Genomic DNA, 57,671 nt, shown 5'->3' with positions numbered 1-57,671 from the left:
ATCCTGAGCTGCGCTTTGAGATGGGTAAGACAAGGGGATTCTCTCCTGGAGGTATGTGATGTTCTCGGATGAACACGCCAACCCGCTCTTGGGTCGGCGCGAAAGCCGCAATCGATACCCGGCTTGTTAAGTATAAGTAAACGTCTTGGGAGCACAATTGGGCGTCGGCACGGGGACAGATAAGTGATAAGTGATCCTGCGGCGGATTGCTACGATTTGCCCGTCGGGCCGTCGGCCCGTCGGCCCGCATAATTAAAAATTGCCCCAAGGATTTCAGCCCATACAGGACTGGAAGCATCCACCACGTCAAAATGGTTAGCTCCTTCAAGGGTCACGAGGTCAATCTCGTCACCGACCGCCGTGCCAATATCATGGTAGCGTTCGTGGCTCTCGAGCCTCCACGCGTCGTCCATAGAGCCAATGATCAGCGTCTGCGGAACACCAAGCGGTAACATGTTGACGGATGAAGCGGTCCGCGATTTATCCACGATCTCATCCAAATTTTTTGCCCGCAGAATCTGGCGCACGTCCTCACGTCCGCCACGGTAGGCGCACTCAAGGTCCAAGACTCCGGCCAGGTCAACTACCCCGCAAACAGGCAGTGGGTTCTGCACGAAGAGTTCGCTGGCTGTGGGGATGTTGATCCTTCCTGCAGCCCAAGTAGCTAAATGTCCCCCTGAAGAATGGCCCAGCAAAACCACACGATTTAGGTCGACAGGATAGTCCTGGGCAAGTTGTCTGGAGTGGTCGATTGCTTTTCCTACATCGAGGAAGGTTCCCGGATATCCCCCGCCCGGATTGTTGAGCCGCCTGAACTCTACATTCCACGTGGCAAAACCCGCCCCAGTCAGTAACTCCGCCAGTTGGTCCATGTATCCCAGACTGAAGCTCGACTCCCAAGCGCCTCCATGAATCAAGATAACGAGCGGATGCAGGGGATCTGGGCTATCTGAATGCGGCAGCCGAAGATCTCCGAAGGTCAAAGGATCATTGTCATACATGATGCGTACATCGGCTGTCATTGCAGGCAGTTTGGCCACAAGGTCCAAAACACTTTGGTTGAGAAACGAGCCGATCGCTGTTCTCTTCATATTGTTTACTCCAAAATACGGGGATTCCACGAGAAGTAGTCTGCGGCAGTGCTGATCCTAGGGTGCTGCCGCAGACCTCCATCTCCTTAAAACGCGATTTCCGGCAGGACTCGCCAGCTACTTTCAAGCAGCAGCAGCATCGCCGCGGACTATCCCCGCACCCCTGGACGTCGTCAAGTTGAGAAAGTAACCCGGGGGTATCACCAAGTCGTCGGCACTTAGGTCGTTGATGGAGGACTTACCAAGTCCCACAAGTGTGCGTTCGATAGAGATTCTGAAAGATTCCAGAACTTCGTACACGCCTCGTTCGCCATCTGCCGCAAGCCCGTAGAACCATGGCCGGCCGATCATTACAGATTGCGCCCCCAACGCCAGCGCCTTAACTACATCGGCTCCGCGGCGGATGCCACTGTCAAAAGTGACCTCCACCTGATTCCCTACGGCCTGGACCACTCCCGGCAGAAACCTAAGCGGTGAAGGCGTTGTGTCAAGATTGTTGCCGCCGTGGTTGGATACGCCAATAGCAGTGGCGCCGGCGTCAACAGCTCTGCGGGCGTCATCCGGGGTCAAAATGCCTTTGACCATGAAAGGTCCCCCCCATAATTCCCGGAGCCAGGCTACGTCATCCCAAGTGGGGACCGGAGTTGCCATCCACTCATACAGACCGCCGACGAGCGTGGGCACGATGCCGTCGGCCTTGCTCATGTTCGGAGCGTCCAGGCCTGGTATGCAACCGCGGCGCAGGTAGCGCATGAACCACAATGGGTTGCCCAGTGCCATGGGCGAGTACCGGATCATGGCGGCCAGGCCGAGGCCGTCAGGGTAAACCGGCGATCCCCAATCCCGTGGTTGGTTAGCGATACGTCCGCCGGAGACGTCAAGGGTGAAAATCAACCCCTTGGCTCCGGCCTTGCGGAATCGTTCTACCCGGCCCGCAATCGTGTCTCGGTCACCAGAGAGGTAGACGTGGGCAAAGGCGTTGTCGTTCGCCTGTGCTACGTCTTCGAAGGGCATGGATGCGAAGTTACTCAGAGTGATCGCTGTGCCTGCTTGTCGCGCTGCTCGCGCCACACCAAGTTCTGCATCGGGATGCATGGCCTGGGCGGCCGCCGGCGCTATGACGACGGGCAAATCGATTGGTTGGCCCATGAAGTTCGTTTTCATGTCGGGTTTGGATGGAAGCTCAACCCCGACCCGCGGGATGAGGCCGATTTCCTCGAAGGCAGCAAGGTTTCCCTTCATCGTCGCGCCGCTATCGCTTCCTGCCATTAGAGCCGTATACACGTCTTTTGGCAGAATCTTCTTGGCTCGGCGATGGGCTTCCTCGACCGTTTCTATCGCCTTGTGCTTGAAAAGGGCCACGACCCCTCCTGATTCTCTTGTGTGAGCCCTATTAGGGGCCTGTTTACCGGTTTGGTAGGTAGTTAGGCGCGGACCTTGACTTGATCTTCTTCAAGTGCTTTTTCTTGTGTCCGCCCCGTAAGTGCTGCGGTTCCGCGAAGAGCCCGCGGCCGAAACCACTGCAACTCAAGCGATGCCAGGAGCCCTCGCGGGCGAATTGCCAGTACGATAATGAGCCCCACACCCAGAGTCATTGCACTAAACTCAGGCATCCTTGGGAGCTGCAGCCCAAAGACCATCAACCCACCTTCAACCTGGCGGGCGAGTTCCTGCCAAACTGCGACAACGGTCGAGCCGATCAGGGCCCCACTGACGCTGTTTACCCCGCCGATGACCGCCATAATCACCACTATTACTGCCGGGTCGATGCCGAACGTGACGGGCGAAAATGCTGTAAGGTAATGCGCCCAAACGGCGCCAGCGGCGCCGGATAGCAGAGCGCCAAGCCATAGGGCGGGGGTCCTCACACGGCCCATGGAGAGACCGGAGGACTCGGCGGCCACCGAATCATCGCGTCCCCCACGCGCTTCGAGTCCCCAACGGGAGAATTTAAATGTAGACGCTGCCACGGTGGTGACTACCAAAACGATCCCGGCCGTTACCAAGGTGGTGTCGTAAGGAACCCCGGAAAAGACCTGCGCCCCACGGGTTATCGAAGGCGTCTCGCGTAGAAGATCCGAAACGATGAACATGAGTCCCAGGCTGACAACAGCTGCTGCAAGACCTGATACTCGAACCAGCACTGGACTCGCGATCAGTGCGACTACAGATGCCGCCAAAGCCCCAGCGATAATGCTCCCCCCGAACCCCAACTCGATGCTGGACAGCCAGTCGGGAAGGTCCGGCAGCAGGGTTCCGCGGTCGGATAGTGGGACTGTGAGTACGCCGGAAACGTAAGCTCCAACAGCCACAAAGGCGAACTGGCCGAAGAAGATCAGTCCCGTGTTGCCCATTATGGCCTGTAGCGACACCGTCAAGCAGGCGAATACAAGACCCGAGAGCAGCACATCTTCAAAGCGTCCCCGCGTTATGCCATCCACCACGACCGCGACGACTACAACCACTATTGCTATGGATGTGGGACCCGTTGCCGCAGCCCAAAGTCCCCGGCGCGTCTGAATTCGGTCTTGGGCGAGAGTGAAGGGGAGTTTCATTTGGTAAGCACCACCTTGCGTTGGAGAAGCCCGTCAGGCCGAAGAATAAGGATTACTATCAGCAGGGCGTAGGTGAATGCCTGGGTCAGTCCCTGCATTTGGCTGGGCAAGTATGTGGCCATGAAAGCGTTGACCAGACCGAGCAGTAGACCGCCAAGAACGGCGCCTCCAACGCTTCGCAAACCACCCAGCACGAGGGCTACGAAGGCAACCATCGTGATTTCCATCCCCGTCCTCGGAGAAACGTTTCCGGCTTTCGCGTACCAGAGAAATGCCGCTATACCCGCCATAACTCCGGCAATCACCAGTGCTGTCGTCACTACACGTTGGCTGCGGACACCCACGAGTTCTGCTGTCGATCTGTTTTGCGCAGTAGCCCGCATTTTCAGGCCCAAGTCAGTACCGCGGATCAACGCTATAAGTCCTCCCACCGCCACAATTGCTACCGCCAGACTCGTGACGCTGGCGGTACTGATCCTGAGGTCACCGATAGCGTTGACACCCCCATACCACGCTGGCGCGGGGAAAAGCCGCGGGGCGTCACCAAAAAAAAGAATGGCAGCTGCTTGAAGTACCAGCCCAAGAGCCAGTGACTTGAGCATCAGCACCTCACTGCTGGCCGAGTTCCCTGTCAGGAATGTCAAACGGCCAGCTACCACGGTGATGGCAATAATGATTGCGATTGCGATGGCGAGAGCCAGTGCCAGCGGAACGGCCGTGCTAAGTGAGACCGTCAGTGACGCCGTCCACATAACCAACCAACCGTGGGCGAAGTTCGGGAATGACATAACAGAACTGAGCAACGCCACACCCACCGCAAGTACTGCGAATACGCCACCTTGGGAGATTCCATCGAAGAGTGCTTGGAGTAATTGAATCATTTTGCCATCGCCCCCTCTCCCAACAGCGCTGCGGTAAGGATTCGTTCATCGCGAAGAAGCTCGGCCCCACCTGAGGTAGTGACTTCCCCGCCGCGCAAAACCACAACGTGATCAGCCAAATCAACAAGGCGCAGCGGAGATTCCTCGATAACCAACAGCGCCACGCCTGTTTGCTTCAACTCCCCGAGAAGGTCGTACACCGAATTAACCACGGCAGGCGCCAAGCCCATCGAGGGCTCATCAACGATCAGAACCCGGGGACCCGCTGCCAGTGCCCTTCCAAGGGCTACCAATTGCTGCTGACCGCCGGAGAGGCCTCCGGCGCGGCTGCTTCGGAACTGGGCCAGAACGGGGATCATCTCAAAGATGGAGTCCACTGCGGCCTTCCTCGCTGACGAAGGCCTGGTCAACGCACCCAGTCGAATGTTCTCGGCGACGGTAAGACCGGCAAAGACTTCACGCCCCTGAGGACAAAGAACAATCCCCCGCCTTGAACGATCCTGGATCGATAGGCGTGTTACGTCTGTGTCGTCCATGGTGATTTTTCCCGACGAGGGGATCAAGCGGCCCGCCAGTGTGGAGGCAAGAGTACTCTTGCCTGCTCCGTTGACCCCGGTCAACGCGGTTACTTGCCCTGGAGCAAGGGTCAAGCTCACTTCATGGAGTACCTTGTCGCCCGCTCCATAGCCGGCGACAAGGTCAACTGCCTTAAGCACTGACATGTCGTTCTCCCAAGTAGCACTCCAGAACTGCGGCGTCACGAAACGCGTCGGCCGGAGGTCCGTCGAAAATTAGCTGACCCTGGCGAAGGACCAGCACCCGCTGGCACACTTCCGAAATAAGGGCCATATCGTGGTCCACTAAGAGGGTGCCTACGCCGTGCGCCGTTAAGCCGGCAATGATGCCCGGCAACCGCCGGCGTTCGGACAGGTCAAGGCCGGCCCCCGGCTCATCCAGGAGCACATAACGCGGCTCCCCGTTCAAGACCCGCGCGAGTTCTACCCGTCGGCGATGGCCCCATGAAAGATCGCCAACGCGGGCGTCGAGATCGGTTTCCAATCCGAATCGCGCACCGACTTCTGCCACGGACTTTTCAGAAGCCCTTTTCCAGCCGCCTGCAAGTCCTGCCGACATGGCGATGTTTTCGCGTACTGTCAGCTCGTCGAACAACCGAAGGTTTTGAAAGTTCCTGGCCAATCCCGTCTTCGCCCGGGACCGCAACGAGGAACTCGTAATGTCCTTTCCCTCAAAGGCAATGCTGCCAGTGGATGGTGAAAGCAGGCCGGACAAGCAGTTGACCAAGGTACTTTTCCCGGATCCGTTGGGTCCGATCAGGCCGGTACATACCCCCTGTTCCAGGTCGAGGCTGACGCCTGCCAGCGCCTTAAGATGCCCAAAGGACATTTCGACTCCGCGGATCGACACCACGGGTTGAGCTTCCTCTAACACGTGTTCATCCCTCGCCGGTCAGATTGTAGGTCTTCACCTGTTGGAACTGCCCAGAAGGGGTAAATCCGACAATGACTGTACTTCCCAGACTCTGTCCGTTCTCCCACTTCTTGATAGTGCGCATCGGGAGTTGCAGATCTTTTTGGGCGAAGAGCGCTTTCTCAATTGCCGCTCCGTCGACTGAATTGGCGGTCTTGATCGCATCGAACAAGGCCAAGACAGACCAGTAGGTTTCCTGGGCCTGATGGTTCTCCGGGTATGCCCCGGTCTTGGCCTTGTAGTTGGTCACGAATTCAAGTGCAGCCGGGCTGGCGTCATCGCCTTCGGTGTAAGCACCTCCGGAGTAGAAGACTCCCGCAGTATTGCCGTCCAAGGCCTTGAGCATGTTGCGGGTGGACCACGTGGCGTTACCCACCACTGGCGTGTCCACCCCAGCCTTCCGCAGCTGGGTGATCAAGGTAGGAGCATCAGGGTACGCCGTTGCGAGGAAGATCATGGGCTTGGAGCCGGCGCCTACCGAGCGCTTGATGTCACTGATAACCGCAGCAAAATCTGTCTGTCCTAGCTTGACTACCGATCGACCCAGTTCTTTTAGCCCGGCGTCCTTCTTGAAGGAGTCCTCGTTGACAGTGAAGTACTGGAAGGCGTCCAGAGTGGCGTAGTAGACGGAGTCGTAGCCTTGTTCCTTGGCAAAAGCTGCAGCGGTCTTGCCATTTTGTCCTGCCATGCTGCCGCCGGTCGCGAACAGCTTTCCGACACCAGGGGCGTAATCGTCCCCGGATGCGCCAGCCATACTGAAGATACCTTGGCTTTGCGCCGCCTTGGCAGCGGGAGTGCCCAGTCCCGAGTCAGCGGGCGGAAGCAGGACCTGCGCGCCTTCCCGGATCAGTTCGCGCGCAACCTGGCTTCCGACAGCCGGATCAGACTTTGTATCCTTCGTAATCAGCTTTACCGGGCAACCATTGATACCCCCGTTGGAGTTGACCTGATCAACGGCCAACTGCTCACCGTTGTTTCCGGCAGTATCGTAGAACGAGAAGGCGCCACTGAGGGCCTTAGCGGAACCGATAGTGATGGCACCCTCCGAGCAGAGGTCTTTGCCACCGGCACCGGCGGCCTTGGCGCCCCCGGACGACGCGCAACCGCTGAGAAGCATCGCTGCCCCGATAGCGCCAGCCAGGAGAACCCTGGCGCTCCCCCGCGGGACCGTAAACTTTTTCATCGATAATTCCGATCTTCTATGAATAACTTTCAGGGATTGGATCAGTGAGTTGCCCAGGGTTGCTGCAGCTACAACTGAGGCCTTCTCGAAGGCTGAATTGCTCGGGGATCGTGTCCGAGTACCAGCGTCAGAGCAGTTTCGTCTGAGGGAGGACAGCCGCGATTGAATTAAGCGCGGCGCTTGGGTCGAGGTGTCTCAGCTGCAGAGTCCATGGCAATGGCTTGCCGATCCGTCGCTAGGAGGAGGGACTCAGCTACCGGGCCCAGCAGGAGGCACTTATAGCTCGACCTAGAGCCCTCCTGCAGGGTTGTCAAAGTGATGGGGCGGCGTGAGCTAGGTGCACGCGATCTTAGTGTTAGTACAGTGTTACTAAACACTGAGAGTTCAGTCGGTCAGTCGAAACGCGATAAAGACCGCGACGGGACGCTCCTCGGATTTGTGATCCAGGATACATCCAACGTGTTCATCCTAGGTTACAGATATAGCGAGAAACGTCAACAAATATTGAACGCGGGGCCGTGGCGGGATGCGGTTGTGGCCACCTTGCCTCTCGCGGATTTGGCTTCCTTGCCCCTAATCCAAAGGCGTGGAAAAGGAACGCCCGACCGGCTGGGGAGTTGACCTTGAGCAAAGGCACTAGGTCATGGCGTGTCACACACAACCTCCCCGGCAAAACAATTTTCGGGAGCAAGCAAACAAACCCTGCTCTACCCACACAGCAGGTACCCACGGGCCGCGCGTCATTTTCCAAGAGCGCTCAAGTTTCCGTGCACCGGGAACGTTCACGGGGTAATCCTCCGACCGGGGCCTTACTCGTCGGAAAACCATGGCAACTACCCACCAAGACACGTAGGTAAGCGGGACTTGCCCCTCAGCGGCACCCTGGAAAGCCATGCTCCCGCCCCCTCCAAATCCCGTCCATGGTGTAAAGGTGTGCCGCGGAAAGAGTAGAGCGCGTTTCAGACGACCACAACGGCACGCCGGCAGACCGCGAACCGCTACTTTGCCCGTTGCCGCTACGGGATCCATCAAGCCAGGCTCCCACAAAGATGCGGTCATTTGCTGCTGTAGATAAACAGCTTTAGCTACACTGCACTGGGACCAAGTAACTCTCGCACTGAGGAGCTTCCCCCAAGCCGATGCGCACGGCGGCATCTCTACTGGTCCCCCCGAGCGTAATACTCGGTTTTGACGATGGTATTTGTGCTGTATGGGTTAACACGAGTGTTCTTGCCGGATAATGTTGCTGAATGACTACCGCGATTGCCCTGACGAAGTTCGGCCACGCTTGCGTCCGACTGGAAAAGAACGGCAAGCGAATCGTAATCGACCCCGGCGATCTCGCAGATGTGCCCACTGCCCTTGAAGGCGCGGAACACATCCTCGTGACTCATCAGCATCCCGACCATTTGCACGAGGGCCCTGTTCTTGAGTATATGGCAGCCAATCTGACCGTCACGGTGAGAGCCCCCAAAGTACCCGCCGCGCGGTTGACTGCGGCCGCCCTGACTGCTGGGGTAGACGCATCCAGGATTATCGCTACGGGCCCGGGGGAGAACTTTGAATCCGCAGGATTCTTCATTCGGACCGTCGGAGGACAACATGCGGTCATTCACAGTGACATTCCGGTTGTCGATAACACCGGTTACATTGTCGATGGGCTTGTTTACCACCCTGGAGATAGCTTCACTGTGCCCTCCGGCCCGGCCCCCGACACGCTTCTCGTTCCCATCAACGCCCCTTGGAACAAGATGGCTGAGATGGTGGATTTCATCACCGCTGTGCGCCCTCGTCAAGCCATCCCCGTACACGATGGACTGCTCAACGAGCACGGTATGCCGCTTTACCGCAAGCGAGCGAAGATGTTCGCCGAACGTCATGGCGTAACCTTCACCGCCTTGGAGGTTGGGGAGACCGAGGTCATCGAACGCTCCGAGGAAGCGCTGGGACTCTCGGATACCGGAGATGATGTCTTCGCCGACGAGCTGGATGTCTTGCACTTCAACGGCTAAGGAAGCGGCCGGAATTTAGCCGGATGACAGTGTGCTGTGGCAACAGCAAAATAGCCCCTCTCCGTACGCACTCCTTGTGAGCGACATACGGTGAGGGGCTATTTTTAGGCGGCGAGGCCCAGCGTGGGCGATGCCGGCCTGCCGACTGCGGGGGGCCCTGGTCCTGGCGCTGAAAACGGCATCTGAAGCGGCCCGGGCCTTTTGCTATTCAAACCCTACAGGCTGGCCCGGACGAGCGGAGCAGATTTGCCTCGGGAGTCCCAAGGAGCAGCCCGGGTGGCCCGATCCTGCTATTTCCCGCGATGCTTGGCGATGAAGTTCGATGAGAAAGCGCGTTACGGCTAGCTATGGCACGAGGGCGAAGCCCGCCGACCATGAAATCTTTTCGCTGGCCGCCAGAGCGATCTGCTGGAAGCCGATTGACTCTAATTCCCTGGCCCTGGCCAAGGAACCAGCGTCCACGGCGTTGAGGCCGGCCGCAGTTACGACCTGAGCCAAAATCAACTTTGCATCGTCGTTGTCCCCAGCAATGAAGACGGTGGTCGGTAAGCCGCCTACTTGGCCCGAGGCAAGGGTCGCGGCGAAATTGGTATTAAACGCCTTCACCACGTGGGACTCCGGGAGGGCGGCTGCCAATTCCGACGTCGCGGAGCCATCGGGAGGAACGGTCAGCGAGTCGAACGTCTCAAAGTTCACCGGGTTGGTGATATCGGCTACTACCTTGCCAGTCAACTGCGTGGCCCGATCGGCCACAACCTCGGACAGAGCCGAGTAAGGCACGGCGAGAACAACGATATCGCCGGAGACTGCAGTATCGGCGTCAGCGTGACCTATAAGTTGAGCCTCATTGCCGCCTTTGACCACGAGCTCGGCAATGGCCTTGCCCATATTTCCTGTCCCGATAATACTGATCTTCGTCATCTTTCGGTCCTTTTTGTCGTGTAAAAGAAATAAGTTCCGGATCAGTCAACGCTTGGATCTGCGATGCCGACGTACTGCGTATATAGATACTCGTCTATGCCTTCAACTCCGCCCTCACGTCCCAGACCGGACTGCTTGACTCCCCCAAACGGCGCGGCTGCGTTGGATACAACCCCCGCGTTCAGGCCGAGCATCCCGGTTTCGAGACGCTCGCCCATTCGCAGGCCCCGGTTGAGATCTTTTGTGAAGACGTAAGCCACCAGCCCATACTCCGTGCTGTTGGCAAGCCTCACGGCCTGGTCTTCATGCGTGAAGGTGATGATGGGGGCGACAGGCCCGAAAATCTCCTCCGACAAGATCCGGACACCTTCTGTCAGGCCGGTAAGGATAGTCGGTTGGTAGAAGTACCCCGGGCCATCCACCGCGGCACCTCCCAGAACCGCCGTGGCACCCGCGTCTAAAGCATCAGTGACCAGTTCGTGCACCTTGTCTCTGCTCTTCGCGTCAATTAGGGGCCCGACCTTAGAATCCTCTTCCGTGCCACGAGCAATGGTCATCAATGACATTTTGGCCGCAAACTTCTCCGCGAACTCCTCTGCAACGGCTTCATGCACAATGAAGCGGTTGGCCGCGGTGCAGGCCTCACCCATGTTTCGAAGCTTTGCTTGCATTGCCCCGTTGACGGCTGCATCCAGGTCCGCATCCTCGAACACTATAAAGGGCGCATTTCCTCCCAGTTCCATCGAGGTTCTGAGTACGGTTTCGGAGGCGTCGGCCAAGAGCCGCCGGCCGACTTCTGTGGAGCCGGTAAAGGACAATTTCCGCAGCCGGGGATCGCGAATAAGGGGTGCGGTGGTTGCGCCGGCGCTGGTTGATGGAATCAAGTTGAGTACACCTTGAGGCAAGCCGGCCTCCTGCATTACGGCCGCAAACAACATCGATGTCAGGGGAGTGAGCTTGGCCGGCTTCAGCACCATGGTGCAACCGGCGGCAACCGCCGGAGCAACCTTTCGAGTAGCCATCGCCAGCGGGAAATTCCACGGCGTGATCAGCAGGCAAGGACCCACCGGCTTCTTCTGGACCAGCAGCCGCGACTTGCCGTCGGGCGAAACGGAGTAACGGCCGTAGGATCGGACTGCTTCCTCCGAGAACCACCGCAGGAATTCAGCCCCATAGGCCACCTCACCGCGTGCTTCAGATAGGGGCTTGCCCATTTCCAGGGTCATAAGCAAGGCGAAGTCCTCGGCCCGCTCAGTCACAAGCTGAAATGCTTTGCGCAGAATCTCCCCCCGTTCGCGCGCCGGTGTCGCCGCCCATGAAGCTTGTGCTTTGACTGCGGCGTCCAAAGCCTGCGCAGCGTCCGCGGCACTTGCGTCGGCGATGCTGAGCAGTACCGTTCCGGTGGCCGGATCTTCTACATCAAAGGTCTTGCCGGAGGCCGCGGGACGCCACTGACCGTCAATAAGGAGACCGGTTGGGACGGACTTAAGCAAAGTAGTCTCTGTCAGGACAGCAGTCATAGGGTTCCAATCTTGGTAATGGGGGCCTGTGTACTGAAATCACTAGGAACGTAGTCCCCGTGTATAAGTTCAGTATTGAGGGCAGATTTGGGTGGCAAGCCTGGCGGTCCGTCCATCCGATGAAATGCGTGCTCCGGTGGGCAGAAGAGCCTCCGTTCGCCCAAGACAGGTTCTCGAATCCACACAAGCCCGAGCCTGCTTGAGACTTCATCAATGATTCCTCGGAAGCACACTTTGCCGTACCGGGTCACGGTTACCTTGTCGCCGGGGAACAGGTGAACGAGCTCGTCCGGCTCCGTCATGACGTTCCCGGTCATTTTCTGCGCATTCTGGGTGGGCAGGATGTACTCATGAGGCCTTCTTCCCGTTTTCTAGAGGAGGATATTAAGAGGGTTCTCGATGCGGCGCTTGAACGCGGCCAGGAGCTGAGCTGCCACGGCGCCATCGACGACGCGGTGATCAGCAGATAGGGTGCAGGACATCACGGTGGCAACGCCCAACTGCCCTTCACGCACTACCGGGCGCTGCTCGGCGGCACCTACGGCAAGGATGCCGGCCTGGGGCGGATTGAGGATAGCGGAGAAGTCGCGTGTCCCGAACATTCCCAGATTCGTAAGGCTGAACGATCCGCCTTCAAGTTCCTGCTGCCGGATCCGCCCCGCAGCCGAACGTTCCTTGAAATCGCCCATGATCTTTCCGAGAGAGGTCATGGAAAGAGATTCCAGGCCGCGAACGACAGGTGTCAGCAGACCGTCCTCGGTAGCGATGGCGACGGAAATGTCGACAGTGGAGTAGCGGCGGATAGTTGTTCCCTGCCATGACGCATTGGCCTGGGGAACGTCCACGAGCGCCCCGGCTAGTGCCTTGAGTACGAGGTCATTGACCGTGACTTTCAGTCCGTTGGCTGTCCCATCACCATTTATTTGCCGGCGAAGTTCGAGCAGGGCGTCCATTTCGACGTCGATGGATACGTAGAAGTGGGGCACGCTGGTTTTTGATTCGGTAAGTCTGCGGGCAATGGCCTTCCGCATTCCGGAAAGGGGGAAGTCTGTGTAGGGTTCGTGGCCTTGCTGGGACGCCGGTGGGGCCTGGGGTGCCGATTCCACCGAACTAGCTTGGCGCTCCTCTTGGGGGGGGTGCTGTGTGAAGGCAGCCTCGACGTCGCTCCTCAGTATCCTTCCGTTGGGACCTGAGCCGGTCAGCGCGGACAAGTCGACGCCACGATCCTTCGCCATCTTGCGGGCAAGGGGGGACCCGAATATCCGGGTATGACCGTTCAGCTGGACCTGTTTGTTGAGCTCTGAGTCCACGGCGGCGGGCTGGGTACTCCCTTCGGTGGTCGGTGCCTCCGTGTCTTCCGGAACAGGCGCATCCGCCTGACTGTCAGCGTTTCCGGCCGACGCAATCTGTTGGTCAATGGATGCTTCGTCTTCGCCGGCTTCTACGAGTACAGCAATTGGCTCGCCTACGTTGACGGATGTTCCAGGTTCAATGAGGAGCCTGCCGATGGTGCCACCGGCCTCCGCCTGCATCTCAACTGTTGCCTTCTCGGTTTCGATTTCGGCTATTGGTTGTCCGGTGGTGATTATGTCTCCGACTGACACGAGCCAATCCTGAAGTGCAGCCTCAGTGGCGTCGGCGACGACAGCCGGCATGGTGATGATTGTTGCCATGGGTATGTCTTTCTCTGCGTTCAGTCAGGATTGTCCGAGGTTGCGTGCTACTTCGTCGAAGCCTGCAAGGACATCCTGTAGACCTGCGTTGGCAGCGGCTTCGAGGACCTTGGAAATGCTGGGTGCTGCTTCCTTCCCTGTGACCCGCTGGATGGGCTGATCGAGGTAGTCGAAGAATCGACGCTGGATTTCGTCTGACAGCCAGCCCCCGTAAGACGTCCCCCTGGCCCCCTGTTCTACGATTAGGACGTTATTGGTCTTCTTAATCGAGGCGCCGATTGTCTCCCAGTCCAGTGAGGCCCTGTCGAGCCAGCGCAGGTCAATTACTTCTGCGTCTAGATCCGGGCGTTGCTCGGCGGCCTGAAGTGAAACGCCAACCATGTTCAGGTAGCTCAGGACGGTGACGCCCTCGCCTGCCCTTCGAATAGCGGCCTTTCCCAAAGGCAGTTGGTAGTCCAAATCCGCTTTAGGGATGTTTCCCTTTACGCCGTAGAGGTCCACATGTTCAAGGACCAGCACCGGGTCCTCAAGCTCCAACGCGGCGTTCATCAGGCCGATGTAATCGCTGGCAGTGGAAGGAGCCACGATGCGCCATCCTGGATTGTTTGCGAATATGCCGGCGGGATCCATGGAGTGCTGCGACCCATAGCCGGCACCCATGGCTACTTTGGAGCGCAGTACAACGGGCATGCTGGAGTGACCACCGAACATGTGGCGGGCTTTGCCTATTTGGTTGAAGATTTGATCAGCGGCAACCCAGAGGAAGTCCGAGTACATGAATTCCACGATCGGCTTGTAGCGCCCGGTCATGGAAAGTCCGCCAGCAAGGCCAGCGAAGGCATTCTCACTGATTGGAGTCCCGAGCACCCGGTCAGGGTAGGTGTCCTTCAAGCCTCGGGTGGCACCATTTGTGCCGCCCTTTAGGCGGTGGATATCTTCTCCAAGGACAAGCACTCCGGCGTCCGTAGCCATCCGCCGGTCGAGCACGTCCGCGATAGCGTCAACAAAGCGGCGTTCGATCCCGCTGTCGATGTCGTCGTCTAACACCTTGCCCGTGAGGGGACGGTCACTTCGGATGCCCGAGTCCACGGATTCGTGGTCAGGCCAGAGGACAGGGCGGATCCTGCGGGCTCCCTTTGTGCTTTCTGGATCCTTCTCCGTAATTTCTTCCACGGTTCCCGCCACGAGCTCGGTGATGTGAGCTGTCAAGTCGGACTGCTGGGTTTCAGTCAGAATACCGCGGCGGATCATTTCCCCCGCGACCTTTGCAAGTGGATCCCGTTCACGCCACTGCTTTTCTTCCTCTTTGCTCCGGTAGCCAAAGGCACTCCCGGGAAACGGACCGTTTTGGTGGAAGTACCGGTAGGTCTCCGCTTCGATCAGCGTGGCCCCATTGCCGGCACGCATGTGTTCCACGGCGGCGCGTTGGGCCAAGTAGACAGCAAGTGGATCCATTCCATCCACCCGCCATGACTTGATGCCGAAGCCAGGCCCGCGGGCTGCGAGGCGCGGCTCACCGGTGACATCGGCGACATGTGTGGAAACCGCGTAGAGGTTGTTTTCGATGTAGAAGCAAAGTGGAAGGCGCCAAGCGGCCGCGAGGTTCATTGTCTCAAGTGTGGATCCGATGTTGGACGCGCCATCGCCAAAGTAGGTGACCGTAACTCCCATCCCGTCTTCGGGTGTCTCCTGGGAAACTTCGGCATCATGTCGCTGAGCCCATGCGTTACCTGCTGCAAGAGGGACTCCCCCACCCACGATTGCATTAGTTCCGAGCGCCCCCGCTTCGAGCCATTGAAGGTGCATGGAGCCGCCACGGCCCCCGCTGAAGCCCTCTTTCAGGCCTAGAATTTCGGACATCGTTTTGTGGATGAATTGTTTGACTTCATCAGTCTTAATACCGTCGACCACCGACATTCCCTCTGGGCAGAGATAGGCCAGTCCCTTCGCTAGGAACTGGTGATGGCCACGGTGGGTGCCGTTCACGCCGTCGCGGCTTGCGAGGGCGAGAACTGACCCGACAGCGGCGCCCTCCTGGCCGATGCTTGAGTGCGCCGGTCCATGGACGAGACCTTCACCTGCGAGCTGAAGCACAGCTTCTTCGAAAACCCGGATCGCTGTCATCTGGACCAGCATGGACTCAAGGAGTTTGGCAGGAGCAGCATCCCAATCATCTTGGGTAGTGCGCAGTTCGGTGCAGTCGGTTGAAAATTCCAGGGGTGTGCTGGTGGACATCTATGGCTCCGTCGCAAGTCGTGCTGTTTCTGTGCTGCGTTTCACAGTAAAGCACGATTGGATCCAATGCAAGGTTAAGAAGGTCCCCTTGCCCCGTTTTTTACCTTCACTGGATCCAATTGGGCCGACTTCGTATGCTAGAGGCATGACCACCAGCACGAACGAGACGATCAAAAAACCAGGAGCGGCTAGTCTCCGGATTGCGGATGAGCTCGGCCGCAAGATCTTGGATGGGAGCCTTCTGCCAGGAACTCGAATTCGGCAGGAACGCATAGCAGAAGAATTCGGCGTGAGTAGACTGCCGATACGCGAAGCGCTGCGGATTCTTGAATCGCGCGGGCTTGTGTCCCTTGTGGCGTCAACGGGGGCGTGGGTCAGCTCGATGAACCTTGAGGAATGTCAAGAGTCGTACCTGATGCGTGAGCGGCTGGAGCCGCTTGCTCTGGGCCAGGCCGTTGCCTCAATCAACTCGGACAGTATCGACCGACTCGATTGGCTTGCCAGGGAGATGGAGAGCTGTGCGGATGTTGAAGAATTTGTGGAGTTGGATCGCGAATTCCATCTTCTGTCGTTTCGTGATGCCGGAATGCCCACCCTGCTGGAGCTGGTCGAGCGGCTTTGGAATACCACGCAACACTACCGGCGCGCCTATGTTCAGCTGACGGGGCCCGACCGCTTGGAAGAGACTCATCTTGAGCACCGCATGCTTGTAGCAGCCATCCGGCGGCGCGACGCTCTTTCGGCGGAGGAACTTCTTGCCATGCACATACGCAAGACACGCATAGCCCTGCTGGACCACCCCGAAATCTTCACGCGACGATGAACCAGGAGTATCACATGAACGCGATTGACTCAGCCGAAAAAAAGTCAAAATCCCGAGGAATCCCCGGGATCAGGGGAACCGACCATGTCGGCTTCACGGTTCCGGACATGGAGGAAGCCCACCGATTTTTTGTGGACATCATCGGCTGTGACCAAGTCTATTCACTCGGACCTTTCCCCAAGGACCCTGAACTGATGACAAATAAGCTCAACGTCCACCCCGGCGCGGAAATGGTGGAAATACGCTTCTACCGCTGTTTCAACGGTGCCAACTTTGAGGTCTTCAACTACAAGTCACCGGACCAACGCAAAGAACAGCCCCGAAACAGCGATATTGGCGGACACCACCTGGCATTTTATGTCGACGACCTGGACTCGGCTGTCCAGTACCTGAGGACCAAGGGTATCCGGGTCTTGGGAGAACCCACCGCAAGTTCTGGTGCAAGCAAGGGGCAACGGTGGGTTTACTTCCTGTCCCCGTGGGGGATGCAGTTTGAGCTGGTTTCGTTTCCCAGCGGTAAAGCGTATGAAGAAGAAAGTGCGGTGCTGCTGTGGCATCCGTGACGTTCCTAGGGGCCTTGTCACGAGGGGCACACTACAGCACTCGGATGCCTCAGTATCGGGTTCATCCTGCCTCGGCTAGGAACCCGGCTTGGTCAGGACAAAGACTTTGCCAACGCAAGTGCACGGTTACCGCACTACCGTAACCGTGCACTTGCTGCTGTTTGAACTCTCGGTGCGTCTATCCCAGCAGCCTGGCAGCACCCGCGGGAAGTCGCGACTTGTCATTTTCACGGAGGTTTATCTCAGTGATGGAATTTCCGCTGTCCGTCACCCATGAAGTGTGTCGAAGTGCAATCTCGAGGTCGTGCCCCGGGATGATGCGGCTGGTTTCTCGCTTCAGCTCTTTCTTCAGAGTGCTGTAGAGGTTGATGAGGTTAAAGGAGTTGCCTTGACCGTAACCGGGCGTCCACATCCTCTCGACGTTTGAGTACCAGTAGACAGTATCGCCGGCAGCGACATACGGACCGTTTTGCGTTTCGATCTTGAACCACTGTGACCCAAACGTGTGTGAATCCTTTGCCAGACGCGCCGTGACGCCAGGAAGAAGCTCCACGTCTCCTTCCACAAAACGAATCCGTCCGTCGGCAATGCCCTGTGCTGCCTTGGCAAGATCTTGAGGATCGAAGGAGGAGAAGACCCAAGCCTTTTCCTCGTCGGACATCATCTGATTGGCATTATTCACGGCCATGGACCATCCAACGTATTCGTCAAACTGCACGTAAAGCTGCGCATTCGGGAAAGCCTCAAAATTTCCCATGTGATCAAAGTGCATGTGGGACACGAGAATCACGTCGACGTCTTCGGGCGTGAATCCTACACGCGCCAATACGTCCTTGGGACTTTCCCAATTGGAGAAGGGGTAGCGGTCAAGCCAGTAATCATTACGGAATCCACAGTCCACCAATGCTACGTGCTGCTTTCCGCCGACCTCGCCGCCCACAAGGAGCGTGTAGAGCATAGGGATCCGGATGGTCCCTTGGTTGCTGAATAGCCCCGCCCCACCAAAGAAGTCATGGGGCATTGTGCCCTGGCAAAACTCCAGTGACCATATTGAATAGTCTGTCTTGAGGCCGGCGGGGATTTCGGGGTTATTTATACCCAATTGGGTCATGACGAAGACTCCTTTGGAGATCGGGCTTACGTTTTGTGTGATTATGCAAAACAACGGACGGTGGACCATCCGTTCCTACTGGACCCTTAGGCCTGACTAAGGATGAGGTCTACCGCGGCTCTCGCGAGCCTTGACTGTGGATTCGCGAGGTCAAGGAGAGCTTCGAAGTGATTGGCGTCCCGTACGGGTACAAATTCGAATGTCTTACGCCGCAGAGATGCGGCAAAGGCACTTGCTTGTCTCTGAAACTCCGGAGTTTCCTTGGTACCGTACGCAACCAGGACCGGGCAGCCGATGGAGTCGATGTGGATCGCTGGCGACAGAACGTCTCGTTCACTATCGCTAAGCAGCACATACTCACGCCGGTAGCTGAGCAAAACTGGATAAAGGTCGTACATCCCGCCGACGCAAATTGCCCCTTTGATGACGCCGCGCGGAGCCGTGCGCCCCCGCCACTCGCGTGTGGCCATCACGGCCGCCAGGTGGGCCCCGGAGCTGTGCCCAGCGACGAAGATTCTGTGGGGGTCACCTCCCAACTTTCGCCCATTCTGATAGACCCATTCGATGGCAGATGCAACCTGATCAGCCATTCCGGGCAAACGAAGCGTGGGAATGGAGGCAAAGTCCAAGCTCACGAAATTGATGCCGGACTGTAGGAAGAGTGGAGCGAGGAATGAGTACATCTCCTTCTTGCCACTTCGCCATTCACCGCCGTGGATGAAAATAAGAGTAGGGGCGTCAGCGGACGCTGCCGGAAAGAAGTCGAGCGTTTCTTCCGCTGTGCCTCCGTAGGCATGCGTCGAGAAGCTGGTCCCCTCACGGACTTCTGCACTTCGTTCAGAGTAGCGCGCCACCACACCTAAACCTTCAGGGGCGTAATACAGCTGGTTATAGGCGGCATCAAGGGCGTCCTGGGTGTAGTCAAGAAAGACCTGTTCCGACTGCGTCGCCCCTTCGTTCTGTAGCGGCGCGGCACTGGCGGAGCTGGCAGCGGACCCGACGACTGCGGCGATGCCTCCCGCACCGATCGCCCCAAGAACGGGCCTTCGCCCTATGAGACGACGGTCTTCTTCCCTATAAGTCAACTGCAAACACCTTCGGTCCGGTTAAGTATCAATAATTTGCTGATTCCCGTGGCACATCCTCATGTGGCGCACATGTGCCAGTGACAGGATCTTGTTCAACTTTGCTCGCGGTTCTCTTCACCCTTTGCCCTAGTCCTTGCCTGCCTAGCGCGAAATTGATCGGGATAACAAACCGCGTGTGACGTAGGCTACAGCCAAGACTCCCGGGTATGTCAAGTGTGACTTGACACCGAGGATATTCCAATGCCCGACACTGAACCGGTCACGCCCTAATATCGGCGTGGGAGCGCGGAAAGTCGACATCTTGGAATCTCTTCGCCCACTTCTAACTGAGTGATCTTGAACATAGATGTTTAGGTGTGCTGTACTGCTCGAAGCGCGCAAGACGCTCACCGCACTTGTAAGGAAGCCCTTATGCCCACCGCTCGTATCTCGCACACGCCCGCTCCGGTCATTCCCGGGATCTCGGACTCCGTTACTGCCCGATCAGGGGCTTTGTTGTTCGTATCTGGTCAGGTTGGCGTCGAGGAAGACGGATCCGTTCCCAAGGACTTTGTAAGGGCCATTGAGCTGACATACGCCGAGCTTGAAAGAGCACTTAAGGCCGGCGGCGCTTCATATGAGGATCTCGTTAGGGTGAATGTGTACATAACGGGACTTGACCAAGAACGGTTGATGATCTGGCGCATGACCCGCGACAACCTCGTGAAGGTTCAGGAACCGTGCGCCAGCACGGTGATTGGCGTTCAATCCCTCTTCAACAGCGCGACAATCGAAATTGATGCTGTAGCAGCCGTTTAGGGTTTTCCTGTCGCCCTGCCCGGGCGAGGGAACGGCTGGTCACTGCGGCAAAGGGGACGGGACAGGGATCGTACGTAACGAGCTCTCGTCTCCAGTGCGGCTTTTCGTCCTCACGCGGGGGCGCTGCGACTTGATGATTGCGTACGTGAGTCGTTCCGCCAGCAACTACGGGGCGGTGCCCTGGCATTTATTAATCGCCCTGGTCCATGGCATCGCTTCGTTTCAGAACGTGCGCGGGTGAACTCGGGGCTCCCGCGGCTTGCGCCGGCAGGTTACCACTGCTGTGCCGTCCAACTACAAACCAAAGACCACGAGCGACAGCACTTCCGCGATTGGCAAACAAATGCGAACGCATCGAATCAAACTGCAGTGAATCCCCGGGCTGTAGCTCGTGCACATCATCTTCGAGTTGGAGCGTGATTGTACCTTCAAGAATATATGCGTATTCGATCCCGGGGTGGCGCATCAGTCTTCCGTCCGGGGAACTTGAGGCGCCAGGCTCATAAGTTACAAGCAAGGACTCCGCTGGCCCTCCCACACCGCCGGCCAGACGCTCCCAGCGCACACCATTCTCCATCTCAATGGATGGGTTTTCAGCAGCCCGCTGAACCTCCGGAACCTTATCGGAGACGGGGTCTTGGGTGTGAGAGGGTGATGCTCCTTCCAACCCGAGCACATCGTCTAGCGATATTCCAAGCAGGTTGGCGAAGGCGTACAGCGTTGCCACTGACGGCTTACTCTTTCCCGTTTCCACCTGCGAAATCAGGCTCGCCGAGACGCCTAGGTCGTGCGCGACACTGCGGAGACTGACGCCGCGGTGTAGTCGTGCCCGCCTCAGCCGGGCGCCGATGCTTTCTTCAGTGGACATTTCTTCTCCGAAAAGTCGGTGGTTTTCCTACAGAATATACACGTCCGTATGTTAAGCTTCACTGAACGCTGTTAGTTCACACTCACTTGGAGGAAGGTTTCGATGAGGAATACCGGCACAACGGGAACGAACGCCATCGACTGGGAAGAGCGGGTCAATTTCGACCGCCTTAGGAGCGAACGGCTGGCCCGACTCAAGGCGGAACTGAATAGGTCAGAGTTGGGCGCAGTCCTGGCGTTTGATTTTTCCAACATTCGATACATGAGCGCCACTCACATCGGGACCTGGGCTATGGACAAGCTCATTCGTTTCTCCCTGCTGACACGGAACACCGATCCCATCGTCTGGGACTTTGGCTCAGCGGCAAAGCATCACGCTCTATACAACCCTTGGCTTGATGTGACCACTTCCGAAATGGACGCAAACCCCCATGCACCCCACCACGGTGCGGTCAAACCCCGGCTCGAAAACGGTTCGAGAGCGGGGCTTTCCACCCTGCGTGGCGCATTCCCGCCCGATGCCAGGATGGCCGAGGACGTTGCCAAAAAGATCAAGCGTGAGCTGGAAAAATTTGGGCTGGCCAATGAGCCGCTCGGCGTAGATGTCATTGAAATGCCCGTTCTCGTGGCTCTGCAGCGGGAAGGGATCAAGGTCGTTGATGGGCAGCAAGTCTTCATGGAAGCGCGCAGAATCAAGACTAATGATGAAATCCGGCTTCTTACACAGGCCGCCTCCATGGTGGATGCAGCCTACGAGGAACTGTACCGATTCCTACGGCCGGGGGTGAGGGAGAACGAAGCCGTGGGTTTGGTGGCGAAGACGCTCTACGATCTGGGTTCTGAATATGTCGAGGGTGTGAACGCCATATCCGGCGAGCGGTGCGCGCCTCACCCTCATGTATTCTCGGATCGACTCATCCGTCCGGGTGACCCGGCGTTCTTCGATATCCTGCACAGTTACAACGGCTATCGCACATGCTACTACCGGACGTTCGCAGTAGGTTCCGCGAGCAGCGCTCAGCGCGACGCGTACAAGCGCGCACGTGAGTACATGGACAGGGCGATTGCTTTGGTTCGCCCCGGAGCAACTACGGCCGACATCGTTAAGGTGTGGCCAAAGGCAGAGGAATTTGGATTCCCTGACGAGATGGCAGCTTTCGCCCTGCAGTACGGGCACGGGGTCGGGCTCTCCATCTGGGAGAAGCCGATCTTTTCGCGTCTCACCTCATTGGAACACCCCGAACTGATCGAAGAGGGCATGGTGTTTGCCCTGGAAACCTATTGGCCCTCAGCTGACGGCTGGGGCGCAGCACGCATTGAGGAGGAAGTGGTGGTCACCGCTGATGGTTGTGAAGTCATCACCAAATTTCCTGCGGAAGACCTGATCGTTGCCGGGAAGAAGTACTACACCATTGATGGACCGCTGAATCTTGAGCGAGACCCCCAGTCGCATAAGAACACTGTATGGGGACGCGGAGAACAATGACGACACTAGGGTTTATCGGCCTAGGCACTATGGGCGGAGACATGGCTAAGCGCCTCATTGAGGCAGGTCATGATGTCCTCGTTTGGAACCGGTCGGCCGAAAAAGTGGAAGCACTGGCTGCGCTGGGCGCCCGGCCGGTTGCCAGTCCGGCGGAAGCTCTTTCCGCAGAGGTTTCATTTTCCATGTTGGCCAATGATGCTGCTGTTGAAGCAGTCTTGTCGGACGAAGCCATAAAAGCGTGCCGAACCAACACCCACGTAGTGATGGCATCGATCAGTGCCGGATTGGCCGATCGCTTGGCAGCCGCATTTGGAGCAGCGGGTGCAGAGTACGTCGCCGCTCCGGTGCTCGGTCGTCCCGAAGTCGCAGCTGCGGGTCAACTGCAAATTCTGGCGGCTGGGGACCCTCAGGCAGTCAGCGCTGCCACGCCCTATCTCGAGATCATGGGTAAGCATGTCTGGCACCTCGGCACGAAGCCATCCACCGCGAATGCAGTCAAGATTGCCGTGAACTACACCACGATCCATGCTCTGCAAGCAATGGGTGAATCCGTGGCCATGGCCGAACGGGCCGGCGTCGATCCTTCTCTTTTTGTTGACCTTTTGTCTTCAACTCTTTTTGGAGGGGTGGTTTACTCGGGGTATGGCACGCTCATCGCCAAGCGGCAGTACTACCCCCCAGGCTTCACGGTGGCCTTGGGTCGTAAGGACCTCGGGTTAGCTGAAGATCTGGCCGGGTTGACAAACTTGCGTCTGGCGACGCTGCCCGCGCTTACCGCTGTCTTTGATGCAGCCCTGGCGGATCCTGATCTGCGGGATGGCGACTGGAGTGCGATAGTTGAGGTGACTCGACAACAATAGAAGCTATCCGGGGTGTGCCAGAGAAACTGGCACACCCCGTTCCTGTTTTCCAACAACTTCATTCTTGTAGGGCGCAGGGGCGGGAGGCGGGGCTGGGCCCGCAGCTACTCTCCGGTCCGGAGCACTCGCAGCGGGTCTTTGCGCGACGCCTCTGGAATGTGGCTACCCGTCCGGGACGCTTGGCCGGGTTCGTGGCCGCCGGCGACGAACCACACGCCTCTGGCGTGTTGGGAGCCTTCGTTGACAAACAAGTGCGGGCCGGTGGCGTCAAAGCTGAAGGAATCTCCGGAGCGGAGAGTCGTCTGATCGAAGCCGAGATACAAGGTGAGCTCGCCCTCCAATATGAATCCGGACTCCAAGCCATTGTGCCGCGTCAACTTCCTGTCGCCGGCACTTCCGGCCCCTGGGTCGTAAGTCACCAGGGTCGATTTCACATTCCAAGCGGGCTGGGCGGCCAAGCTCTCCCATGTAACTCCGTTTGCCCGTTTAGTGCGCACTGCATCCCCAGCTCGCATCACCGCCGAGTGGAGCGAGGAGCCATTCCCGCCTGCGCCGGGGGCTGGGTCACTACCAAGACCCATTAGTGCATCAACTGAGACATCCAGAAAGGATGCGATCTGATAGAGGGTTGCAACGGAGGGGTGCAACTTCCCAGTCTCCACCTGTGACAACATGCTCGCAGATATGCCGACCGAGGAAGCGACAGCCCTAAGGCTGAGTCCCTTGCGCTCTCGTTGCAAGCGGATGCCTTCGCCTAGTTCTTTTGCCACGCCATCCTCGCTGCTGTTATTTGCACGGCCACTGCGGTCGGCATGAGCTCTGCTAACTCATGCTTCACCGCTGTTAAGTCACAGTACTCAGCCTACCTCAGGAGCTGTACAGGGAAACCCCGCCCAAGCGCGGAAGATTGCACAAAATCCTACTTGTACCCCTTCGTTTTCGGTGAGGTGAACCCGATTGATATACAAATATGTTAAGTATTTATTGACAGCGGTGACCGTCGCTGTTAGGTTGTGATGAACACCACGGTGTATCTCGTTAAGACCCTTAGCAGGAGTGTTGTCCATGTCCCATTCAGGTATGCGGCCTGAGGTTCAGTCGGTCGTTGATCGCATTGACGAGTTGCGTCCGACGCTCATCGCCAAGGGCCGTGAGGGCGACCAAGCTCGCAGGGTTCCCGAAGAGGTTTTCAACACTCTTGCCGCCACGGGGGCGTTCAGCATCTCGGTGCCAAAAAAGTTCGGGGGCCTCGCTGCGAACACCAGTGAAGCTCATGCGGTGGCACGCGCTATAGGCCGTGGTGACGGCGGAGCCGCGTGGGTTGCTGGGATCCTGGACTCTGGTGCATGGGTTCTTGGCCTGATGGACATACAGGCGCAGGAAGACGTCTGGGGAGGACAAGGTGGACTGAACAACTTTATCTCCATCGTCCTTGCCACCTCCTCCGAAGCGAAACCAGTAGAAGGTGGATACCGGGTCACGGGACGTTGGGGATACGGCACCGGCAGCCTGCACGCTCAATGGTCTCTGCTAGGCATCCCTCTTCAGAACGACCAGGGTGAAGTAACCGACGCCGGGCTCGCCCTTATCCCGTCCTCGGACCTGACTGCCGAAGACAACTGGTACGTAGCGGGCATGAAGTCAAGCGGCAGCGTGAGCCAGGTCGCCGAGGACGTTTTTGTGCCCGAACACCGCATTTTTCCACTGACCGCAGCCGTTGAAGGCGGATACCTCGGGCATAACCCCGAACAGACCTACCAGACAGTCTTTGTCCCGTCATTGTTTATGAAGCTCATTGGCCCGCATCTGGGCATGGGGCGGGCGGCGCTGGACTTCGTGATCGCCAAGGCCGAGTCCAAAGCCATCGCCTACACCGGTTATGACAAGCAGGCAGACGCCGTGTCCTTCCAGCTCGCCATCGCCAAGGCCTCCATGCAGCTCAACGCAGCTGAGCTCGTCGCCACGCAGGTCGCTGACGAAATCTACGAAGGCGCCGGCAGGGGTTACTACGCCCCGTACAGTGAACGCATCGCAATGCGAGCCAAGGCCGGCTGGATCGTGGAAACCATCACAACCATGATCGACCAGCTGCTCACAGCCCACGGATCAGCCGGCTTCGCAGAAACCTCGTTCCTCCAGCGCATTTGGCGCGACCAAGCCGCCGCCAGCCGCCACGGGCACACCCTCGCCGCCAGCGGATACGAAGCTTTCGGCAAAACCACCCTCAACCGTCAGGACGAAGCCCGCCACGTCCTCCCCATCGTCTAACCACCACAGCCGTTTTTCCAAGACGACTTATTTAATGGCAAAAGTAACAAAGAAAGGACTGACATGTCCGCTATAGCTGTAGATCAGAAGATTTCTGCCGAGGACTTTAAGTTCGCATTTCGGCACCACCCAGCGGGCGTAGGCATTATTACAGCCGACGTCGGCGACGGGCCTGTCGCCATGACAGTAAGCTCGCTGGCGTCGGTCGGCATAAACCCGCCCTCCCTCGTCTTCTCAGCGTCTCCACTGTCGTCGAGTACACAAACCATCTGTGCTGCAGAGACCGTCGTAGTGCACCTCTTGGCCTCAGACCAGGTTGAACTCGCGAAGCTTGGTGCAACGAGCGGGGTGAACCGGTTCGGAGAAGGCGTGAATTGGTCGCGCTTGTCCACCGGCGAGCCGTACTATCCGGAGGCTAACTCTTGGCTTCGCGGCCGCGTGGTCAACCGGGTCGACGTTAGTGGCTCTACGCTTATCGTGGTGGAAGCCATCGAGGCTAAGCCTCGAGAAGAAAACGAAGACGGGGAGCCGGCCCCTCTCGTTTATCACAACCGCAAGTGGTTCGCGCTCGGCGAGCACTCGGCACTGGACTGAAGCCGCGTGGGTGCAAAAAAGACAGCCAGGTCATGAGGTGGTCGGGGACGACGGAGCAACGTTGTCCCCGACCTTTCTGGGTGCACGCGAATCGAGGATAGGTGCCTTCTCCTCCGGTCCATAACTATCGGCTGGCCCAGGGTATGTGGTGAGTTTTCTGATCCCGCTCAATGGAAAGTGACGCCAAACTACCGACGGTCGGGTCGGATCCCTGCACATACATGCCCTGAAAAGCGCAAAAATCTCACCTTTGACCAGAGACGTCCGAGGAATCACACGCCACAACCCTCCTGGCCCTGAACGTGTTGGAAATGCAGGGGTCCCTTGCGGCTTCCTCTCCTTACCTAGGTTCGGCGCCGGAAGGCATTCCTCCATGAATTGAACGTTCCAGCCGATCTGCAGGAGTACTGCCATATCGTGAAGAGAGCTGCTCTTCACGACTGCCGCACATCTTTCTTTGGCGATGCTGCCCGGAAGAAGGGATTCCGAGCCGTGTTCACCTGAGTCCACGAAGTGCCTCTTGGTCGAAGCTCAACCCCATCCCCGGGCGCGGCCGTAGGTGTGGGGGAAAGGTCAGCTACTCAGTACGTGAACCTGAAGTGTCCGCCTGTCCGACACCCGCAGGGCACATATGATCCTTCAGCATCGGAACAGGCACAAGGCAATGGTGAAACTTGCATCATGGCTGCCAGCCACACGTAGTCAGGACCCCATTTATGGCCACAATCGTTGCAGAGCGGCCCTTTGCCGGCCACAGATTCTCTAGAAGTCGAGGACGTGAGCCACGCTTTCAAAATCATGCCAAGCGTCCCTTGAGGCTGGTCTTTCCGTGAGACTTCCACGCGAAGTCCTTTCTGCTTCCGTCTTCCGCACGACGATGTAGGGAGCGGACAGGCAACAACTGGTGTAACCACTATCGCCGGGCCTTTTTCATGGATACTATACGAAACAAGCCATTTCGTTAAGTGTCAGCGTACAAACTCGTTTCCGCCCTTTGGATTACCACGACTTCTTTCGTCCAGTGCCGTAGAAAGTATCTGCCCGGTCCCATTCATGCGACGGCACGGGCTATTGGCCTTGGCGACAACGGAGCCGCTTGGGTTACAGGGATCTTGGCCTCGGGCGGACGAGTTCTTAGCCCGGCGACTCACCCGCCGCAGGAAGACGTCTGGGAAAAGACGGGCTGAACTTATGGCAGACCGCGACTAGTGCAGGAAGACAGAATAGATGAGACCAATAACGACTGATATGGCTCTGGATATCCGAGGACCGGAAGCCGACGATTCAACGACCACATCCGCTGGCCATGTAATTGTCGCTACCTTGGCAGCACATGGGATTAAGAGAGCCCACGTGGTCCCGGGGGAGAGCTTTCTTGATGTGCTCGATGGCCTTTACCTTTCCCCGATTAAGACAGTCGTTTGTCGTCATGAGGGCGGTGCGACCTACATGGCTGAGGCCGATGGGAAAATGAATCAGCTCCCCGGTATTGCAATGGTCACTCGCGGGCCAGGGGCGGCGAATGCACACGTAGGGCTACATACTGCATGGCAGGACTCCACACCACTAGTCCTGTTCGTCGGGTTGATCCCCTTTGCACATCGGGACCGTGAAGCGTTCCAGGAATTCGACATTAAGGCCTGGTTCGACAGCGGCGCCAAGCGTGTCATGGTTCTTGATCACGCCGAACGGGCTTCCGAAATCGTAGCCGAGGCTTTATTCGCCGCTATGAGCGGACGACCGGGCCCGGTGGTCGTTGGCCTACCCGAAGATGTGATTCGCCAACAGATCTCCTCGAAGCTACATCCTCCTATCCCAGTGGCGACAGGTGGCATGACCTCGACAGATGCTGACGCCTTGGCTGCCGCATTGGGCAAGGCAAACAAGCCTCTATTCGTCACCGGAGGAAACGATTGGACTCAGGCAGGTGCCGACCTGCTAACCCAGTGGCTAGAGAGACATCACATCCCGGCTGCGGCTGAATGGCGTACCGAAGGCACTATCCCCTTCGACTCGCCCTGCTACGTCGGTCCAATAGGTTACGGTCGGCCGCGTCCCACCTATGACCTCTTGGAAGAAACGGATCTTCTCATCTTCGTTGGGACGGTCCCGGGGGACGTTATTACAGACGGGTTCTTATGCCGCCAAGATTGGAGGAAGGAAAACTTTCTCGTCACCGTCGATCCATCGCTTAGAGGCCGTTCGGGCCCCGTGTCCTACCAAATTATGGCCAAGCCGGACGCCTTTGTAAGGGATTTAGTGAATATCCTGCTTCCAGTCAAAGACGAGTGGAAGAGCTGGAGAGAGCGCATGCGCGCGGAGCAGGAGTCCTTCGCGATGCTTCCCTCCGCGCTGCCGTCGTCTGGCCAGGCGAAAATGGACACCCTGATGGCCAACCTAGTACCTGCCCTACCCGATGATGCGATCGTGACTTTTGGAGCAGGTGAACACACCAACTGGGCGCACCGATACTTCCCCACTCGCCGTTACGCCTCTATGATCAGCGCCCGCAACGGCTCTATGGGCTACTCTGTCCCTTCGGGTATCGCCGCCTCCCTGCAATACCCGGGCAGGCGCGTCGTCACTATTGCCGGTGACGGAGAGTTCCTGATGAACGGGCAGGAGCTCGCAACAGCGGCGCAGTACGGTGCTACGCCTCTGATTATTGTGATGGATAATCAGGAATACGGAACCATCCGAAGCCATCAGGAAAAACACTATCCAGAACGGATATCGGGTACACAGCTCAGGAACCCTGATTTCGCTCTCATGGCTAAAGCGTTTGGCGGCTTCGGAGTACGCGTCGAGCACGACCGAGACGTGCCTTCCGCCATTGAAGCAGCCCTGTCAGCCATCGATAGGGACAAGGTCTTTGCGCTGATACACCTAGTAGTTGAACAACGGATAAAAGCGTACTAGAACTCCAGACCTCAGGGACCGTTTCCGGCGCACCTGCAGCCTCACGGTCGAGTCTGCTTCGCCAGCTGCTTTTTACCGCGCGTGTGACTTAGAGCCGGGGCTGCTCCCGGCTTACACCACAGTGCGCACCCGAGGGATGTGGCCATGACCCGCGGCCAACTTATGTTGCGTTCCGATGACGTGTTCCCCTATGAACACCCCGGCGCTCGTACCGAGCGCCAATGTTCCATGCAACGCCGGTGAAGTGGCAGCGACAGCCATCGCTAAGGCAAGAAGGTTCCGTCCCTCTTGGGACGGAACCTTCTTGAGTGGTCTCACTGGTCCCAGAATTAGGAACGCGTCGCATTTGCATGCCGAAACTTTTGGGACCATCTGGCGGGTGGGTGTTTCTTCTTTTGCTGTTCGCAACGAAAACTCATGAGCGGACGTTTCTGTCCACCGACGGCCTGCCCCAGGAAACGCTCCAAGGGCTCACTTTATGCCCGCGTTCTGCTATTCGACAGGTGGGCTGGTGAACCTTCGCAGAGCGGGGACCTTGGTTGTTCTGTTTCCCCCTCGAAGACCCATTAGGCCGCCTTGTTCCGCGCCGACTTGTTCACCGTCCACCCGGTGGCGATGCCGGTCACGGGTTAGGGTGCAGCAGAACTCGCCGAAGCTGTTGCCGCCCTAGTGGCCAACCAAGTCGTTCTCCACGAATCCCGGGACCGCATCGTCCAACTCGACCCAAGTCGGGACCGGGATCTGGGATTTGAGCAACATTCCCGGTTTGTGTCGGACCGTTCCCGCGGGAGCAGTTTTGCCCGCTCACCGTGCCCCTGGCCGCTCGGATTCCACAGGAAATGCCATCGGGTGCCTCGTCGCGTTCATCCCAACTACTCGCTAGTATGCTTTCATGTCCCCACAACTTGCCCGCGCCTAGCCGTGCCGCGCGCTTCGACCGGCGAGTCGGTTCTTTCCCGAGGCATCCGGATCATTGAGTCCTTTGATGGTGCCCACGAATCCCTGAGTGTTTCTGAAATCGCAACGCGGGCGGGCTTGCATGTTGCCACGGCATCGCGGCTTGTTGAGGAATTGGTGCAGCACGGCTGGCTGGCGCGGGATCCGGGTAGGCGTGTGCACCTGGGTATCCATCTTTGGGAGGTGGTCACTCGCGCGGCTCCAACACGCAGTCTCCGTGAGGCGGCGTTGCCGGTCATGGAGGATCTGCGAAAGGTCATGGGGCACCATGTGCAGCTCGCCGTTCTTGAGGCTGCTGAGGTTCTGTTTCTAGAGCGCGTTGAGGCGCCGGGGGCAGTCGTCAACTTCAGTCGGATCGCAGAACGCCTGCCGGCTCATGCATCCTCGGCCGGGCTCGTACTTTTGGCTTACGCTTCGCCGGAGCGCCAGGAGCGGGCTCTTGTTTCTGGGCTTGAGAAGTTTACGGATGCCACGCTCACAGATCCGGTGAGTCTGCGACGAACTCTGGCCGAGGTAAGGCGTCAAGGCTATGCCCTTCTTCGTGGGCACATTCACGAAGATGCGGCTGGAATTTCTGTTCCGCTCCGCAGCCTGGACGGATCTGTGGTGGCGGCCCTGTCGCTAATTGTGCCCAACGATCGTGCCGCTCTTGCTCGCGTGCCGATACTCCAGGCTGCCGCCCTCACTATCGCCCGATCGATGGCCGTTGTAGCGCCGCCAAGTCACTAATTCTCGACCGGCATTCTCAATCATTGAGAATGCCGTAGTCCGTGATGTGTTCTGGATCTCATGCTCAGTTCAGACGATTTCGAGCGAAGGAGCCGAGATGACACTCACGGTCCAGAAAGAACTGCGTACCTCGGAATGGGCGGCGCAACAGGCTGTTCTGACATCCATTGAGACCGTGGCGGAAGGCGTAGTGACGCTCACCCTCGCCCATCCGGAGGGGCGGCGCCTGCCGGACTGGGCTCCGGGTGCCCACATCGATGTAGTACTTCCGGATGGGACGACCCGCCAGTATTCTCTGTGCGGGGACCGGTGGGACGCTTACTCCTACCGGATCGGCGTGCTGCGTGACCCCGCGAGCAGGGGCGGGTCAAGCGCCATTCATGCCACTCTTCGCGCCGGCGACTTGGTGGGCATTGGTGGCCCGCGAAACAATTTTCGGCTGGCGCCCTCCGGCCGCTACGTTTTCGTGGCTGGCGGAATCGGCATCACGCCCCTGCTGCCGATGATCCAGCAGGCCGAGCTGGTGGGCGCCGAGTGGCATTTGTTCTACCTCGGCCGCTCTCGGACCACTATGGCATTCCTGGATGAACTGGCCCCCTACGGGGACAGGGTGAGCATCCTCGCCAAGGATGAGACCGGCCCCTCGGATCTGAACGAGCTGATCGGCCAGGCCGAGGCTGACACAAAGGTCTATGCCTGCGGTCCGGAGCGCCTGCTGGACGGGGTCCTCGCTGTAACTGAGTCGCACGAGTGGCCCGAGAGTCTGGTCAGGGTCGAACATTTCACCGCCGCTGAGCAGACCAAACCAGCGAGAGCGGAAGCGTTCGATGTTCTCCTGGCACGCTCTGGCACGACCGTTACCGTGGAGCCGGACACCACCGTGCTGAGGGCCCTCCACGCAGCCGGGGTACCCGTATTGAGCTCATGCCAAGAAGGCACCTGCGGAACATGCGAGGTGACGGTGCTCAGTGGCGTACCCGATCACCGCGACCAGATCCTCGACCCGGCCGAGCGCAGGGCCAACACCTGTATGTTCGCCTGCGTTTCCCGTTCCTGCAGCGACCGGCTTGTCCTCGACCTCTGACTTCCGTTCTGACCCGACTGCCCTGTCTACTCGCTACCGCTTCCCCATTCCTTGAAAGGCATCTTGACGTGACCTCTACCCTCACCCGGTCCGGCCTTCCGGTCCTCGACGCCGATCCGTTCTCACCCGAGGTCCTAGCCGACCCCCTGTCGTTCCAGGAACAATTGCGCGAGGCCGGACCTGTCGTCGTGCTCGCGAAGTATGGTGTCTACGCCCTGGGCCGATACGCCGAAGTCAAGTCCGCGCTCACCGACTGGCAGTCCTTCGAGTCCGGAGCGGGAGTGGGTCTGACTAACTTCCGCACGGAAAAGCCGTGGCGGCCGCCGAGCCTCCTGCTGGAGGCCGACCCTCCCCACCACGATGCCCCGCGGTCGGTTCTTGCCAAGATCCTCGGACCGCGGCAGATCGCCCAGCTCCGAGAAGCCTGGGAAGCAGATGCGGCTGACCTCGTCGATACCTTGCTCGCACGCGCACGCGGAGGGGTTCTTGAATTCGACGGGGTGGCCGAGCTCTCCGGGGCATACCCGCTGAGGGTTTTCCCCGACGCCGTGGGCATCGCATCCGAAGGTCGGGAGAACCTGCTGCCATACGGCGATATGGCCTTCAACGCGTTCGGCCCCCACAACGCACTCGTGGAGCGCGACGCTGACAGGGTGGAGTCCCTGTCTTTATGGGTGAACGCTCACTGTGCCCGCGACGCGCTGACCGGGACCGGTTTCGGGGCCCAGATCTGGGAAGCAGCCGACCGGGGAGACATCACACACGAACAGGCTCCCTTGATCGTTCGCTCGCTGCTCACGGCTGGTGTCGACACGACGGTGAACGGCATCGGCGCGTTCCTCCACGCTGTGGCAACCCATCCCGACGCGTGGGCTCGCCTGCGCCGGGAGCCCGAACTTATTCGCGGAGCGTTCGACGAGACCGTCCGCGTCGAATCCCCCGTCCAGTCGTTCTTCCGCACCGCCACCCGCGACGTCGAAATCGGCGGAACCATCATCCCGGAGGGCGCAAAACTGGTACTCTTCCTCGGCTCCGCGAACCACGACCCACGCCGTTGGGAGGACCCCCACATATTTAGCCTGGACCGGGACCCCTCCGGACATGTTGGTTACGGTTTCGGCATCCACCAGTGCGTGGGCCAGCACGTTGCCCGCGCCGAAGCTGCCGCTGTCCTGGGCGCCCTCGCCCGCCGCGTCAAGTCCATCGAACTCGCTGGATCGCCCGTGCGTCACCTCAACAACACCCTGCGGTCCTGGAAGAGCCTGCCGCTGCGCATGGCTCTGGCCTGACCCCGAACTCTTAGACCAACTGCCCCGGCCTCCGTTTTCCACCAACCACCAGAGTGCGCAAGGACGCATCCATGGACTTATTGAAAGACGTGGCACTAACAAAAGCGGAGAGCTGAAGGGGCTGCGCCGGCGTCCGCTGAGCGGACCACCTTGGCACGCGTTACCCGCAATAAGAAGCCGTGCCTCAAGTCGTTTACGGAGTACCTCACGCTGTGTGCCACGACGACCACGCCAGCGCCGCTACCTGACCTTTGAGGGTTTCTGCAGGGTTGTTTCTGCTGGTGCCCGACAGCCTTGTCTAAGCAGAAAGGGAGGCGGGAGGCTTGCAGCTAACGTCTACGTCTCCATCGCACCTGACGGGCTTTTTCACCACTGGGCCGGAGCATTGCAGGCGATGATGCCCGCCGCTAGACATGGCCTCACATTGCTAGAAGCACACCCTAGTCTGACGTCAGGTAGCGCTGCTTTTCTTGTCAGCATAGGGTCCTGAAGTGGCTTACCACACAGGGCGAATCCAAGGTCCTAGACCCCACCTGGACAGAAAGCGGTACAAACTAGGCTGGCAGAGGCCGTCATTACAATCGATAAGCTCGAAGTGGTACTTGCGCGATGGCAGGAAGGGAGTTCCGTGCGCCCATACAGGCTCGCATCTATCAGCGGCCTACTCACCGTTTGACGGTTGGGCAGGACAATCCTGCGGGTTCCGCTACTTGAAAATGGTCTCAGATGAGAGCGTCAGTGACCCCGTTTTAGCGTCGACGTCGAACCTACGCAGCGTGCCGCTGCCCAGGTCAGTTGCAGCGCGCTCGGCCAAAGCTAGCGCATTTGCTGCACAACACGATTGCCATGAGTGCTCTGAGTAGAACTTCTTAATTTCAGTATCGGGAACGAACCTACCACCCAGCTCCAGATCGCTTTGCCGACCATCCCACCAACGACTTCTGGCTCGCTGAATAGCAACGTCCACTGGAGCTTCTACATCTACAACTTCCAGTCCCTCGTAACCGGCATTGAAGAAGTCGTCTATGTAGACATCTATGATCGGTGCCCATGAGAGCGTGCCTTCGATGACGACGTTTTCCCCAGCCGCCAAGGCCGATTGGCGAACTACGTCAGCCGTGCGTGTCGAGATGGAATGAATATGGGAGGCTAGTTCTCGGACACCAACCGGACGGCCGTCGGGCAATACGTGCAACTTACGGTAGGCAAGAAGCCCTTGCGCCTCTGCTTCCTTTAAAAGCATGTCTTTCGCTTTGTCCGAATCAATGACCCTGTACCCCTTGAGTACCATTGTCTCTCGAGCTTCTGACTTTCCTGCGCCGGGAGGGCCAGCAGTCACCACGACGGCATGGCCCCCCACAGTCACATCTCCTTGCAGATCCATGTACGCCTTAGCCGTACGGATTACGACAGAATCGTCAAAGTACTTGATCAGTTCAGCGGGGGGATGATCGAGCGCTCCCCCCGGTGCATACAACGCTGTGAGCGCCGCGTGGACTTCTTCCTGCTTAGCGGCCAATACCGGCCCTTACCATGTTGAATTCTGCTTCGGTGAGAAAGCCCTGCGCTACCGCCGCAACTACTTGATCCCAAGTTCCTGGAACCCGCCCTTCGTGCGGATATGGCGCATCCTCCCCGAAAGAGTACGTAAACGCTTTCAAATCAGCCACGAGCTTCTCACGCGACGTGTCGTAGGCGAATGCCCGCAGAATGACCTCCTCCGGGTCAAGGTCGAGATTGCCGTTTCTTCGTTCAATGGCTTTCAGCATTCGGTGGACCTTGGGTTGACTGGTCACCAGAATCTCAGCTATGTCTCGCTGGTTGAAGCCACGCCTTGCCACATTTTGAACTGCTCGAAGTTCGTCAAGCAGATCTACGCGCTGTCGGGCCTGCCGCTGTAAGGCTTGGTGGTGCATGGCAGCCAGACTGCTATCCATCGTGATCATCGGTACTCCTTTCCCGTGAGCGTCAGTCTAGCCTCTTGATTCACAATGAATCAAGAGGCTAGACGACTACTGCCTTGCATCAGAGCGGCGATTCTTAGGACCTAGTTTCCACCAGAGGGACGCGAGACGCCGCAATCTCGTAGAGATAAGTCGGAAGACCGGAACCCGAAAGAAACTTTTCGTCGTCGATTCCCGCCGAGGTCATGACTGCACGCGCGCCCGGCAACATCGATGGCATCTCAAGGGACACCATTCGGCCGGGTTCGGCCCGACGCCAGCCGTTCTGCGACATCCGGACCATGGCATTCCGATATGAGACGTCACCCATGATGCCCAGCGCACGAGATCGGTAAAGCAGTGCGGATAAACTCACGCCCCAATGTTCTTTTAGCTCGGCGAGTTGTGCCCAGGCCCGGCCAGCTGTAGAGGTCGGTAAGAACCGGCCGATCTCGTCAGCCGGCATTAGGAACTCGGATGCAAAGCGGTTGGCCTGCTCCTCGGCCACTTTGCCTCCGGGCTCAGCATCGTGATGCATGATCAGATGCCCAAGCTCATGAGCGACGTCGAACCGCTGGCGGTAATAGTCGTCCTTAACGGGGTTCAGAATAATTATTGGTCGGCCTGCAGAGTGGAGCGAGTAGGCGTCAATAGCTGCAACACCCGGCTCGCTAAAGACAACAACCACTCCTGCCCGCTCGGCTAGGCGGATGCCATGCTGTATCGGTCCTGGGCCAACTCCAAAGAATGCCCGGGCTTCCTTGGCCGCCTCCTCCGGTGTCATTTCTCGCTCCTCTGGATCAACGGGGAGATCCGGCAGCGAAACTTCGGGAAAATGAACTGCGTTCTCCAGCATTCCGGTTACTTCGGCGATGAACTGTCCATAGGCTTCCGCTTCGTCCTGAGCGATCTGAGGCGTAGAGCGAAGCGACCTGAAATGGGGTTTGTTTACGCGGGGAGGGGCGCCACCCCCGAAAAACTGTGGCTCAACCTTGAGAGCGAGTGCCAGCTTTGCCACTGTGGCGCGGTTAGGTTGTTTTGCACCGCTTTCCCAAGCGGACACCGAGGCCGGAGACATCTCGATTAGTGCAGCGAGATGCGCCTTTTTAAGTCCTGACAGTTGGCGGGCCATCGCTAAACGCTCACCATTGAAGAATGAAGTTGCCGAGGCAAGTGTCTGAGATGCGCGGTGGGAGTTATCCATTAGACGTACCAGCCTCCTGGCTGACGCGAGGCTTCTTCATGCGCACAACGACATCGTCGACGTCGATAGACGCGGCGTCGCCAAGTGGGGCCGGTGAAACGGGCAACCCCAAGCCACCCGCTGGGGTGCCGCCGGAAAGCAGTAGATGGCGCCAATGCCAGCAAGTGTCCATAGGGAACACGGGATTCTTGCTCTGCCCGATGTAGAGCTCAAATTGCTTCGTTACCGGATTGAAAGCGTGCGCCGCTACGAGCGTCAGGCCGGCGAAGCCGTCTCCATCAGGAATGCCGGGAATGTGCTGCAATCCGAAGTCAGCATTGTCGAACAGTGCCTCTTGGCCAATGAAGGCCTGCGAGGCAACGCGGCGTTTGGCGTCACTGCGTTTCCCCCACTTGATGTCATCAACGCGGCCGAATACATAGGACTGCAACAGCACGCGATAGCCGTCGGCCGCCCAGCCCGGGGACTGCCGGTAGTTGTTGCGAGCGATCGCCTTAGAAGTAAGAGACGGCATGGAGCGGAATGCCTCGGGAGCGATTCCGCGGGCCAAAACGTCAGACCCGGTTCCTTCGACATCCTCTCCCAATTCGAACCGACCGTTCCCAGTCGCCCGGTCCATGAGATCCGTCAGATGCTTGTAATTGAGATAACCGATTACACCCTGGTCGTGCCCGGCGTCCTCGTCGTAGATCTGATCGGTGGCGGCAAAAGCCGCCGGCGCAGCCCAATTCAGAAGGTTGAGCAGTCCGGAGTCGCGGAGGCTCGTGAGGGCATCATCTTCAACAGTCACGGGATAAATACTACACCCTGCGCAGTATTTTACGTTCTTATTTTCACTTCACGCACGTCGCCGTCTGGGTTGAGGCCCCTGCCCCCTCTCCAGATGGAAGCCTTCTTGCGGATTGCAGATCTCCCGTACAAGGAGGCTGTGACCACTTTGACTGGCCCATTAAAGGCTTCGTCAGCTGCCAGTTCTGAGTGGACAGACGATTCAGACTGAATGATTGCTGATCGGTTGGCATCGCGAATGCGGCACTATGTCACGGTTTCCGCAAAGATTGTGCGGGTACCAGAGACCTTTGGACAGTTGGTTGTTGTTGCCCACGAGCCAGGGACAATCCCTGATGGGTTATTCACCGCTACTGCTGCGAAGGGAGCTTTCCTGATGGCTCCCGGTTTCCAGCCGTGGATAACCCGGGTTGCCCTCCAACTATGGACAGCCGCGTGGTCACGGTAGCGGGGTGATGACATCCGGTTTAGAACAGCCCTGGGGGTGGTTCTTCGCAGGGTAGTGGGGTGAGTTTGGTGCGGTGTCCGTCGTCGGGGGTGCAGCCTTTGAAGGGGCCGTCGGCTGAGAGTAGGACGGACATGTGGTGGTCTGCGTGGTCGCGCCACCAGACGCTCATCCCTGTGGTTCCGTCGAGGCGCAGGAATTCCCAGGCGCGCCAGAGTGCTTCGAGGCGGCTGATTGCTTCGGCGTGCTTCCACCATTGCGGGCACCAGGTCACCCCGCCTTGGACGTTGAGTTGCCGGCGGTAGCTGATGGCCAGCTTGTTGCTGACGAATTCGGCGACGTTCGGGTAGAACAGCTCAGGCGCGTCCTCGTCGTTTTCGCCCTGGCCTGAAGTTTCAGTCGAGGTGTCTTCCAGTTCGTCGTCCCACTCCCCCAGCCCCTCACTCATGACGGGAACCAGCGCAAATCCAACGGTTCCTGGCCGCCGGTTCGGCCGCGGGCTTGTTGGCAGGATCGTGTGCGGTGATGGAGGAACGTACCGCTTCGGCGTGGTGTCCGTTCATCCAGGGCACTGTTTCCAGGAGGGCTGCTGGGGCGCCGGAGGCGAACATGATGGCGCGGCCGCGGGGTAATGCTGCGAGGTCGGAGACGTCGAGGGTGCGTTCTTTGCGGTCGTCGTCGTGGCTGTAGGAGGTGCCTTGTCTGGAGCGGCTTCGGGTGGTGTTGGAGTAGCGGTATTCGCCCACGAACTGGGCGAGGTCGTTGAGGAATTCGGCTTCGGCGACGCCGCCGCCGTAGACCTTGATGTTGGACGCGCTCCAGAGTTTCCGCATCCCGTCCCGGCCCCATACTTCGACGCCTTGGGACCATGACTGGAGGATGGTCATGAGGACGATGCCGCGGGAGCCGTAGTGGCTGTAGAGGTTTGGCAGTTCTCGCCAGCGGCAGACGTTGGCTGCTTCGTCCAGAACACCGAGCATGGGGGTGGCGAGCCGGCCGCCGGGTGAGTGGACGGCGAGTTCTTCGGCGGCCTCGACCGTCGCCACGGTCAGCGCCGTCACGAGCGGGCCGGCGGTGCCCTTGCCTTCCTTGGAGAGGCTGTACAGGGTGCCTTTGGAGCGGACGAATGCCGCCGGATCGAACTGCGGCCGGGTGTCATTGTCGCCCTGTGGTGTGACCCATTGGGCGACTTGGCGGTTGGTGAGGCAGGAGGCCATCTGCAGGGCCGTCCCGTACACACCGCCGCGCTGTTTCTCGGGGGCGTTGATGACGCCGCCGACGGCGTTGGCGGTCTGGGTGAAGCCGTGGGCTTTGAGGATGTCCACCGCTTCGTCGTCGGCTGGGCGCGTCAGCCAGGTATGTACCTGGGTGATGGGCCGTTCGTCGAGGGCGGCGGCGAGCAGGAGCCCGGCGAGGAGATCCTGGCCGGCGGGGTCGAAGTAGGCGTCGGTTTTGGCGTCGGGGCCGCGGGAGCCGGCGGCGAAGTGGTCTGCCAGGCGGGCTGCTTTCACTTCGTCGGTGACGTAGGACAGGGGGTTCCACCACCAGGATGGTTCTTCGAGGGCGACGGATTGCGGGTCGAAGACCCACACGGGGCCTTCGGCGGCGCGGACGTCGCGGGTTCCGTCGACGATGTCCCGCTTGTTCGAGGTCACCAGGGCTGCTCCGGGTGCGGCGAGGATCGCCGGGATCGCGCGGGAGGTGGTCTTGCCGGTGCGTGGTCCCCAGATGTCGATGTGCATGTCTTCCCAGGAGCCGTAGACCATCTGCCCGCCCAGGACGGTCTTGCCGACCGGGACTCCGGGTGAGCCTTTCACGCCGAGGCGTTCGGCGGTCGTGGTGGCACCGCGCAGGCTCAGGGCGCGCAGGTCGCGGCCTTTGGCCATGTGCTGCGCCGAGGCGTCCACCCGTGTTCGCTTGGCCCCTCGGCGCAGCACCGCACGGAGTACCAGGATGGCCAGGATGAGGGCGAGGGTGCCGAGGCCGGCCAGGATCCAGGTGGCGGCCGCGGGCCAGGTGACCTTGTGCGAGATGAGGCCGAAGACCAGTTCGAACGGGTTGATCGGTAGCGTCTGTCCGTCACCGGAGAGCTTGGACCCGAGGTGCACGGCGCCGGCCACTGAGCCGACACCAATGCTCACGATGGCGATGACGGTCCAGAGCAGGATCGTCTGGGGGTCGAGTTGGGATCGTTTGCCGCTGTTGGGGGCGCCCATCAGTTCTGCCCTTCGCCGTTGTTGCCGATGGTCCAGCGTTTGTTGGTGTCGTGCAGCCGCTTTTCGACGCTGGTGAGCTTGAGGGCGACGGGGATTCCGGGGCGGCCGCCGACTTTGAAGAGGAATTTGCCCAGGCCCGGGCGGACGCGTTTGCGGGATCCGCCGGTGTCGGTCCATGATCCGGGGTCGGCCCAGGAGATGAGGCGGGCTTGCTCGGCGCGGGAGAGGGTGACGGCTTTGTTGAGTTTTTCCATTTCGGCTCCGGGCAGGGCGCCGCAGACGACCATTCCGGAGCGTTCGACGAAGCCGCGGGCTTTCATCCGTTCGGATTCGGTGGGTAGGGCTTCGAGGTCGCTCATGGTGTGCGTGATCATGGCCTGTCCGACACCTTCGGTGCGGTTCAGGCGGGTGAGGGAGTCGACCCGGTCGACCATGCCTTCGCCGGAGCGCAGCGCACGCCAGAGTTCGTCCATGACGACGAAGTAGTTCCGGCGCGGTTCCAGGCCGGCGTCGGCCAGGGTGTGGGCGACTTGGACGGTGGCGAACCCGGTGGACCAGCAGGCCAGCAGGCAGGCGGCCTGGATGTCGCGTTGCGTGTCGGAGATGCCGGAGAGGTCGAAGACCACGGGTTTGGTCAGGTTCATCGGCTGATCGGTGGGCTGGGAGAACATGTCCGAGAACCGGCCCGAGCCGTTGAGGGAGTACAGCGACTGGCGCAGCTGGTCGGTCGCGTCGAGGTAGCGGCTCATGTCGCCCCGGTCCAGGGCGATCGACCGGAGCTCGTCGGGGGCGTCTTTGATGACCTCGATCAGGTCACCGATCAACGGGACCCGGTCCAGGCGCTCGTCCAGGATGTGCAGGGCCCGGTCGATCAGGGATTCCTCGTGGGCGCTGGGCTTGGCGTTCCGCACGATGGTGATCAGCGCCGTGATCATGTTCAAGCGCCGGTTGTGCGAGTCGGCCATCAGCTGTTCGGCCAGCTTCTCCGCCTTCACCGCCGCCGCGTGAAGCTCCGCGGCCGCAGCCTGATCGGTGGCCCTGTCAGCGGCGGCACGGTGCTCTTTGGCTGCGGTGAGCAGCCTGGCGGCTGCGCCGGTAGCTTCACCCGGGTCCAGAACGTTCAAATGGCCACGGCCGGGGCCGAGGCTGATGACCTGGCCGCCGAGGGCTTCGATGAGGTCAACGTAGTCAGGTTTCAGGTCGCCGAGGATTAGCGGGTTGATGCCCCGGCCGGCCAGGCCGAGGACGATGTGCCGGACCAGGGTGGATTTGCCGTAGTGCGGCAGGCCGAGGACGAACATGGAGGGGTTGTTGATCATGCCGTGCATGAACCAGCTGATCGGGTCGGCGCCGAAGGGCGCTCCGGTGTCGGTGTGAACGCCGATCGGGACGCCCAGGATCGGGGTGCCGGAGCCTCCTACGAACGGCCAGAGACCGCAGACCTGAACCGAGGTTCCCCGCCATTCGTCAGCTGCCGTGACGTAGACGGCTTCGCCCTGTCCGCGGCCGCGCCAGCCCCGCAGACCCGGCCGGCGTGACACTGCGGGTTTGGCGGCTGGGGTGGGTGTGCGCTGGTGCCTGGTCTTGCTGCCGAACATCACATGGCCTCGCGGATCTCTTCGGGAACCCTCAGGTGCTTGGGCAGGACCAGCCCCAGCGGCAGGGACGCGGCGAATGCCGAATCTTGGGAGCCGTACGCACGGCGCAGCAGCAGCCGGGCCGAGGGACCGAGGTTGCCCTCCACTACCGCGACGGCGTCATCCACGTCGCGGGCGGACAGCACCGTGGCGGTAACCACCATGCCGAAGTTGACCAACCCAGCGCCCTTGGCTTCCTCGGCCGCGGTGGCCTGCGCCGCCCGGGCGTCGACCAGGGCGCGGGCAGTGGGCCGCGTAGTTGAGGAAGCCCGGGTCAGAGCGTTCGTCTGGTCGGACTCCACGATGGCGGCCGCACGCCCGGCATCGATCGGCCGGTACAGCAGCGTGACGCGCTTGCGGGCAATCTCCCCGTGCGGTGCGACCAGCCGGGCCAGCGCGGATGCGAGGATATGGCCGCGGGGCGCGCCCGTCATGGTCCAGGACACCGAGTGCCCGGAGTCGTGGCGGTAGCCGTCCCAGTCGGCCTGATGGGCGGACGGGCCGACCTCGCTCCAGTCCAGGTCAACCGGGGTGCCTTGGTAGTGGGCTTCGTCGATGAGCCGTGCCGCTGCAGGGTCGTACGCGACCCGAACGACCTCACACAGTTCCTGGGCGTTCAACGGCGCGCACGCCCCGGCGCCGGTGGATTCCAGCCGCTCGGTCAGGTTGGGAAGACGGGAGGCGAGATCCTTGGCGATCTCGTCGGCGGTGCGCCGCTTGCCGCCTGCCCGGGCGGCGGCGCTGAACGTCAGCGCGACCCACGCGCGGATCGTGGCCGACCCTTGCGGGTAGGTCGCCAGAGCCTCCCGAAGCATGGCCTTGGCGATGTCCGGGGCGTCTTCGTGGATGTTCGATTCAACTTCCCGGCGCAGCCGCGCCCCGGAATCGGGCGCGGTTTCAACCGTGACGGAAGCGGCCACGACGGCAGGTTCATTCGACAATGAGGCCAGCCAGCCGCCCCAGTTCGCCACCCAGGCATCAATCTGCTCCGGGTCCACCAGTGAAGCCCCATCGGGCTGGGTGCCGAAGACTACGGTGTAGTGGGAGGTGGAGGGGAGGTGGATCAACGCGAATGGACGGTCATAGGAGTCGGTGAACTCGTACAGCTTGGAACCGGCAGCAATCCCCGGAAGCTGGAACTCACCCCACGGTGTCAGCCCCAACGGTCCGGAGCGGTAGATGTTGGCCTGCCTGCGCCGCGCCGAGCGGAACGCCAGGCGTGCGAAAACCCGCTCCCCTACTGACTTGTTGTGTTTGTCGGTCACCGAGACGGCGGACAGCATCACTCCGAGAATGAGCAGCGAGACCAAGCCGGGGAACCAGCCGCCGACGAAGAGACAAATCACCGTGATGATCAGCCCGACAAAGAGTCCTGCCGTGGCCAGTCCGCCAAGGGTGCCGATACCGGCCTTACGCGGCCGCCGCCAGTTGCCGTAGGTCGGTTCCCTGTAGGTGTTCTCAATAGCTGCCATGTTAGGCACCCCCCGTGGATTCGTCGCTCATGTCCTTGATTGCCCCGGAGGCCGCTTGGCCTGCTTCGACGCCTTTCTGCGCGGCCAGGACCGCGACACCGCCTGCACCCGCCGCAGCTGCACCACCGGCTGCCGCTCCACTACCCGCAGCGGCACTGCCGGCGCCGGTTGATGCTGCAGAGCCGATCCCTGGTTGCGCGCCCGTGGCCCCCGAACCCCGGCTGCTGTTCTTTCCGGCCGTGCCAGAGCTTCCCGCTGTTCCCTGGTCTCTAGTTCCCGAGGGGCCCTGCGATCCATGGTTATGGGTTGATGCGCTGTGGGTGCTCGTCGAGCCGGTGGATGGGCCGCCGCCTCGTCCGGCACTGCCCATGCTGATGGCGCCGGAAGCCAGTGCGCCGACCGTTCCAGCAGCCACCGCTCCACCGCCGCCGGTGACAGCACCGACCATGGGGGTGACGAACCGCATGAGGGCCGGCATTGCGAACAAGGCGATGACCATCAGGGCCAGGCCCGTGACCGTTGACAGGAGCGCGGAGCCAAAGTCCTTGCCGTCACCGCCGTTGCCGAAGATCTTGGTGCCGCTGAGTTGGAAGGCCGTGGCGTAGATGATGGCGGCCGCGGGCTTGTAGAGAATGAAGGCGATCAGCCAGGCCGTGCACTTTTGGAACCAGCCCCTGCCGGCTTCGGTGTTGGTAAAAGCTGCAGCCGTGGGAAAGATCCCGGTCAGGATGACGAGCAACCCGCCACGGATGATCATGAGCACGATCTGCATGACGGAGGCCAGAATTGCGATCAGTCCCAGCAGGATGATCATGATGGCGCCTATCGGGCTGGTGGCGGATAGCGCCAGCATGGCGGTGATGTTGTCGTTGAAGGATGTCCCGTTCGTGGAGTTCTTGATAATCCAGGCAGAGAACTGATCGGCCGCGACCGTCAGAAGACCCACTGCCGTTACACCTGCGCCAGATACAACGATCAGGGTCGCAAGTGAACGCCCCAGATCCCGCAAGGGTGCACCCCTGCGCTCAATCACCATCTTGGCCGCCCCGACGAGGACGGACAGCACGGCAAGGGACGCCGTCCAAAAGTAGAGACTGTTCTGCAGGAACAACACCGGAGCACTCGCCGTGGACCCACCCGGTGCCGAGGTGACTGCGGGAGTGCCCACGTTCACCCAAAACGTGCCCAGCGTCTGCACGGTCTGTCCGACGGCATCGGCAATCGCTTTAGCCATGTTCTTGACCGAGTCGTTTGCGACGTCCTCGATTGCCGCACCTGCTTGGCAAAAGGGATTAATGACATTCAGGCCTGTGCAGTCAGCCATCTAGACGCCGGACCATTCGATGTAGCCGCCCAGGTCTGTAATCTGCCTTGCACCGGTGTCCCCTGTAGCTGGGACGACGAACTTCCAGTCGCCGGCGTACCACTGGAGCGGGACGGGAATGGAGATGAAGGTTCCGTTGGCTCCTTTAAAGGCGAGATCAATCACTGCTCGGTCAGCGTCATAGGAGCGAAAGGTGAATCCGGCCAATTGAGCTGTGACGGAACTCGGGGCAGCTGTGGGCGCTGATTTCAGCACGGCATCACGCTCCGGGCTGGGGAGGGCCAACTGCTCATAAACGAGGTCTGCTTTTCCAGCTGCCGACAATGCCGTCATGTTTGCCGCTGCGTAGAGAGCTCCGGTGGGTGAGTGGGCGAAGCAGGAGCGGAGGCCGTTGGCTTCGCTCTTTCCAGGGCCAAACTGTGCAGGTGCTGTGGGGGCGGCGATCTTGCCCACGAGTTCCCATTTGGTGTCAGTGGGCGTGGTGGCCGGTTTGTTCTGGTCGCCGGAGGGCAGGCCGCAGACGCTCGCGGCCGCGGCCTCGCTGGGCTGGGTGCTGGCAATGGTGGATCCGGAGTTGCTTTGCTCGGCTGCCGGGTTTCCTCCCCCGCGAGGGAGCAGGGCCAGGATGATCCCAAGCGCGACTATGAGCGCCACGACAACGGCCGAGATGATGAACTTAGGTTTGGTTAGCGGGTTCTGGTCTTCGTTCATTGTCGGTTCAGTCATGGCTAACGCTCCTTAGGCGAGGAGGCCTACGACGCCACTTGCGGAGCCTGCCAGGGCGCAGCCGGCCAGGACCCACCCGAGGGCGGCGGCATGCTCACCACCCTGACCGCGTTTGTTGTTGATCATCATTGTTCCGGCTGTGATCAGGATGCCCGCAACAGCCAGGCCGAAGACGACCCATGCGATCCATTTGAGGATCGTCAGCAGGCCTTCAGCGCCAGGAGGGGCCTCACCCATGCCGGGGTTCGGGATTTCGGTGATGGCAAAGCTCGACCATTCGAGGGCTTTGGATAACATTTGAGGTTTCTTCTTTCTACTTGGCAGGGAATCCGGCGGCGGCAGTTACGGCGAGGCGCACCTGCTCAAGGACGGTGCGGGCTTCTTTGGGAAGGTCTTCAGGGGCAACGTCGTGGCCGTAGCGCCATGCCTCGACCCAGGGAAAATGCCAAACGTGGGGTACTCCCCCGCCCACGACGCGGGCGAAGTCGCGGATTTCTTTGGGGAGCCGTCCGGGAGCGTCGGCCATGACCACCAGCCCGGCGACCTGGACCCGGGGAAGGGACCTTGATGCCCATTCAGTTGCCGCCAGGCGTGCCGCACGCAGGCCAGGGATACTGGACCGGGCAACCAGAACAACGACGGAACCGGCTGCTGTCAAAGGCCAGGAATGCCCGGCTGCCTTGGTGTTCTTGTCGAGTCGCGCAAGCGAGGTCTCACCGGCGCCGCCGTGGACGCCAAGCCACCAAAAGTCCGGTTCCCTTCCGGAGACGTCCCGTCGGGGAAGCCTGTCCGCATGATCTGGCTGGGGAACACTGAGCTGCGGCCTCGTCGCCCCCGTAGGGACGAACGGCGGCTCTTCCCGGAGGACCAAAGTGGGTTCGTCGATAGTGTCAGCGCCGAGAGTCACCCAGCGATTCTTTGAGACCGGCATTTCACATCCCCTAGTAATGTCCGCAAAGATCGTATCGGTACCATCCGACACGAAAGGCCAAAGGTGACCCTGAACAACAGCTTTAATACCTTTCAGTCACTCCCAGTACATCACAGTACCAATTTATGGTCTACGATGGCTTCATGCGGTGGGACGGACTGAGCGTGGACCCGAAGTACCTGGAAGCTCTCTTCGCAAAGTACCCGGAGCGTCTGACGCCCCAGGACCTCGAGGAGATCTTCGGGCTCTCCCGAAACACGGTCTACCGCTGGCTCCAAACCGGAGTGATTCCTGCTTACCAAGTCGAGAAGACATGGTTGATCGCCAGAGATCAAGTCAAAGACTGGGTCTGGGAAAACCGGAACACTCTGCGGAAGGGCCAAACACCCGGGGAGACCGAGGACCAGCAGCAGTAGCGCGAAGCAGCCGAGCGAATGTGAGGGGGACACATGCAGTCGAGATCGAACGCGCCCGTGCTGGCTGCCGGTGCCGTCCTTGCACCCATTGGGCTCGTGCTGTCAATCATCCTGTTCGGCGGCGGCTCCCAGGCCGCGGCCGACGTGTGCTCACCGACCGGGCCCGGCGTCAGCGTTGACGCGAATCAGCTGCCCAAAGTCGCCATCGCCGGCTATGAGGGCGAGCAGCTAAAGAACGCGGCCCTGGTCATCAACGCCGGCAAATCCCTTGGCCTGTCCGTCCGGGGGCAAACCATCGGTGTCATGACGGCCATGGGAGAGTCCGGACTGCGCGTCCTGGACCACGGAGACGGTCCCGGCCCCGACTCCCGGGGACTGTTCCAGCAGCGCGACAACGGATTCTGGGGCACCTACCGGGACCGCATGAACCCCTCCGACTCCGCCACCAACTTCTTCAAGGCCCTGCAGAACATCAAAGGCTGGGAACAGCTCGACCCCGCCACTGCCGCGCACAGGGTGCAGCGCAACGCCGACCCGTTCCACTACCAGACCTACTGGCCAGCCGCTGTCGAAGTCGTCGCCGCCCTGGGCGACGTCAAGGTTACGGACGCCGGCGGCACCAGCTCCTGCGGCATCCCCGGCGAATCCGGCAAAGGCGATGACCTGCCCTGGCGCACCGCCCAGATCTACGCCGCATCCCCATTGGGCATGTTCAACCGCGAATGCGTTGACTTCGCCCTCTGGCGCATCAACCAGCAGCTCGGCAGCACCACCGCCCCCTACAAGGCGCTCAACGGCACCTTCCGGCCCGACGGCGCCCTCCTCGGCTCCGCCCTGACCTGGAAGGACGGCTGGGACGCCAAAGGCTGGCCCACCGGCACAACGCCACGCGTCGGCGCCGTCGTCTGGTACTCCCCCGGTGCCGGAGGTGCCGACGGCACCTACGGCCACGTCGGAATCGTCAAAGCCGTCAACGGCGACGGCAGCTTCCTCGAAGAGGGCTACAACGGCAACCCCGCCCCGAACGACCACACCTACTACACCCGCACCGTCCAGAACGGCACGCCGAGTGCCTTTCTCTACCTGCCCGGCAGCTACATTCCGGAGGAACCATGAAACGCCCCCTGACAGCCCTCACGGCCCTGCTCCTGTGCACCGCGTGCGCACCGATAGCCAGTACCACGCCCGCCGAACCAGCACCCAGCACCGCCACGGCCGCAGCGGCCACGCTCAGCGCAGGCGGCCGACCCCAGGCCCCCGGCGGCACAGCCCCGGCCACCCTCGGCATTGCCTGGGACGAGGCAAGCAAAACAGCAGTGCTGGACACCGCGACCAAGGCCATGACGCTCTACGCGCGCCCCACGGCCACGGACAAGGAATGGATCCAGGACCTCGGCCAGGTCCTGACCGCCCAGGCCACCGCCGACTACCAATACGTGGACCCCGCCAACATCCCGGCCACCAAGGTCACCGGACCCGGCCAACTGAAGATCGATGAGAACAACGGCTTCGGCTGCCACGTCCTGGTTCCCACCGACGCCGGCGACTACGACGTGCAGCTGCTCCGCAGCGCCGCCGACAAACCCTGGCAGGTCAACCGCTTCACACCCCCGAACGGCACAAAGTAAGGACAGATGATGGAAACCCAAGCACTCGACTTCCCCAAGATCAACGCCGTTCTCCGCACCAACGGCACCGGTGAAGTCACCATCAACGGGACCTCCCACGCGATCGAGGCCGCCGACGAAACCGCCGTCCTGAACGATGCCCTGCGCCTCATCACCGAAACCGCCGCCCAGCTCGGCCGCCCCGTCCGCGTCAGCACCACCGACCCCGACGGCCAAGGCCTCATCATCGTCTCCCCCGACGGCGTCGTCAGCGAAGCAACCCCGACAAAGCCCACCACCCGTCAAAAGCAGGACACCCTGCCTGTCACGGCCGCCCCTTCACCCGGGCCAGCCAAGGCCGCCACCACTCCCGTTCCGACCTCCGACGCCCCCGCGACCGAGGAAACCGCAGCACAACAATCCGACGCTGCCCCGGTGACGTTTGGTGCAGCCGTCACGGCCTCGCCCGCCCCCGAGCCCGCCACAGCCTCCACACCAGCCGCTGAGCCTGTTCCCCCGCGCAGCCTCAAAGACACCTCGTTCCTCGTCAGCGCCCCCGTGCTGCAGCCAGCCACGCGAGGCTGGCGCGGCGCCCTCAGTCGGCTCGGCTTCCGCATGGACCCCTCCCCCGAAGAGCTGGCCGAACGCGACGACATCCGCACCGTCAGCCAACACTGGCCCGGCCCCCGCACCGTGGCCGTCGTCAACCGCAAGGGCGGCGCGAACAAGACACCCACCGTCGTCATGCTCAGCGCAATCCTCGCCCGCTACAGCGGAGCTGCGACCGTGGCCTGGGACAACAACGAATCCCAGGGAACTCTGGGGTGGCGCACCGAGAAGGGAGGCCACGACAACAGCGTCCTGGACCTCATCGACTCCTCCCAGGGGCTGCTCTCCCCCAGCGCCCAGGCAGCCGAGATCGCCCGCTTCGTCCACCACCAGACGGCAGACAAGTTCGACGTCCTGCGCTCGGACGAAAACGACGAAGGCGACCACGAAGTGACCGCCGAAGAAGTGGACATCGCCCACCAGGTACTCACCCGCTACTACCGGCTCATTGTTATGGACTCCGGAAACACCGCCCGCGCCGCGAACTGGCGCCGCATGATCCATCACACCAACCAGCTCGTCGTCCCAGTGACAGCCATCGAAGACCGCGCCGAAGCCGCCCGCTTGACCCTCCAAACCCTCGAATCCCGGGGCGGCCACGATGCCGAATTGGCCCGCAACGCCGTCGTCATCGTCTCCGAATCCACCGACGCCAAACGAAGCATGAGCGGCGACGCGCTCAAACGCGCCAAAGACGAAGCCCAAAGAATCGCCGAGGCTTTTACCCCGCACGTACGGGCTGTGGTCCGCATCCCCTACGACCCCGCACTGGTCAACGGACCCATCCGCTACGACGCCCTCCAACCCCCCACCCAACGCGCGTGGCTCGCCGCCGCGGCAGCTGTGGCTAAAGGCCTCTAGGGGACTCAATGCATATGCTTCCCGCGCCAACAAATGCCAAAGCAGCACGTCACAAAGGCGACACGCTCCCGTTTTCTGACCGCACCCTCGAGCGCAAGCGGACCAGCACCGTGTTATCCAGTGTTAGTTGCTGCATCTCGCCCAGTGAACCAGAACACGCCCTAGCGGCACCGGAAATCAGTCCCGCGCACGCATCTGTTTCTGTTTCAACACGCCGGAAACTGTTTCTGTTTCAATGCCGAGCCGGGGAAGTCTCCAGTGGTAGTTTCAGTTTCAGAGGAGCAGGAAGGTCCAGCATTTCACTCCTTCAGGGCCGTCAGGTTTCGCGGCCCGACCACTCTAATGAAGTAAAAGCAGCCGCGGCTGCTGTAGTTCAAAGGACAGGGATGATGGCTCCAACTACTCGTACAGGCAGGCGCTCAAAAGGCGACCGTAAATTCGTCGGATTCCGCATCGCTACCCCGAAAGCTGACGCGATGGAAGAGATTGCCAAGGCCGAGGGGTACCAGTACGTCAGCGACTGGCTGTCCGACGTGGTCGAGGAGCGCCTGGCCAACACTAGGCTTCACGCAATCGTTCAGCAGGAGGAGTTGCCACTTGGGCGCCTAGCTTCTTAAAAGTTGACGGCCCCCACAAGGAGGGCCGTCGAAGCTTCTGATTCACGTACTGGGATGCTTGCCGGCGAACAGTCCGCGAATCGTTTGGAAGTCCTTCGCAGGGCTTCATTTGTGTAGCAAAACCGATCTGCCAGGATCGGTCTCTTTCATTGCCTGTCACAGCAACTCTCCCCGAAAGGATTGTTCTCATCGTACATGGACTCCCATGTGCGTCGCCAGCCATACCTGTTTCTGGCGTGTCGCGCAACCTCTCCGCACCCTGCTCGCCCGAAGAAGCCTGGGCAGCCCTTGCACCTGTTCTCGCAGGCCAGCCACGGGTTCGCCTTTCCAAGGACGCCGGCAAGTCGTATCCGCAAAAACATGAACGAAACCTAACGGAGGCTCTTCCTTCTGTTCCGGCCGCGGTCCGGATTTTTGGCAAGGATGGGACCTGCGCTGCGATCTTCCTTGACTTCGACTCCTCAGTAGCAGGCCAGGACTGGGTCCAGGCCGACGTTCGAGCCGTCGAGACCTGGCTGCACTCGGTGGGTGCCCGCTGGATCGAGGACTACTCTCCCAACGGCGGCCGCCACGTCTACGTCCCGCTGGCGCAGCGGGTCACTTTCTCTGAAGCGCGTGATCTTGTCGAGGCGCTGGGCACCCGCTACCGGACCCTGGACAAAACCCCGCACCAGAACCTGCTGCACGGCTGCATGCGAACTCCCGGCTCACCGCACAAGCGCGGCGGTTACCAGGAGCTGGCGATGAGCCTGTCCATGGCCTACGACATCGTCCGCCGTCCCAACAGTCCAACGGTCTGGGCGTCAATGACCAAGGATCTGGCTCCCGAGATCAAGGCAGTCCGGGCCCTCCGCCAGGAGGAGACCTTCACATCCGTTACATCCCATGCGCCCATCATCACGCGCTCTGCTGGCCGCATGTCCCGGACCATGCAGGTACTCGCACAGACCGGGCTGTACGACATCAACCGCTACGCCACGGACTCCGATGCACGACAGGCGGTCATCGTCGGCGCCGCAGCAGCCGGCCTGCAGCTGGTGGATGTGGAACGTCGGATGCTGCAGGGAATATGGCCCGGACTCGCCTCCTTCTACGCCCGGTACGCCGCCCGACACCGGCTCCCAGCACTGCGCCGAGACTGGAGGAACGCCCTCACCTACCTCAGCAAAAACCCGGCCAACCGGGATAGGAATCACAATGTCCGCAGATCCCCCACAAGCCAGCCAAATACACAGGCGGTAGGGGTAAGGGGATCAAATCTAATTTCAAATCCCGATGCAGAGCATCGGTTTATCCGGACCTGGCGAAATGCACTCAGGATCAGGGAAGTGAACTACCAGGAGTCCAGGACAGGTATGGCAAGAAGGATGGTCTTGCGAGCTTTGGGGGAAGCAGCCCATATGACAGCATCTCGCTTCATCGAATTCGGTGTCCGCTCTGTTGCCGTGGCTACCGGTCTCGATCACACCACCGTTGGCCTTCACCTGCGGGAGCTGCGTGCAGAGAAGGACCCCTTGGTCACCCTGGTTGAAGAAGCCCGCGGAACCAAGGGCGATCTGTATATGCTCACAGTCCCCGAGGAGCTAAAGGCCGCGGCCGAGGACGCCACGTGGCATAAGGGGAAGATCCATGCCCTCCGCCCGGTTTTTCGGGAACTGGGACTGCCTGCGGCGTTCATCTACGAAGCACTGGAGAACTCCCCCGGATTGTCCACCACCGAAGTCGTGGCGGCCACCAGACTGTCGCGGTCCGCGGTTCACGAAGCCCTCGATGTCCTCGCCGCCTGGAACCTGGTCAACCGTGACGCCGGCCGCGCTTGGTCAGTGGTCGCGGGAACGTCCCTGAAACAGCTGGCCGAGCACTTCGGCGTCCTGGAGGCCGTCGCTGCCCAAATTCAGCGATACCGTGACGACCGGATCATCTGGCGCGAATGGCTGGCCAAAAAGGTCACCACCGTTGCCGAACTCCTCTCCCCCGACGATGACTATCCCTGGGAAACCTTCGAGGGGCCACCCGATGATTGGTCGCTCTCCGATATGGCGTTCGGCAGGGCCGGGTAGGGTTCAGCGCCGAAGGTCTGCCCAATCCCAGGCAGCACTCCCCCGTCGGGCATTGCCGCGACCGCTGCCGTATACGTAGCTGCATGGCGACGAAAATATACCTGGCAGTTGGGGCAGGCTACGACGACCGCTTTCCGCCGTGTCGCCCCGGTTGTCCACCCTGGCAGCATGGAGGGTAGGGGTGAGTCGTCTCGACGCGACGAGCTGTTCCGTTGTTGCAAGGCTGAAGTGGCCAACATGCATGTGAACGTGCGGTCTCTGATGATTGCCAGGGTGCACATTCATCGTGATTGCTACACACTCAAGACGCCGGTCTGCTTCGAATTCATCACCACCGTCCAGTGGACGTCGCGGAGGTGCGGAGAATTGAGCGCTGGATGTTGCGCTATATTCACAAGAGGCACCGAAGAAGGATGGAGCGAGTCGGCAATCAGCTAGGAGACGACCTCTGGAACCTCCTTTGCAAGGACCACGCCCTTTAGGCCTTGTATGCCTATGGACGATCGAGCCCGTGAAAGTGGAGGCTATGATGGCGAAGCACCCGTTTTAGACCCTTTGGACGGCTTCAATCGCTGAACTGACCGGAGCGTCCCTCGTTCAGGGGCCATGGTCGAGCTCGCCTTGTCGGGTCTGCTCCAGGCACCCCTCCCCTCCCGCTGATGCCTGACGTACCGATGCTCCGCTCCCCTACTGCTTCATATGCGGGTTAGGAAAACTGGTGGTGAAAAGCAGGATCAAATGGTACCAATCGCGGGAATAGAACCATTAGCCGTCACTCCCCTCGCGGCATGGAACGGGAATGGCGCAGCTCACTCCTAACGCAAATGCCACCATTAAGCTGCGCAATTACCACCAATAGTGGATTTCCAGGCGGCCCAGCGACCGCACTGATCAGCGCCGGGCAAGGCATGGGCCAACGCCGGAAAATGCACCACCCCTACCCTGGCGGGTTTCGACGATGTAGAGGTGGTGGGTGCAATCTCCAGGCGCCTCGCCTGGCGATTGAGGCTGTGCTATGGCACTCCTAATCGCCGACTCCCCCGGCTGGGTCAGCTATCGCGCTCACCCACCATCGCGAAAGGTATTGATCGCTTCCGCCGGCCCGGCCCGAGGATGATCCATAGTCACACTCATATAGCGCCTAATCCCGTGATGGTCCCGCGTGGGGGCTGGTCGGAGGTACGCAGCGCCAGCACTCCGTCCTCCGGCACTGTCGCCGCAATGGCCTCCCACCCCCTGGGAGGCCTGAGGCTGGTCCTTCGCTGCGATGCTTCGCAAATGGTTCTATAAGCGCGTAGCCCACCTTTTGCGGTTTGGCCTGCTCATCCGCAAATGGTACTTTTTGCGGTCATGTCGCCGTTGTCTCTCATGGACTCATTACCGCAAATCCCACTTTTTGCGCATATCGGACTGAAAACGCTATAAACGCCGTTCCCGCAAATACTGGGATAAGCGCTAATGCCGCAAGCAGTACATGGCGTGCGACTGCTAGCAAATACCACCAATCCTGCTTCACTGTTGCCACCGGCGCCCGCGGCGCAAATACCTCCATTCCGGGCACCCCGGAGGGGCGGTGGCCAAGATAAGGAGGAGGGGCGCCTCCACAGCGAACAGAAGACCCGCGGGGGTGCGTAATGGCACCATTGGCAAAACGCCAGTCCCACCTGGCATTGACCCGCTGACACGTTGTAGCGCGGGTGTGTCAGAATCCACCAGGTCGGAAGTGAAACGCATTCTCTGCGTCCTGGCCGCATTGACCTAAGCAACGCACGCTCCCGTCGTGAATGGCTCTAATGGTTCTATTTGCGACGTCGGTGACTGCAGCAAGTTGATGGCGGCCATTGGGAGCAAAGCACGACAACGTCACCCATTTCGCAAATACCGCCAAAATCGCTAATGCCGCACTTACCTCAGATTGAGTCAATGCCGGGGAATGCGCAAAGCCTTCTGATGTCGCTAATGGCTCCATTTGCGCTAACGGTGGTGTTCCCGTCCATGGAACTATTTGAGCCAAGTCCCCGCGTGGCGCCCCGGGAGCAGCAGGACCCACGACTAATCTGGGTTGATCGGTTGCCGGTCCGATGAGTCGACCCTATGCGGGGGACCTTCTGCCGCGCCGTGTCGAAGTACAGCGCAACGGGAAGGTACCCAAAGACATGTCGGCAATAATCATCGCCGTTTGCAACCAGAAGGGCGGCGTCGGTAAGACGACGCTGGTGACCGGCTTGGCTGAGGTCTTCTCGCGGACCCTAGGCAAGAAGGTCCTGGTAATTGACGCTGACCCCCAGTACAACGTGACGTCCGCCTTGGGGGTGACGGACCCGGAGTTCACCCTCAACGATGTTCTCTACGGTGACGAGTCGAACAACCAGAAGATCATGCCCGGTGTTGCCGCTGACGCCATCATGCAGGCGGGGGAGGCCTGGCAGCCCCGCGCGGACAAGAAGGAAAACTTCCCGCCGCTGGACCTGATTGCTGCGGAGCGCAACCTCGCTTCACGGGAGCGCGACTCGATGATGGCCCGGGAGCACCGGCTTCGGATCGCCCTGAAGGGAGTTACCGAGGACTACGACATCGTCCTCATCGACTGCGCCCCGTCCCTCGGCATCCTCACGGTGAACGCCCTGACCGCTGCTACCCACGCGCTTCTGGTCACCGAACCCCGGGTTGCGTCAGTGGAGGGGCTCTCGGAGATCGTCACGACCATCTCCGAGGTACAGGAAAACCTGAATGAGAACATCGAGCTTCTCGGTGTCGTGATCAACAAGCAGAAGAAGCGCGCGGACCAGATGCACTGGATCGAGAAGGTGCACGCCAACTTCGGTGACCTGGTCCTTGAGCCGATGTTGCAGGACCGCGAAGTTTTCGCCAAGGCACAGGCCGCGTCCCAGCCGCTGCGGGTCTGGGGGAGCGAGGCGGCACCGCACCGGGCCGATCTGGTCCAGCTGGCCACCAACATCTGGAAGGGTGCACAGTCATGAGCGCACGTCCCGGACCGGCTCCCGAGCGTGGCGGTACACCCACGGCTCTTGATTCCCTCCGCAGGAAGTCGGGGCTGAAGAAGGCACGTAGCACCAGTGTGATCGCTGACATGACCCGGGCCGAGGAGGCTCCGGCACCCGCGCTTCAGGTGGTCGCGGAGCCAGAACCTCAGGCTGCGGAACCTCGTTTACCGGCCCCGACGGACGTACCGGCCCAGGTTGTCCAAGAGGCTCCGTCGCAGCAGGCTCCTGCACAGCAGCCGGTGGAAATCCCCGCGCCCGCACCGCAGCAGTTCGTCCAGCAGCCGGCGCCCGCGCAGCAGTTCATCCAGCAGGCCCCGCCGGTCGCTGCCCAGCCCGCCGTGTATGCACAACCGGGCCAGCAGTACCCGATAAACCCGGCGTACCCCACGCAGCAGCCGTATCCGTCGCAGCAGGTTCAACTCCGGCAGCCGCCGCCTGAGCCTGAGCAGCCAGAGAAGAAGATGTACCGCAAGACGAGCTTCTTCCAGTCCAAGGAGTCAGGTTCGAGGATGCGGTCGGCGTACATGGCCACCAGGCACCTCACCGGAGCCAGGACGCTCTCGGAATTCATCCTTGCGGCCGTGGAGCGTGAGGTAGAAGCCCTGGAAGGGCGTTACAACGGCGGGGAGCAGTTCACAGCCGATCCGAACAGCGTGCCCCGCGGACGCCCCCTGGAACCCTAAGGCGGGCGCGGTCTAATCACCACTGGCCTTCATCTAAGGTCTCGCCGCGTCGACGTTCGTCTCGCCCTCGGTCGGCAGGCGTTTGTAGGCGCGGCCCTCGGGGGCCAAATCGGAGGGACATTTTGATTCGTCGTTCTGGGGCTGTTCGAAAGGTGTAATAGGGCTTGTTCGATAACGATCGTGCTGGCGGTGGAGCGAAGCTTAGAGGGGGAAGGATGACATCGGGAGCCTAGGTGTCTTCGACAGGATCCAATATTGAGTTTTGCCGCCGCGGTCTACGCCCACCAGAGGGTTGTGGCTCATCCAGTTTTGCCGCGGAGTGACCCTTCCCAGGTCCGTCGCCGGTCGTGCTGCGACCTGTCTTGTCCGTTCGAAAGGAAGGAGGATGGCGCATTGCCTTACTTGGATCGAACTTCACCCGCGCAGACTTCTTAGCGTTTCGAAACCCTAGGGTTCCGGGACCACGAAGTTACGAGACACTGGGACTCCGCGAATCGTCCCGAAAGTCACACTTGCGCGAGCAAGTCGGAGTGGTTTGTCCGCTGCAGGAAGTCAATGACGGCATCACGACTCTTCTCCAGGCAAACAATCCTGTTCTCCACGACGCGCAGTTCCCTGGCAAGCTCTTCCGCCAAGGAACGGTTGCACTCGTCTGGTTGACCCTGCGCCGCTGGAGCCTCAATGTTGAGGACAATCTTGATCATCCGCGTTGACAGGCCGGCTTCTACAAGAGCGCGAACATGCCGGGCATGCTCAACCTGCTCGTCGGAGTAGTCGCGGTAACCGTTGGTCGAACGGGACGCCTGAATGAGCCCCTGCTGCTCGTAGTAGCGGAGCATCCTCGTCGGTGCGCCCACCTTCTTGGCAACCTCCCCGATTTTCATCAACCACTTCCCTTCTCTTCCGTCTCCGATTTGACCTTAACACTGATGTCAAAGTTTACGCTGACAAGCGTGCCCATCGACGCGGCGGTTCCTCAACAGCCTCGGCTCGTGAACTACCGGACCGAGTGCTCTCGCAATCTTTGAGATTCCCAGCCATGTCCTCGTGGCTGATTTTCGATGGCTATGGAAATTACGCACCACGTAAAGAGATGAATTTAACTGAAATGAGCAACATGAAAGACTTGACTGCGCGAGAATTCGGCTACGGTCATCCCACGCCACTCTTCATGATCGGAACCTACGATGAAGTCGGCAGAGTGAATTTCATGAATTCCCACTGGGGCGCACTTAATCACGGTGGCTACATCAACCTCAATATCAACACGAACAAGAAGACCCATCGAAACATTGAGGCCATGAGAGCCTTCACAGTGACACTGGCAACGGAGGAATTGATGCCGTATGCCGACTTCTTTGGCACCTATTCTGGGTATCAGGTACCTGACAAGTTTGAAAAGACAGGCTTGACCGTCCACAAAGCCAAGCATGTCAACGCGCCGATCATTGATGGCAGCACGTTGGTGATCGAGTGTGAGTTGGTGGACGTCCTGTACGAACAGCACATCCACACGGTCATTGGGCGAATTGTCAACGTCTCCGTCGATGAATCGGTGCTCGATGCGAGCGGTCGAGTCGATGCAGGCAAGTTGGGCATGATCTTCTTTGACTCCTTCAGTCGAGGATATTTCACACTAGGTAACAGGGTGGGCGACGCTTGGAGTGAAGGCCGGGTCCTCTCCGCTCATGGAGGACGTTTGAAATGACAATTCGACCTGTTGAATTGAGCAAGGCCTACCGGCTGCTCCAGCTCGGCGCAACGACCATGCTTTCCGCCAAGCACCAAGATGATGCAGACGTGATGGCGGCGGCATGGGTCGGCCTGGGGGGACCGAACAAGGTGATTGCCTATCTCGGCACGCAATCCTACACACGAAAACTGGTGGAGAAGAGCGGCTACTTCGTGGTGCACATTCCGACGGTTCAGCAGATGGAAACCGTTCTGTATGTAGGTGGGCACAGCAAATTCACATCGCCCAAAAAGCTGGAGAATATGCCGCTTTTCTACCAGGACGGCTGCGACATCCCCCTGGTGACCGGTAGCGCTGGCTACCTGCTGTGCAAAGTTGTCCCCAATGCACAACAAGAACAACAATTTGATTCTTTTATGGGCGAAATCGTGTCGGCCT

At 60.1% G+C, this 57,671-nt stretch carries 50 protein-coding genes (1 of these 50 running past the window's edge); 22 read left to right on the top strand and 28 right to left on the bottom strand.

Annotated features, from left to right (window positions below; all coding sequences use genetic code 11):
- Positions 1-209: 209 nt before the first annotated feature.
- The 7 genes from MRBLMD1_RS20955 to MRBLMD1_RS20925 form a co-directional block, all read right to left on the bottom strand.
- Positions 210-1,121: an alpha/beta hydrolase gene (locus MRBLMD1_RS20955; protein WP_364403359.1), complete on the bottom strand. Its 912-nt coding sequence runs from the start codon at positions 1,119-1,121 to the stop codon at positions 210-212.
- Positions 1,122-1,214: 93 nt separating this feature from the next.
- Positions 1,215-2,453 (bottom strand): pre-mycofactocin synthase MftD, encoded by a 1,239-nt coding sequence (mftD, locus tag MRBLMD1_RS20950; RefSeq protein ID WP_364403356.1) that lies wholly within the window; start codon positions 2,451-2,453, stop codon positions 1,215-1,217.
- A 62-nt stretch (positions 2,454-2,515) separates the two neighbouring features.
- Positions 2,516-3,556, bottom strand: a complete 1,041-nt coding sequence (locus MRBLMD1_RS20945; RefSeq protein WP_364403353.1) for a branched-chain amino acid ABC transporter permease — start codon at positions 3,554-3,556, stop codon at positions 2,516-2,518.
- A gap of 86 nt (positions 3,557-3,642) precedes the next feature.
- Positions 3,643-4,527, bottom strand: a complete 885-nt coding sequence (locus MRBLMD1_RS20940; RefSeq protein ID WP_364403350.1) for a branched-chain amino acid ABC transporter permease — start codon at positions 4,525-4,527, stop codon at positions 3,643-3,645.
- Entirely contained in the window at positions 4,524-5,249 is a 726-nt protein-coding gene (locus tag MRBLMD1_RS20935) for an ABC transporter ATP-binding protein (protein WP_364403347.1), read from the bottom strand. The genes MRBLMD1_RS20940 and MRBLMD1_RS20935 overlap by 4 nt, the downstream gene beginning before the upstream one ends.
- Complete coding sequence (locus MRBLMD1_RS20930; RefSeq protein WP_364403344.1) at positions 5,236-5,976, bottom strand: ABC transporter ATP-binding protein; 741 nt, start codon at positions 5,974-5,976, stop codon at positions 5,236-5,238. Before MRBLMD1_RS20930 ends, MRBLMD1_RS20935 begins: the two co-directional genes overlap by 14 nt.
- A gap of 4 nt (positions 5,977-5,980) precedes the next feature.
- Positions 5,981-7,198 carry an ABC transporter substrate-binding protein gene (locus MRBLMD1_RS20925; RefSeq protein ID WP_364403341.1) on the bottom strand — a complete coding sequence of 406 codons (1,218 nt, stop codon included), beginning with the start codon at positions 7,196-7,198 and terminating at the stop codon, positions 5,981-5,983.
- A 1,250-nt stretch (positions 7,199-8,448) separates the two neighbouring features.
- On the opposite strand from MRBLMD1_RS20925, the gene MRBLMD1_RS20920 reads away from it, so the two are divergent.
- A complete protein-coding gene (locus tag MRBLMD1_RS20920) occupies positions 8,449-9,210 on the top strand; it encodes an MBL fold metallo-hydrolase (RefSeq protein ID WP_364403338.1) in 762 nt (253 codons plus the stop codon).
- A gap of 345 nt (positions 9,211-9,555) precedes the next feature.
- On the opposite strand, the gene MRBLMD1_RS20915 is transcribed toward MRBLMD1_RS20920, so the two are convergent.
- The 4 genes from MRBLMD1_RS20915 to MRBLMD1_RS20900 form a co-directional block, all read right to left on the bottom strand.
- Entirely contained in the window at positions 9,556-10,131 is a 576-nt protein-coding gene (locus MRBLMD1_RS20915) for an NADPH-dependent F420 reductase (protein WP_364403336.1), read from the bottom strand.
- A 41-nt stretch (positions 10,132-10,172) separates the two neighbouring features.
- Positions 10,173-11,651 carry an NAD-dependent succinate-semialdehyde dehydrogenase gene (locus MRBLMD1_RS20910; protein ID WP_364403333.1) on the bottom strand — a complete coding sequence of 493 codons (1,479 nt, stop codon included), beginning with the start codon at positions 11,649-11,651 and terminating at the stop codon, positions 10,173-10,175.
- A 371-nt stretch (positions 11,652-12,022) separates the two neighbouring features.
- Positions 12,023-13,324: a dihydrolipoamide acetyltransferase family protein gene (locus tag MRBLMD1_RS20905; RefSeq protein WP_364403330.1), complete on the bottom strand. Its 1,302-nt coding sequence runs from the start codon at positions 13,322-13,324 to the stop codon at positions 12,023-12,025.
- Between the two features lie 24 nt (positions 13,325-13,348).
- The gene (locus MRBLMD1_RS20900) at positions 13,349-15,559 is read right to left on the bottom strand and encodes an alpha-ketoacid dehydrogenase subunit alpha/beta (protein WP_364403327.1); all 2,211 of its coding nucleotides are present in this window, start codon (positions 15,557-15,559) and stop codon (positions 13,349-13,351) included.
- A gap of 145 nt (positions 15,560-15,704) precedes the next feature.
- On the opposite strand from MRBLMD1_RS20900, the gene MRBLMD1_RS20895 reads away from it, so the two are divergent.
- The gene (locus MRBLMD1_RS20895) at positions 15,705-16,382 is read left to right on the top strand and encodes a GntR family transcriptional regulator (RefSeq protein ID WP_364403324.1); all 678 of its coding nucleotides are present in this window, start codon (positions 15,705-15,707) and stop codon (positions 16,380-16,382) included.
- 14 nt (positions 16,383-16,396) lie between these two features.
- Positions 16,397-16,945 (top strand): VOC family protein, encoded by a 549-nt coding sequence (locus MRBLMD1_RS20890; RefSeq protein WP_364403321.1) that lies wholly within the window; start codon positions 16,397-16,399, stop codon positions 16,943-16,945.
- Positions 16,946-17,123: 178 nt separating this feature from the next.
- Here the strand turns inward: MRBLMD1_RS20890 and MRBLMD1_RS20885 are convergent, their stop codons facing one another.
- Positions 17,124-18,056 (bottom strand): N-acyl homoserine lactonase family protein, encoded by a 933-nt coding sequence (locus MRBLMD1_RS20885; protein WP_364403318.1) that lies wholly within the window; start codon positions 18,054-18,056, stop codon positions 17,124-17,126.
- Between the two features lie 86 nt (positions 18,057-18,142).
- On the bottom strand, positions 18,143-19,141 hold the full coding sequence (locus tag MRBLMD1_RS20880) for an alpha/beta hydrolase (protein ID WP_364403315.1): 999 nt from the start codon (positions 19,139-19,141) through the stop codon (positions 18,143-18,145).
- A 414-nt stretch (positions 19,142-19,555) separates the two neighbouring features.
- On the opposite strand from MRBLMD1_RS20880, the gene MRBLMD1_RS20875 reads away from it, so the two are divergent.
- The gene (locus tag MRBLMD1_RS20875) at positions 19,556-19,942 is read left to right on the top strand and encodes a Rid family hydrolase (protein WP_364403312.1); all 387 of its coding nucleotides are present in this window, start codon (positions 19,556-19,558) and stop codon (positions 19,940-19,942) included.
- A gap of 190 nt (positions 19,943-20,132) precedes the next feature.
- On the opposite strand, the gene MRBLMD1_RS20870 is transcribed toward MRBLMD1_RS20875, so the two are convergent.
- Positions 20,133-20,810 (bottom strand): helix-turn-helix domain-containing protein, encoded by a 678-nt coding sequence (locus tag MRBLMD1_RS20870; RefSeq protein WP_364403309.1) that lies wholly within the window; start codon positions 20,808-20,810, stop codon positions 20,133-20,135.
- A gap of 102 nt (positions 20,811-20,912) precedes the next feature.
- On the opposite strand from MRBLMD1_RS20870, the gene MRBLMD1_RS20865 reads away from it, so the two are divergent.
- The gene (locus tag MRBLMD1_RS20865; protein WP_364403307.1) at positions 20,913-22,295 is read left to right on the top strand and encodes a M24 family metallopeptidase; all 1,383 of its coding nucleotides are present in this window, start codon (positions 20,913-20,915) and stop codon (positions 22,293-22,295) included.
- Positions 22,274-23,155, top strand: coding sequence for an NAD(P)-dependent oxidoreductase (locus MRBLMD1_RS20860; RefSeq protein ID WP_364403304.1), 882 nt, complete (start codon positions 22,274-22,276; stop codon positions 23,153-23,155). The genes MRBLMD1_RS20865 and MRBLMD1_RS20860 overlap by 22 nt, the downstream gene beginning before the upstream one ends.
- Before the next feature lie 104 nt (positions 23,156-23,259).
- Here MRBLMD1_RS20860 and MRBLMD1_RS20855 read toward each other — a convergent pair whose 3' ends face one another.
- On the bottom strand, positions 23,260-23,925 hold the full coding sequence (locus MRBLMD1_RS20855) for a helix-turn-helix domain-containing protein (RefSeq protein ID WP_364403301.1): 666 nt from the start codon (positions 23,923-23,925) through the stop codon (positions 23,260-23,262).
- A gap of 295 nt (positions 23,926-24,220) precedes the next feature.
- Here MRBLMD1_RS20855 and MRBLMD1_RS20850 point away from each other — a divergent pair, with 295 nt between their 5' ends.
- The 6 genes from MRBLMD1_RS20850 to MRBLMD1_RS20825 all read left to right on the top strand — a co-directional run bounded on the left by MRBLMD1_RS20850 (position 24,221) and on the right by MRBLMD1_RS20825 (position 32,995).
- Positions 24,221-25,423, top strand: a complete 1,203-nt coding sequence (locus tag MRBLMD1_RS20850; protein ID WP_364403298.1) for an acyl-CoA dehydrogenase family protein — start codon at positions 24,221-24,223, stop codon at positions 25,421-25,423.
- A gap of 63 nt (positions 25,424-25,486) precedes the next feature.
- On the top strand, positions 25,487-26,017 hold the full coding sequence (locus MRBLMD1_RS20845) for a flavin reductase family protein (protein ID WP_364403295.1): 531 nt from the start codon (positions 25,487-25,489) through the stop codon (positions 26,015-26,017).
- A gap of 1,248 nt (positions 26,018-27,265) precedes the next feature.
- Positions 27,266-28,936 (top strand): thiamine pyrophosphate-dependent enzyme, encoded by a 1,671-nt coding sequence (locus MRBLMD1_RS20840; protein WP_364403292.1) that lies wholly within the window; start codon positions 27,266-27,268, stop codon positions 28,934-28,936.
- Positions 28,937-29,857: 921 nt separating this feature from the next.
- Positions 29,858-30,622, top strand: a complete 765-nt coding sequence (locus MRBLMD1_RS20835) for an IclR family transcriptional regulator (RefSeq protein WP_364403290.1) — start codon at positions 29,858-29,860, stop codon at positions 30,620-30,622.
- A 97-nt stretch (positions 30,623-30,719) separates the two neighbouring features.
- Entirely contained in the window at positions 30,720-31,706 is a 987-nt protein-coding gene (locus MRBLMD1_RS20830) for a PDR/VanB family oxidoreductase (protein ID WP_364403287.1), read from the top strand.
- Positions 31,707-31,774: 68 nt separating this feature from the next.
- On the top strand, positions 31,775-32,995 hold the full coding sequence (locus tag MRBLMD1_RS20825; RefSeq protein ID WP_364403284.1) for a cytochrome P450: 1,221 nt from the start codon (positions 31,775-31,777) through the stop codon (positions 32,993-32,995).
- Between the two features lie 706 nt (positions 32,996-33,701).
- Here the strand turns inward: MRBLMD1_RS20825 and MRBLMD1_RS20820 are convergent.
- The 12 genes from MRBLMD1_RS20820 to MRBLMD1_RS20765 all read right to left on the bottom strand — a co-directional run bounded on the left by MRBLMD1_RS20820 (position 33,702) and on the right by MRBLMD1_RS20765 (position 45,658).
- Positions 33,702-34,514 carry a zeta toxin family protein gene (locus MRBLMD1_RS20820; protein WP_364403281.1) on the bottom strand — a complete coding sequence of 271 codons (813 nt, stop codon included), beginning with the start codon at positions 34,512-34,514 and terminating at the stop codon, positions 33,702-33,704.
- On the bottom strand, positions 34,504-34,941 hold the full coding sequence (locus MRBLMD1_RS20815; RefSeq protein WP_364403278.1) for a hypothetical protein: 438 nt from the start codon (positions 34,939-34,941) through the stop codon (positions 34,504-34,506). Before MRBLMD1_RS20815 ends, MRBLMD1_RS20820 begins: the two co-directional genes overlap by 11 nt.
- Positions 34,942-35,035: 94 nt before the next feature.
- Positions 35,036-36,142, bottom strand: a complete 1,107-nt coding sequence (locus MRBLMD1_RS20810; RefSeq protein WP_364403276.1) for a helix-turn-helix domain-containing protein — start codon at positions 36,140-36,142, stop codon at positions 35,036-35,038.
- Positions 36,135-36,932: a hypothetical protein gene (locus MRBLMD1_RS20805; RefSeq protein ID WP_364403273.1), complete on the bottom strand. Its 798-nt coding sequence runs from the start codon at positions 36,930-36,932 to the stop codon at positions 36,135-36,137. The genes MRBLMD1_RS20810 and MRBLMD1_RS20805 overlap by 8 nt, the downstream gene beginning before the upstream one ends.
- Positions 36,933-37,398: 466 nt before the next feature.
- Positions 37,399-37,824 carry a DUF4913 domain-containing protein gene (locus tag MRBLMD1_RS20800; RefSeq protein ID WP_364403271.1) on the bottom strand — a complete coding sequence of 142 codons (426 nt, stop codon included), beginning with the start codon at positions 37,822-37,824 and terminating at the stop codon, positions 37,399-37,401.
- A complete protein-coding gene (locus MRBLMD1_RS20795; RefSeq protein WP_364403268.1) occupies positions 37,817-39,592 on the bottom strand; it encodes a type IV secretory system conjugative DNA transfer family protein in 1,776 nt (591 codons plus the stop codon). The genes MRBLMD1_RS20800 and MRBLMD1_RS20795 overlap by 8 nt, the downstream gene beginning before the upstream one ends.
- A complete protein-coding gene (locus MRBLMD1_RS20790; protein WP_364403266.1) occupies positions 39,592-41,190 on the bottom strand; it encodes an ATP/GTP-binding protein in 1,599 nt (532 codons plus the stop codon). The genes MRBLMD1_RS20795 and MRBLMD1_RS20790 overlap by 1 nt, the downstream gene beginning before the upstream one ends.
- Positions 41,190-42,701 (bottom strand): SCO6880 family protein, encoded by a 1,512-nt coding sequence (locus MRBLMD1_RS20785; RefSeq protein WP_364403263.1) that lies wholly within the window; start codon positions 42,699-42,701, stop codon positions 41,190-41,192. Before MRBLMD1_RS20785 ends, MRBLMD1_RS20790 begins: the two co-directional genes overlap by 1 nt.
- Before the next feature lies 1 nt (position 42,702).
- The gene (locus MRBLMD1_RS20780) at positions 42,703-44,025 is read right to left on the bottom strand and encodes a hypothetical protein (RefSeq protein WP_364403260.1); all 1,323 of its coding nucleotides are present in this window, start codon (positions 44,023-44,025) and stop codon (positions 42,703-42,705) included.
- Positions 44,026-44,751: a hypothetical protein gene (locus MRBLMD1_RS20775; protein WP_364403258.1), complete on the bottom strand. Its 726-nt coding sequence runs from the start codon at positions 44,749-44,751 to the stop codon at positions 44,026-44,028.
- A 12-nt stretch (positions 44,752-44,763) separates the two neighbouring features.
- A complete protein-coding gene (locus MRBLMD1_RS20770) occupies positions 44,764-45,048 on the bottom strand; it encodes a hypothetical protein (RefSeq protein WP_364403256.1) in 285 nt (94 codons plus the stop codon).
- A gap of 16 nt (positions 45,049-45,064) precedes the next feature.
- Positions 45,065-45,658 carry a DUF6668 family protein gene (locus tag MRBLMD1_RS20765; RefSeq protein WP_364403253.1) on the bottom strand — a complete coding sequence of 198 codons (594 nt, stop codon included), beginning with the start codon at positions 45,656-45,658 and terminating at the stop codon, positions 45,065-45,067.
- A gap of 167 nt (positions 45,659-45,825) precedes the next feature.
- Here MRBLMD1_RS20765 and MRBLMD1_RS20760 point away from each other — a divergent pair, with 167 nt between their 5' ends.
- The 8 genes from MRBLMD1_RS20760 to MRBLMD1_RS20725 all read left to right on the top strand — a co-directional run bounded on the left by MRBLMD1_RS20760 (position 45,826) and on the right by MRBLMD1_RS20725 (position 55,540).
- A complete protein-coding gene (locus MRBLMD1_RS20760) occupies positions 45,826-46,098 on the top strand; it encodes a helix-turn-helix domain-containing protein (RefSeq protein ID WP_364403250.1) in 273 nt (90 codons plus the stop codon).
- Positions 46,099-46,131: 33 nt separating this feature from the next.
- Entirely contained in the window at positions 46,132-47,214 is a 1,083-nt protein-coding gene (locus tag MRBLMD1_RS20755) for a CHAP domain-containing protein (protein WP_364403247.1), read from the top strand.
- Positions 47,211-47,726: a hypothetical protein gene (locus tag MRBLMD1_RS20750; RefSeq protein WP_364403245.1), complete on the top strand. Its 516-nt coding sequence runs from the start codon at positions 47,211-47,213 to the stop codon at positions 47,724-47,726. Before MRBLMD1_RS20755 ends, MRBLMD1_RS20750 begins: the two co-directional genes overlap by 4 nt.
- Before the next feature lie 6 nt (positions 47,727-47,732).
- Entirely contained in the window at positions 47,733-49,175 is a 1,443-nt protein-coding gene (locus MRBLMD1_RS20745; protein ID WP_364403242.1) for a MinD/ParA family ATP-binding protein, read from the top strand.
- A 389-nt stretch (positions 49,176-49,564) separates the two neighbouring features.
- Entirely contained in the window at positions 49,565-49,792 is a 228-nt protein-coding gene (locus MRBLMD1_RS20740; protein ID WP_174633012.1) for a hypothetical protein, read from the top strand.
- Between the two features lie 236 nt (positions 49,793-50,028).
- Positions 50,029-51,852 carry a helix-turn-helix domain-containing protein gene (locus tag MRBLMD1_RS20735; RefSeq protein WP_364403239.1) on the top strand — a complete coding sequence of 608 codons (1,824 nt, stop codon included), beginning with the start codon at positions 50,029-50,031 and terminating at the stop codon, positions 51,850-51,852.
- A gap of 2,156 nt (positions 51,853-54,008) precedes the next feature.
- The gene (locus tag MRBLMD1_RS20730; protein WP_364403236.1) at positions 54,009-54,833 is read left to right on the top strand and encodes a ParA family protein; all 825 of its coding nucleotides are present in this window, start codon (positions 54,009-54,011) and stop codon (positions 54,831-54,833) included.
- Positions 54,830-55,540 carry a ParB family protein gene (locus MRBLMD1_RS20725; protein WP_364403234.1) on the top strand — a complete coding sequence of 237 codons (711 nt, stop codon included), beginning with the start codon at positions 54,830-54,832 and terminating at the stop codon, positions 55,538-55,540. Before MRBLMD1_RS20730 ends, MRBLMD1_RS20725 begins: the two co-directional genes overlap by 4 nt.
- A gap of 506 nt (positions 55,541-56,046) precedes the next feature.
- Here MRBLMD1_RS20725 and MRBLMD1_RS20720 read toward each other — a convergent pair.
- Positions 56,047-56,424, bottom strand: coding sequence for a MerR family transcriptional regulator (locus tag MRBLMD1_RS20720; RefSeq protein ID WP_364403231.1), 378 nt, complete (start codon positions 56,422-56,424; stop codon positions 56,047-56,049).
- Between the two features lie 155 nt (positions 56,425-56,579).
- Here MRBLMD1_RS20720 and MRBLMD1_RS20715 point away from each other — a divergent pair, with 155 nt between their 5' ends.
- Together MRBLMD1_RS20715 and MRBLMD1_RS20710 are read left to right on the top strand one after the other, a co-directional pair.
- Entirely contained in the window at positions 56,580-57,248 is a 669-nt protein-coding gene (locus tag MRBLMD1_RS20715; RefSeq protein ID WP_364403229.1) for a flavin reductase family protein, read from the top strand.
- Positions 57,245-57,671: the 5' portion of a flavin reductase family protein gene (locus MRBLMD1_RS20710; RefSeq protein ID WP_364403227.1), read on the top strand. Its footprint extends 146 nt past the window's final position; 427 of the gene's 573 nt are visible here — the first part of the coding sequence; the start codon lies at positions 57,245-57,247; the stop codon falls past the right edge of the window. Before MRBLMD1_RS20715 ends, MRBLMD1_RS20710 begins: the two co-directional genes overlap by 4 nt.

It is taken from the genome of Pseudarthrobacter sp. LMD1-1-1.1, assembly GCF_040676255.1.
GTDB lineage: Bacteria > Actinomycetota > Actinomycetes > Actinomycetales > Micrococcaceae > Arthrobacter.
The sequence above is the reverse complement of the archived record's forward strand: the minus strand, read 5'-3'. Positions and strand labels throughout refer to the sequence as shown.

Bases quoted from the DNA above. Each gene is read 5' to 3' on its own strand.
- MRBLMD1_RS20790 (WP_364403266.1), bottom strand. From the start codon at position 41,190: ATGTTCGGCAGCAAGACCAGGCACCAGCGCACACCCACCCCAGCCGCC.
- MRBLMD1_RS20800 (WP_364403271.1), bottom strand. From the start codon at position 37,824: ATGAGTGAGGGGCTGGGGGAGTGGGACGACGAACTGGAAGACACCTCG.
- MRBLMD1_RS20715 (WP_364403229.1), top strand. From the start codon at position 56,580: ATGTCCTCGTGGCTGATTTTCGATGGCTATGGAAATTACGCACCACGT.
- MRBLMD1_RS20850 (WP_364403298.1), top strand. From the start codon at position 24,221: ATGTCCCATTCAGGTATGCGGCCTGAGGTTCAGTCGGTCGTTGATCGC.
- MRBLMD1_RS20795 (WP_364403268.1), bottom strand. From the start codon at position 39,592: ATGGGCGCCCCCAACAGCGGCAAACGATCCCAACTCGACCCCCAGACG.
- MRBLMD1_RS20910 (WP_364403333.1), bottom strand. From the start codon at position 11,651: ATGACTGCTGTCCTGACAGAGACTACTTTGCTTAAGTCCGTCCCAACC.
- MRBLMD1_RS20845 (WP_364403295.1), top strand. From the start codon at position 25,487: ATGTCCGCTATAGCTGTAGATCAGAAGATTTCTGCCGAGGACTTTAAG.
- MRBLMD1_RS20885 (WP_364403318.1), bottom strand. From the start codon at position 18,056: ATGACCCAATTGGGTATAAATAACCCCGAAATCCCCGCCGGCCTCAAG.
- MRBLMD1_RS20740 (WP_174633012.1), top strand. From the start codon at position 49,565: ATGGCTCCAACTACTCGTACAGGCAGGCGCTCAAAAGGCGACCGTAAA.
- MRBLMD1_RS20900 (WP_364403327.1), bottom strand. From the start codon at position 15,559: ATGTCCACCAGCACACCCCTGGAATTTTCAACCGACTGCACCGAACTG.
- MRBLMD1_RS20905 (WP_364403330.1), bottom strand. From the start codon at position 13,324: ATGGCAACAATCATCACCATGCCGGCTGTCGTCGCCGACGCCACTGAG.
- MRBLMD1_RS20745 (WP_364403242.1), top strand. From the start codon at position 47,733: ATGATGGAAACCCAAGCACTCGACTTCCCCAAGATCAACGCCGTTCTC.
- MRBLMD1_RS20785 (WP_364403263.1), bottom strand. From the start codon at position 42,701: ATGGCAGCTATTGAGAACACCTACAGGGAACCGACCTACGGCAACTGG.
- MRBLMD1_RS20730 (WP_364403236.1), top strand. From the start codon at position 54,009: ATGTCGGCAATAATCATCGCCGTTTGCAACCAGAAGGGCGGCGTCGGT.
- MRBLMD1_RS20860 (WP_364403304.1), top strand. From the start codon at position 22,274: ATGGGGACGCGGAGAACAATGACGACACTAGGGTTTATCGGCCTAGGC.
- MRBLMD1_RS20830 (WP_364403287.1), top strand. From the start codon at position 30,720: ATGACACTCACGGTCCAGAAAGAACTGCGTACCTCGGAATGGGCGGCG.
- MRBLMD1_RS20775 (WP_364403258.1), bottom strand. From the start codon at position 44,751: ATGACTGAACCGACAATGAACGAAGACCAGAACCCGCTAACCAAACCT.
- MRBLMD1_RS20725 (WP_364403234.1), top strand. From the start codon at position 54,830: ATGAGCGCACGTCCCGGACCGGCTCCCGAGCGTGGCGGTACACCCACG.
- MRBLMD1_RS20760 (WP_364403250.1), top strand. From the start codon at position 45,826: ATGCGGTGGGACGGACTGAGCGTGGACCCGAAGTACCTGGAAGCTCTC.
- MRBLMD1_RS20815 (WP_364403278.1), bottom strand. From the start codon at position 34,941: ATGATCACGATGGATAGCAGTCTGGCTGCCATGCACCACCAAGCCTTA.
- MRBLMD1_RS20935 (WP_364403347.1), bottom strand. From the start codon at position 5,249: ATGTCAGTGCTTAAGGCAGTTGACCTTGTCGCCGGCTATGGAGCGGGC.
- MRBLMD1_RS20810 (WP_364403276.1), bottom strand. From the start codon at position 36,142: ATGGATAACTCCCACCGCGCATCTCAGACACTTGCCTCGGCAACTTCA.
- MRBLMD1_RS20875 (WP_364403312.1), top strand. From the start codon at position 19,556: ATGCCCACCGCTCGTATCTCGCACACGCCCGCTCCGGTCATTCCCGGG.
- MRBLMD1_RS20915 (WP_364403336.1), bottom strand. From the start codon at position 10,131: ATGACGAAGATCAGTATTATCGGGACAGGAAATATGGGCAAGGCCATT.
- MRBLMD1_RS20920 (WP_364403338.1), top strand. From the start codon at position 8,449: ATGACTACCGCGATTGCCCTGACGAAGTTCGGCCACGCTTGCGTCCGA.
- MRBLMD1_RS20925 (WP_364403341.1), bottom strand. From the start codon at position 7,198: ATGAAAAAGTTTACGGTCCCGCGGGGGAGCGCCAGGGTTCTCCTGGCT.
- MRBLMD1_RS20780 (WP_364403260.1), bottom strand. From the start codon at position 44,025: ATGGCTGACTGCACAGGCCTGAATGTCATTAATCCCTTTTGCCAAGCA.
- MRBLMD1_RS20895 (WP_364403324.1), top strand. From the start codon at position 15,705: ATGACCACCAGCACGAACGAGACGATCAAAAAACCAGGAGCGGCTAGT.
- MRBLMD1_RS20750 (WP_364403245.1), top strand. From the start codon at position 47,211: ATGAAACGCCCCCTGACAGCCCTCACGGCCCTGCTCCTGTGCACCGCG.
- MRBLMD1_RS20870 (WP_364403309.1), bottom strand. From the start codon at position 20,810: ATGTCCACTGAAGAAAGCATCGGCGCCCGGCTGAGGCGGGCACGACTA.
- MRBLMD1_RS20890 (WP_364403321.1), top strand. From the start codon at position 16,397: ATGAACGCGATTGACTCAGCCGAAAAAAAGTCAAAATCCCGAGGAATC.
- MRBLMD1_RS20770 (WP_364403256.1), bottom strand. From the start codon at position 45,048: ATGTTATCCAAAGCCCTCGAATGGTCGAGCTTTGCCATCACCGAAATC.
- MRBLMD1_RS20840 (WP_364403292.1), top strand. From the start codon at position 27,266: ATGGCTCTGGATATCCGAGGACCGGAAGCCGACGATTCAACGACCACA.
- MRBLMD1_RS20865 (WP_364403307.1), top strand. From the start codon at position 20,913: ATGAGGAATACCGGCACAACGGGAACGAACGCCATCGACTGGGAAGAG.
- MRBLMD1_RS20940 (WP_364403350.1), bottom strand. From the start codon at position 4,527: ATGATTCAATTACTCCAAGCACTCTTCGATGGAATCTCCCAAGGTGGC.
- MRBLMD1_RS20720 (WP_364403231.1), bottom strand. From the start codon at position 56,424: ATGAAAATCGGGGAGGTTGCCAAGAAGGTGGGCGCACCGACGAGGATG.
- MRBLMD1_RS20755 (WP_364403247.1), top strand. From the start codon at position 46,132: ATGCAGTCGAGATCGAACGCGCCCGTGCTGGCTGCCGGTGCCGTCCTT.